General features: G+C 72.8%; 47 protein-coding genes and 1 pseudogene (1 of these 48 running past the window's edge). 19 read left to right on the top strand and 29 right to left on the bottom strand.

The window, feature by feature from the left end; genetic code table 11:
* Positions 1–702 precede the first annotated feature (702 nt).
* The gene (gene trpS, locus ABT354_RS05065) at positions 703–1,704 is read left to right on the top strand and encodes a tryptophan--tRNA ligase (protein ID WP_351489221.1); all 1,002 of its coding nucleotides are present in this window, start codon (positions 703–705) and stop codon (positions 1,702–1,704) included.
* Positions 1,705–1,812: 108 nt separating this feature from the next.
* Here trpS and proC read toward each other — a convergent pair whose 3' ends face one another.
* Complete coding sequence (gene proC / locus ABT354_RS05070) at positions 1,813–2,622, bottom strand: pyrroline-5-carboxylate reductase (protein WP_351489224.1); 810 nt, start codon at positions 2,620–2,622, stop codon at positions 1,813–1,815.
* A 167-nt stretch (positions 2,623–2,789) separates the two neighbouring features.
* Here proC and ABT354_RS05075 point away from each other — a divergent pair, with 167 nt between their 5' ends.
* Entirely contained in the window at positions 2,790–3,323 is a 534-nt protein-coding gene (locus ABT354_RS05075; RefSeq protein WP_351489226.1) for a SigE family RNA polymerase sigma factor, read from the top strand.
* Positions 3,324–3,349: 26 nt separating this feature from the next.
* Here ABT354_RS05075 and ABT354_RS05080 read toward each other — a convergent pair whose 3' ends face one another.
* The 5 genes from ABT354_RS05080 to ABT354_RS05100 form a co-directional block, all read right to left on the bottom strand.
* Complete coding sequence (locus ABT354_RS05080; protein ID WP_351489228.1) at positions 3,350–4,453, bottom strand: NAD(P)/FAD-dependent oxidoreductase; 1,104 nt, start codon at positions 4,451–4,453, stop codon at positions 3,350–3,352.
* Positions 4,454–4,581: 128 nt separating this feature from the next.
* Positions 4,582–5,481 (bottom strand): RNA polymerase sigma factor SigJ, encoded by a 900-nt coding sequence (gene sigJ / locus ABT354_RS05085; RefSeq protein ID WP_351489230.1) that lies wholly within the window; start codon positions 5,479–5,481, stop codon positions 4,582–4,584.
* Positions 5,482–5,500: 19 nt separating this feature from the next.
* Positions 5,501–6,331, bottom strand: coding sequence for a class I SAM-dependent methyltransferase (locus ABT354_RS05090; protein ID WP_502983344.1), 831 nt, complete (start codon positions 6,329–6,331; stop codon positions 5,501–5,503).
* Positions 6,332–6,588: 257 nt separating this feature from the next.
* Positions 6,589–7,101, bottom strand: coding sequence for a hypothetical protein (locus ABT354_RS05095; RefSeq protein WP_351489234.1), 513 nt, complete (start codon positions 7,099–7,101; stop codon positions 6,589–6,591).
* Positions 7,102–7,199: 98 nt separating this feature from the next.
* Positions 7,200–7,532 carry a peptidase gene (locus ABT354_RS05100; protein WP_351489236.1) on the bottom strand — a complete coding sequence of 111 codons (333 nt, stop codon included), beginning with the start codon at positions 7,530–7,532 and terminating at the stop codon, positions 7,200–7,202.
* Positions 7,533–7,670: 138 nt separating this feature from the next.
* On the opposite strand from ABT354_RS05100, the gene ABT354_RS05105 reads away from it, so the two are divergent.
* Entirely contained in the window at positions 7,671–9,896 is a 2,226-nt protein-coding gene (locus tag ABT354_RS05105) for a protein kinase domain-containing protein (protein ID WP_351489238.1), read from the top strand.
* A 117-nt stretch (positions 9,897–10,013) separates the two neighbouring features.
* Here ABT354_RS05105 and ilvD read toward each other — a convergent pair whose 3' ends face one another.
* From ilvD to ABT354_RS05120, 3 genes and pseudogenes are all read right to left on the bottom strand, one after another.
* Entirely contained in the window at positions 10,014–11,864 is a 1,851-nt protein-coding gene (gene ilvD / locus ABT354_RS05110) for a dihydroxy-acid dehydratase (RefSeq protein ID WP_351489240.1), read from the bottom strand.
* A gap of 539 nt (positions 11,865–12,403) precedes the next feature.
* A pseudogene (locus ABT354_RS05115) lies at positions 12,404–13,198 on the bottom strand (sugar phosphate isomerase/epimerase family protein); the annotation flags it as partial.
* Between the two features lie 53 nt (positions 13,199–13,251).
* Entirely contained in the window at positions 13,252–14,184 is a 933-nt protein-coding gene (locus ABT354_RS05120; RefSeq protein ID WP_351489243.1) for a Ppx/GppA family phosphatase, read from the bottom strand.
* Between the two features lie 119 nt (positions 14,185–14,303).
* Here ABT354_RS05120 and ABT354_RS05125 point away from each other — a divergent pair, with 119 nt between their 5' ends.
* A complete protein-coding gene (locus tag ABT354_RS05125; protein WP_351489245.1) occupies positions 14,304–15,137 on the top strand; it encodes a DUF3109 family protein in 834 nt (277 codons plus the stop codon).
* Between the two features lie 27 nt (positions 15,138–15,164).
* On the opposite strand, the gene ABT354_RS05130 is transcribed toward ABT354_RS05125, so the two are convergent.
* The gene (locus tag ABT354_RS05130) at positions 15,165–16,889 is read right to left on the bottom strand and encodes a sigma-70 family RNA polymerase sigma factor (protein ID WP_351489248.1); all 1,725 of its coding nucleotides are present in this window, start codon (positions 16,887–16,889) and stop codon (positions 15,165–15,167) included.
* Positions 16,890–17,122: 233 nt separating this feature from the next.
* Between ABT354_RS05130 and radA the strand changes: the two genes are divergently transcribed.
* Both radA and disA read left to right on the top strand, forming a co-directional pair.
* Positions 17,123–18,568, top strand: coding sequence for a DNA repair protein RadA (radA, locus tag ABT354_RS05135; RefSeq protein ID WP_351489250.1), 1,446 nt, complete (start codon positions 17,123–17,125; stop codon positions 18,566–18,568).
* Between the two features lie 132 nt (positions 18,569–18,700).
* Positions 18,701–19,852: a DNA integrity scanning diadenylate cyclase DisA gene (disA, locus tag ABT354_RS05140; RefSeq protein ID WP_351489253.1), complete on the top strand. Its 1,152-nt coding sequence runs from the start codon at positions 18,701–18,703 to the stop codon at positions 19,850–19,852.
* 129 nt (positions 19,853–19,981) lie between these two features.
* On the opposite strand, the gene ABT354_RS05145 is transcribed toward disA, so the two are convergent.
* Positions 19,982–20,866, bottom strand: coding sequence for a hypothetical protein (locus tag ABT354_RS05145; protein WP_351489256.1), 885 nt, complete (start codon positions 20,864–20,866; stop codon positions 19,982–19,984).
* A 336-nt stretch (positions 20,867–21,202) separates the two neighbouring features.
* Here ABT354_RS05145 and ABT354_RS05150 point away from each other — a divergent pair, with 336 nt between their 5' ends.
* The 5 genes from ABT354_RS05150 to cseC all read left to right on the top strand — a co-directional run bounded on the left by ABT354_RS05150 (position 21,203) and on the right by cseC (position 25,922).
* A complete protein-coding gene (locus ABT354_RS05150) occupies positions 21,203–22,105 on the top strand; it encodes an iron-sulfur binding domain-containing protein (RefSeq protein WP_351489258.1) in 903 nt (300 codons plus the stop codon).
* Positions 22,106–22,467: 362 nt separating this feature from the next.
* Positions 22,468–23,079, top strand: a complete 612-nt coding sequence (locus tag ABT354_RS05155; protein WP_351489260.1) for a SigE family RNA polymerase sigma factor — start codon at positions 22,468–22,470, stop codon at positions 23,077–23,079.
* Complete coding sequence (locus ABT354_RS05160) at positions 23,067–23,786, top strand: hypothetical protein (protein ID WP_351489263.1); 720 nt, start codon at positions 23,067–23,069, stop codon at positions 23,784–23,786. Before ABT354_RS05155 ends, ABT354_RS05160 begins: the two co-directional genes overlap by 13 nt.
* A 10-nt stretch (positions 23,787–23,796) precedes the next feature.
* Positions 23,797–24,495 carry a two-component system response regulator CseB gene (cseB, locus tag ABT354_RS05165; RefSeq protein ID WP_351489265.1) on the top strand — a complete coding sequence of 233 codons (699 nt, stop codon included), beginning with the start codon at positions 23,797–23,799 and terminating at the stop codon, positions 24,493–24,495.
* A complete protein-coding gene (cseC, locus tag ABT354_RS05170) occupies positions 24,492–25,922 on the top strand; it encodes a two-component system sensor histidine kinase CseC (RefSeq protein ID WP_351489269.1) in 1,431 nt (476 codons plus the stop codon). Before cseB ends, cseC begins: the two co-directional genes overlap by 4 nt.
* A 114-nt stretch (positions 25,923–26,036) precedes the next feature.
* On the opposite strand, the gene ABT354_RS05175 is transcribed toward cseC, so the two are convergent.
* On the bottom strand, positions 26,037–26,705 hold the full coding sequence (locus ABT354_RS05175) for a M23 family metallopeptidase (RefSeq protein WP_351489271.1): 669 nt from the start codon (positions 26,703–26,705) through the stop codon (positions 26,037–26,039).
* Between the two features lie 483 nt (positions 26,706–27,188).
* Here ABT354_RS05175 and ABT354_RS05180 point away from each other — a divergent pair, with 483 nt between their 5' ends.
* From ABT354_RS05180 to ABT354_RS05190, 3 genes are all read left to right on the top strand, one after another.
* Positions 27,189–30,299, top strand: coding sequence for an NACHT domain-containing protein (locus ABT354_RS05180; protein WP_351489274.1), 3,111 nt, complete (start codon positions 27,189–27,191; stop codon positions 30,297–30,299).
* Positions 30,300–30,403: 104 nt separating this feature from the next.
* Positions 30,404–32,050, top strand: coding sequence for a D-alanyl-D-alanine carboxypeptidase/D-alanyl-D-alanine endopeptidase (gene dacB / locus ABT354_RS05185; protein WP_351489277.1), 1,647 nt, complete (start codon positions 30,404–30,406; stop codon positions 32,048–32,050).
* Between the two features lie 41 nt (positions 32,051–32,091).
* A complete protein-coding gene (locus tag ABT354_RS05190; RefSeq protein WP_351489279.1) occupies positions 32,092–34,374 on the top strand; it encodes an NACHT domain-containing protein in 2,283 nt (760 codons plus the stop codon).
* 87 nt (positions 34,375–34,461) lie between these two features.
* Here the strand turns inward: ABT354_RS05190 and ABT354_RS05195 are convergent, their stop codons facing one another.
* The 11 genes from ABT354_RS05195 to ABT354_RS05245 all read right to left on the bottom strand — a co-directional run bounded on the left by ABT354_RS05195 (position 34,462) and on the right by ABT354_RS05245 (position 45,832).
* Positions 34,462–36,987, bottom strand: a complete 2,526-nt coding sequence (locus tag ABT354_RS05195; RefSeq protein WP_351489282.1) for an ATP-dependent Clp protease ATP-binding subunit — start codon at positions 36,985–36,987, stop codon at positions 34,462–34,464.
* A 736-nt stretch (positions 36,988–37,723) separates the two neighbouring features.
* Complete coding sequence (locus ABT354_RS05200) at positions 37,724–38,059, bottom strand: histone-like nucleoid-structuring protein Lsr2 (protein WP_351489284.1); 336 nt, start codon at positions 38,057–38,059, stop codon at positions 37,724–37,726.
* Between the two features lie 154 nt (positions 38,060–38,213).
* Entirely contained in the window at positions 38,214–38,738 is a 525-nt protein-coding gene (locus ABT354_RS05205; protein WP_351489287.1) for an amino-acid N-acetyltransferase, read from the bottom strand.
* A gap of 9 nt (positions 38,739–38,747) precedes the next feature.
* Positions 38,748–39,233, bottom strand: coding sequence for a BlaI/MecI/CopY family transcriptional regulator (locus ABT354_RS05210; protein ID WP_351489290.1), 486 nt, complete (start codon positions 39,231–39,233; stop codon positions 38,748–38,750).
* A 179-nt stretch (positions 39,234–39,412) separates the two neighbouring features.
* Positions 39,413–39,589, bottom strand: a complete 177-nt coding sequence (locus ABT354_RS05215; RefSeq protein ID WP_351489292.1) for a hypothetical protein — start codon at positions 39,587–39,589, stop codon at positions 39,413–39,415.
* Between the two features lie 9 nt (positions 39,590–39,598).
* Positions 39,599–40,189 carry a hypothetical protein gene (locus tag ABT354_RS05220; RefSeq protein ID WP_351490129.1) on the bottom strand — a complete coding sequence of 197 codons (591 nt, stop codon included), beginning with the start codon at positions 40,187–40,189 and terminating at the stop codon, positions 39,599–39,601.
* A 118-nt stretch (positions 40,190–40,307) separates the two neighbouring features.
* Positions 40,308–41,108 (bottom strand): type III pantothenate kinase, encoded by an 801-nt coding sequence (locus tag ABT354_RS05225; RefSeq protein ID WP_351489295.1) that lies wholly within the window; start codon positions 41,106–41,108, stop codon positions 40,308–40,310.
* Positions 41,108–42,118 (bottom strand): carboxylating nicotinate-nucleotide diphosphorylase, encoded by a 1,011-nt coding sequence (gene nadC / locus ABT354_RS05230; RefSeq protein WP_502983330.1) that lies wholly within the window; start codon positions 42,116–42,118, stop codon positions 41,108–41,110. The genes ABT354_RS05225 and nadC overlap by 1 nt, the downstream gene beginning before the upstream one ends.
* The gene (locus ABT354_RS05235; RefSeq protein WP_351489298.1) at positions 42,115–43,884 is read right to left on the bottom strand and encodes an L-aspartate oxidase; all 1,770 of its coding nucleotides are present in this window, start codon (positions 43,882–43,884) and stop codon (positions 42,115–42,117) included. The genes nadC and ABT354_RS05235 overlap by 4 nt, the downstream gene beginning before the upstream one ends.
* The gene (gene panC / locus ABT354_RS05240; RefSeq protein WP_502983345.1) at positions 43,881–44,873 is read right to left on the bottom strand and encodes a pantoate--beta-alanine ligase; all 993 of its coding nucleotides are present in this window, start codon (positions 44,871–44,873) and stop codon (positions 43,881–43,883) included. Before panC ends, ABT354_RS05235 begins: the two co-directional genes overlap by 4 nt.
* Before the next feature lie 50 nt (positions 44,874–44,923).
* On the bottom strand, positions 44,924–45,832 hold the full coding sequence (locus ABT354_RS05245) for a Rossmann-like and DUF2520 domain-containing protein (protein WP_351489300.1): 909 nt from the start codon (positions 45,830–45,832) through the stop codon (positions 44,924–44,926).
* Between the two features lie 336 nt (positions 45,833–46,168).
* Here ABT354_RS05245 and ABT354_RS05250 point away from each other — a divergent pair, with 336 nt between their 5' ends.
* Positions 46,169–47,341 (top strand): DUF5937 family protein, encoded by a 1,173-nt coding sequence (locus ABT354_RS05250; RefSeq protein WP_351489302.1) that lies wholly within the window; start codon positions 46,169–46,171, stop codon positions 47,339–47,341.
* A gap of 36 nt (positions 47,342–47,377) precedes the next feature.
* Here the strand turns inward: ABT354_RS05250 and ABT354_RS05255 are convergent, their stop codons facing one another.
* Positions 47,378–48,058: a response regulator gene (locus tag ABT354_RS05255; RefSeq protein ID WP_351489304.1), complete on the bottom strand. Its 681-nt coding sequence runs from the start codon at positions 48,056–48,058 to the stop codon at positions 47,378–47,380.
* Between the two features lie 147 nt (positions 48,059–48,205).
* Positions 48,206–49,402 carry a sensor histidine kinase gene (locus ABT354_RS05260; protein ID WP_351489306.1) on the bottom strand — a complete coding sequence of 399 codons (1,197 nt, stop codon included), beginning with the start codon at positions 49,400–49,402 and terminating at the stop codon, positions 48,206–48,208.
* A gap of 96 nt (positions 49,403–49,498) precedes the next feature.
* On the opposite strand from ABT354_RS05260, the gene ABT354_RS05265 reads away from it, so the two are divergent.
* Positions 49,499–50,692: an SAM-dependent methyltransferase gene (locus ABT354_RS05265; protein WP_351489308.1), complete on the top strand. Its 1,194-nt coding sequence runs from the start codon at positions 49,499–49,501 to the stop codon at positions 50,690–50,692.
* Between the two features lie 235 nt (positions 50,693–50,927).
* On the top strand, positions 50,928–52,070 hold the full coding sequence (locus ABT354_RS05270) for an NADH-quinone oxidoreductase subunit D (RefSeq protein ID WP_351489310.1): 1,143 nt from the start codon (positions 50,928–50,930) through the stop codon (positions 52,068–52,070).
* A gap of 115 nt (positions 52,071–52,185) precedes the next feature.
* On the opposite strand, the gene ABT354_RS05275 is transcribed toward ABT354_RS05270, so the two are convergent.
* The 4 genes from ABT354_RS05275 to ABT354_RS05290 form a co-directional block, all read right to left on the bottom strand.
* Entirely contained in the window at positions 52,186–53,604 is a 1,419-nt protein-coding gene (locus tag ABT354_RS05275) for a hypothetical protein (RefSeq protein WP_351489313.1), read from the bottom strand.
* 130 nt (positions 53,605–53,734) lie between these two features.
* A complete protein-coding gene (locus tag ABT354_RS05280; protein ID WP_351489315.1) occupies positions 53,735–54,703 on the bottom strand; it encodes an ABC transporter substrate-binding protein in 969 nt (322 codons plus the stop codon).
* Between the two features lie 110 nt (positions 54,704–54,813).
* Entirely contained in the window at positions 54,814–55,497 is a 684-nt protein-coding gene (locus ABT354_RS05285; RefSeq protein ID WP_351489317.1) for an ABC transporter permease, read from the bottom strand.
* Positions 55,497–56,180 (bottom strand): ABC transporter permease, encoded by a 684-nt coding sequence (locus ABT354_RS05290; protein WP_502983346.1) that lies wholly within the window; start codon positions 56,178–56,180, stop codon positions 55,497–55,499. The genes ABT354_RS05285 and ABT354_RS05290 overlap by 1 nt, the downstream gene beginning before the upstream one ends.
* A 156-nt stretch (positions 56,181–56,336) precedes the next feature.
* Here ABT354_RS05290 and ABT354_RS05295 point away from each other — a divergent pair, with 156 nt between their 5' ends.
* Together ABT354_RS05295 and folP are read left to right on the top strand one after the other, a co-directional pair.
* On the top strand, positions 56,337–57,485 hold the full coding sequence (locus ABT354_RS05295; protein WP_351489322.1) for an ABC transporter ATP-binding protein: 1,149 nt from the start codon (positions 56,337–56,339) through the stop codon (positions 57,483–57,485).
* A gap of 73 nt (positions 57,486–57,558) precedes the next feature.
* Positions 57,559–57,671, top strand: partial view of a dihydropteroate synthase gene (folP, locus tag ABT354_RS05300; RefSeq protein WP_351489324.1) — the beginning only. It continues 730 nt past the right edge of the window; the window shows 113 of its 843 coding nt (coding positions 1–113); the start codon lies at positions 57,559–57,561; the stop codon falls past the right edge of the window.

A 57,671-nucleotide genomic window follows, 5' to 3' on the forward strand; every position in this document is an offset into this window, starting at 1 on the left:
TCTGGCGTTGACTTTTGGCACGCTGTTGAGTTCTCAAGGAACGGACGCTTCCTTCGAGCCCGTCTCACGGGGCCCTCCGGGCTTTTCCCTTCGGTCTTTCTTGCCTTTCGGCGTTTCCAACTCTACCAGATCCTTTTCCCGCCCCCCGGTCTCCCGGGATTCGGACCTTTCGGATCCAGCGGCCAGTTGGACCGGCCTTTTGCCTTTCGGCTGCTCCGACTTTATCAGATCCTTTCGGGCCTGATTCCCGGTCGAAATCGGGTTGTCTTTCCGGCTGTTGGGCCGTTCCGACGAGTGAGACTTTAGCGGATTCCTTCACCTCGATGCCAATCGAGGTGGCGACCGGATGGCCGCGGATTCCTCACCCCGAAAAGACGGACACCAAAAACCAGGCGACAGAGCGTCGCTCGTTGTGATGAGGTCTTACGGGATGGTCGCCCGGGGACCAACCGAAGTCGGCGCTCACGTCGGGCAACTCGGAGAACACTACGGACTCCGTCCAGGCACTGTCAACCCGGTCCCTCGGTCCCGTACGCTCACCCGCATGACAACCCGTACATGCTCCCTTCAGTGGTGGCCCGCCTGACGGCGGCCACTCCCTGAGCATGTACTCACAGGCCGCCGCTCCGGCGGCCTTTTTCGTATCCCCTCCCAGGGTTCGGCCGACCGGGCGCGGTGGTCCCGATCGGAACGGAGAGCGGGATGAAGCGCATCTTCAGCGGGATCAAGCCCACGGGCCATCTGACGCTGGGCAACTACCTCGGGGCGCTGCGGCGCTGGGTCGAGGTCGATCAGCACCGGGCGGACGCGCTCTTCAGCGTGGTCGACCTGCACGCGCTGACCGTCGAGCACGACCCCGCACGGGTGCGCAGGCTCAGCCGGCAGGCGGCGGCGCTGATGCTGGCGGCGGGGCTGGACCCGGAGCGCTGCACCGTCTTCGTCCAGAGCCATGTGGACGCGCACACCAGGCTCTCGTATCTGCTGGAGTGCACCGCCACCGACGGTGAGCTGCGGCGGATGATCCAGTACAAGGAGAAGGGGACGCGGGCCCGGGCGGCGGGGCAGAGCGTACGGCTGTCGCTGCTGACCTATCCGGTGCTGATGGCGGCGGACATCCTGGCCCATGGCACGGACGAGGTGCCGGTGGGCGAGGACCAGACCCAGCATGTGGAGCTGACCCGGGATCTGGCGCTCCGGTTCAACCAGCGGTACGGGCATGTCTTCACGGTGCCGAGGGCCACGCATCCGCCGGTGGCCGCCCGGGTCATGGATCTCCAGGACCCGACGTCGAAGATGGGCAAGTCGCACGAGCCGGGGAACGGGATCGTCTATCTGCTGGACGACCCGGACACGACCCGTAAGAAGGTGATGCGGGCGGTGACCGACAGCGGGAGCGAGGTCCGGTACGACCGGGAGGAGAGTCCGGGGGTCACCAATCTCCTGGAGATCCTGGCCGCCTGCTCGGGCGGTGACCCTGCGGAGCTGGCCGGTGCGTACCGGTCGTACGGGGATCTGAAGCGGGACACCGCCGACGCGGTGGTGGAGCTGCTGCGGCCGGTGCGGGAGCGCCATGCGGAGCTGGCCTCGGACGGCGGCGGCTATGTGGACGAGGTGCTGAGGGCGGGCGCCGAGCGGGCGAGTGCCCTGGCCCGGCCCCGGGTCGACGCGGCCTATGCGGCGGTCGGGCTGCTGCCGGCGGGCTGAGCGGCGGGCGTCCCCCGGGGGACGCCCGTGGCGGCACGCCCCGGCGACGGGGCGGCGGTCCGCTGTCCGGTGCACCTCACCGGGCGGCGGACCGCTCCGTCGCTGTGGTCAGCCGTTGCCGGAGGCCAGTTCCCGGCTGCGGTCGCGGGCCGCCTCCAGGGCCGCGATCAGGGCGGCGCGCACCCCGTGGTTCTCCAGTTCGCGGATGGCGCTGATCGTGGTGCCCGCGGGGGAGGTGACCGCCTCACGGAGCTTGACGGGGTGCTCGCCGCTGTCGCGGAGCATGACGGCGGCGCCGATGGCGGCCTGGACGATGAGGTCATGGGCCTGGGCCCGGGGGAGGCCGAGGAGGATGCCCGCGTCGGTCATGGCCTCGACGAGGTAGTAGAAGTACGCCGGTCCGGAGCCGGAGAGCGCGGTGGCGGCGTCCTGCTGGGACTCGGGGACCCTCAGGGTCTTGCCGACGCCGCCGAAGATCTCCTCGGTGTGGGCGAGGTGGTCGGCGGTGGCATGGCTGCCGCCGGAGATCACGGACATCCCCTCGTCGACGAGGACGGGGGTGTTGGGCATGACCCGGACGACGGGGGTGCCGGCGGTCAGCCGTTCCTCGATGAAGGAGGTGGGGATGCCGGCGGCGGCGCTGATGACCAGGCGGTCCTGGCCGAGGTGGGGGGCGAGTTCATCCAGCAGCCGGGCCATGTCCTGGGGCTTCACGGCGAGGATGAGGGTGTCGGCGCGCTTGGCCGCCTCGGCGTTGGTGACCGGCTCGACGCCATGGCGGGAGCGCAGCTCCTCGGCGCGTTCCGGGCGGCGGGTGGTGACCAGCAGATCGGCGGGGCGCCAGCCGGCCCGGATCATCCCGCTGAGCAGCGCTTCGCCGATCTTTCCGGTACCGAGCACGGCAACTGTCTGGGTCATGGCTCTGTTCACCTCGCCGGTGGGGGGTCGTGGGCTCATCCTCGCACCGCGTGCGGGACGGTGCCGGGGTGTCCGAGGGGCGGATGGGAGGACGACTGAGGGGTGTGACGGTTGGTGCGAAATGGGACTACTGAAACCTGTGGTGCTTGTGGGATCTCCTAGGGCTCGTGACAGAGGAAGAGTTCGACGCTTTCTATACGACGGCCTTTCCCCGGCTGGTGGGGCAGCTGGCGGCGGTGACCAGGGATGAGGGGGAGGCGCAGGACGCGGTGCAGGAGGCGTTTCTGCGGGCCTGGTGCCGGCGGAGCGGTCTGCGGGTGGAGGCGGCTCCGGAGGCATGGATCCGGACGGTGGCGGTACGGCTGGTGATCAGCCGTCGGCGGCGGGCGCGGCGATGGCGGGAGCTGGTGGGCCCGGGCGCGGCGCCGGACGGGGTGCCGGGGCCGGGGCCGGAGCACACGGTGCTGGTCCAGGCGTTGCGGCGGCTGCCGAGGGCGCAGCGGGACGCGGTGGTCCTGCATCACCTGTGCGACTGGAGTGTGGAGCAGGTGGCGGCGCGGACCCAGGCGCCGCCGGGGACGGTGAAGGCTCGGCTGTCGCGGGGCCGGGCGGCGCTGGCGGTGCTGCTGTCGGGCGGGGAGCGAGAGCGGGAGTGGGAATGGGGCGGGGAGACGGCGATGGGAGTGGCGGTACGGGGGTGAAGGGCCGGGTGAGGGGCCGGGTGGGCTCAGCCGAGGCCGGGCAGGAGGGTGACCGCGCCGGGGGTGTGCCGGGCGAGGCGCAGGACACGGACGGTGTGGCGCACGATCTGTTCCTTGGTACGGGCGGCGGCGCGGCCGGTCAGGATCCGGTCGCGGGGGGTGTCGTCGGCGCGGACGAACTGGATCAGGCCGTCCTGGCGGCCGAGGCTGACGCACCGCATCACAAAGGCGAAGTCCAGGGGTGGGGGCTGGTGGCCGCGGCCCTCGGCGAGGATCGCGGAGGCGGCGTGGGAGCCGGTGGGGAGGGCTCCGGCGCAGCCCATCCGGATCTCTCCGGCCGGTCCGGAGTGGGCGGCCGCGGCGTCGCCGACGGCGTAGATGTCGGGGTGGCTGAGCGAGCGCAGGGTGGCGTCGACGGCGACGCGGGAGGTGTGCGGGTCGAGGGTGAGTCCGGCGGAGGCGGCGAGGGCGGTGTTGGGGACCATTCCGGCGGCCCAGACGACGGCGTCGGAGTCGAGGGAGTCGGGTCCGGTGACCCGGCCCTCCTCGGTGCGGACGCCGAGCCGGCTGAGGGCGGTGTGCAGGTGGTCGCGGGCGCGGGGGCTGTGGTCGGCGCCGATGGGCGTTGTGGAGTGGAGCCGGACCCGCCAGTCGGGGTGGCTCTCGGCGATCTCGGCGGCGATCTCAATCCCGGTGAGGCCGCCGCCGACGACGGCGAGGGTGCCGGGGCGGTCCTGGAGCCGCTTGCGCAGGGCGTCGGCGGATTCGGCGGTGTAGACGTTTTCGCCGGGGATGTCGGGGGTGCGGCTGCCGAGGGCGTAGATCAGCCGGTCGTAGCCGTGGTGTTCGCCGTCGTCGGTGGTGACCTGCCGGGCGGTGGGGTCGAGGGCGGTGGCGCGGCGGGCGACATGGCGGATTCCGGTGCCCTTGAGGAGGGCGCCGAGGGGGTGGGTGACGGTGGTGGGGCGGGTGGCGCGTTCATGGAGGCGGACCCGCTCGGTGAAGTGGTCGGCGGGGTCGATCAGGGTGACGCGGGTGTGGGGGGCGAGCCGGAGGGCGGCGAGGAGACCTCCGTATCCGGCGCCGAGGACGATGATGTGCCGCTGGGTGCGCTGTGGGGTGGTGTTCATGCCCTGGTGACGACAGCGCGGCCCGGAGTGTGACAGCGGCCCGGGGTATGACCGGGGCCGGAGGGTGACCGGAGACCGGTCCCCCGCTGTCGCACTCCGGGCCGCTGCGGTTACGGCTACGGATGTGGTTACGGCGTGGTGGGGCTCGGGCGGACCAGGGTGTCGAAGTCGAGGTGGCTGAGCTTGTCGGGGTTGAGGACGGCGTCGACCCCGGTGATCAGGCCCTGGTCGACGGTGATGGCGTAGACGCCGCGGATGCCGGTGGTCGGGTCCTGGAAGACGACACCGGGGGCGCCGTTGACCTCCTGGACGGTGAGCACGGCGACGCCCGGGGTGAGGCCGCGGGCCACGATGTGGGCGATGAAGTGGGCGACCTTCTCCCGGCCGAGGACGGGCACGCGTGCGGCGAGGACCTTGCCGCCGCCGTCGGAGCGCCAGACGACCTCGGGGTCGAGGATCTTGAGCAGGCCGTCGAGGTCGCCCGCGGTGACGGCGGCGAGGAAGGCGTCGAGGGCGCGGCGGTGCTCGCCCCGGTCGACGGTGCGGCGGGGTTCCTCGGCGCGGACCCGGCGGCGGGCGCGGGAGGCGAGCTGGCGTACGGATTCGGGGGTGCGGCCGACGGCCTCGGCGATCTCGCCGAAGGGCACGGCGAAGATGTCGTGGAGGACGAAGGCGGTGCGTTCGGCGGGGGTGAGCCGTTCCAGCAGGGTGAGCAGGGCGGTGCCGAGGGTGTCGTCCAGGGTGACCCGGTCCTCGGGGCTGTTCCCGGTGACGACGGGTTCGGGGAGCCAGGTCCCGGTGTAGGTCTCCCGGCGGGCGCGGGCGGAGGTCAGCTGGTCGTAACAGATACGGCTGACGACGGTGGTGAGATAGGCGCGGGGGTTGTCCGCCCGGTCGTCGGGGAGTGCCTGCCAGCGGAGCCAGGCGTCCTGGACGGCGTCCTCGGCGTCGGCGACCGAACCGGTGATCCGGTAGGCGATGCCCCAGAGGCGGCTGCGTTCCTGCTCGAAGTAGGTCAGTTCGGCCATGGTCGCTTGCCTCTCTCCCTCAGCGGGCGGTGTTCCGCGGCGCGGGCATGACGGTCAGCAGAACGGTGTACTCCTCGGTGATCCGGCCGTCGGGGAAGAGACGGAGCAGTTCGGTCCGTTCGCGGCGCAGGGCGTCGTCGGCGGCCTGCGGGTCGGCGGTCAGGAAGGCGGAGTGGCTGCCGATGTTGGCGAGGTGGGTGTCGAGGGGGATGTCGCGGGTCCAGCGCAGGGAGTGCAGGACCGAGGCGGGGGCGCCGTCGGGAAGGCGGCGGGCGTTGCCGGGGGCGCCGAGGGTGTCGTTGCCGAGGCGTTCGACGAGCCGTTCGGACTGGGCGGCGATCCAGGGGACCGTGCGGTCGGCGGTGTTCCACCACAGGGCGAGCGCTCCGCCGGGGCGCAGGACCCGCAGGGCCTCGGGGAGGGCCCGGCGGGGGTCGGTCCAGTGCCAGGACTGGGCGTAGGTGATGAGGTCGGCGCTGTGGTCGGCGAGGGGCAGCCGGTCGCCGATGGCGCGGACGACGGGGGTGCCGGGCAGGGTGCGGCGGAAGCGGGCGGCCATGCCGTCGCCGGGTTCGACGGCGACGACCCGGGCGCCGCGGTCGACGAGGAGCCGGGTGGCGATGCCCGTACCCGCGCCGACGTCGACGGTGTCGGCGCCGCGCAGGGGGCGGCCCAGCTCCCGTTCGACGGTCTCGAAGAGGACGGGCGGGTAGCCGGGGCGGGCGGTGTCGTACTGGTCGGCGGCCCGGCCGAAGGAGAGGGCGCGGCCGGTCTCCTGCCAGAGGTCCGAGGTGGGCCCGGGGCCCGTTCCGGAGGGGTCATGGAGGGGTGCGGGTGTCGCGTGGGCCATGGTGACCTTTCGGTGCGGGGCGCGGTGGCCGGCGGAGCCGGCGGGGGCCGGTGCGGTGCTTGCCATGGACCCCCACCGCCCGGCGACGGCGCCTCCCCGGACCACCGGGCTCAGGGGGCTTCCCCGGGCCGTTCAGGCCTGGCATGGGGCCTCCCCAGGCCCCACGGCCCAGGGGACCGCGAAGATCCACAGCTCGTATGCCCCATACTCGCGCGGCCCGACAGCGCCGCGTCAAGGCCCCACGGGGATGGCCGTACCTAGCGGCGCTTGCGTCGCCGCGCGGCCGGGTTGCCGCTGCGCGTGCCCCGGCGGCGTTCCCAGCGGGCGCGGGCGGCCTCGTACTCCTCGCGGTGCAGCTTCTCGCCGGGCGCCTCGATCAGGGCGCGGACGCTGTAGGCCAGGAAGATGCCGACGAAGCCGATGGCCTTGAGGCTGTAGAGCTGGTCGGGTCCGGTGCCGCTGGGGCGGCGGCCGAAGCCCTCCCAGGTCTTGCGGAAGGCGATGGCGCTGCACACCGCGAACATCACGATGACCAGCCCGTTCACAAAGCCGCCCACGTCGGCGATGGTCAGCCCCTGGTAGCCGAGGAGCAGCACCAGGAATCCCGCGACGGCCGCGGCCAGCGCGCCGACGGCGACACCGGCCCGGCGCGGTCCGTACCCGCCGCTGTGGTCGACCCAGGTCGTACCGAAGAAGCGGAGGGGTTCGGGGCGCGGGCCCGTGTCGCCGCCGGGGCGTTCGTTCTGGCTGGAGTCCTTCTCGTCGCTCACGGGGTCGATTATCCCCGGGAGCGCGCCCGGGTCCCCGGGGGCCCAGGGGGAGTGCGGTGCCAGGGCACGCGAGCCCAGCAAGATCCGAAAGAGACGACCTAGGAGCAGCGGATGGCGACGTAGCCGTCGCTGCCGGTCTGGACATAGGCGTCGGAGATGAACTCGCCGCTGCCGATGCAGTCCCAGATGTTGGTGGTGCCGTAGGGGCCGCTCACGCGCTCCCCCGTCTTCTGGCAGTTGATCGGGACCCGGGCGTTGTAGGCCAGGACGCGGACGACGTCGTAGCCGGTGCCGGGGCCGCTGCGGACATTGACCCGGTGTCCCGGGGCGACCGGGTACCGCTTGGCGGAACGGGTGGTCAGCAGGGGTTCGGCGATGGTTTCCACACCGCCAAGATCAACTGTTTCCGGACGTACTTCTTCAAGTGCCATCGAAATCTCCCCCGTTGTTGTATGTGCGGATACGCACGGTACGTCGGAGGAAGGCTAACAAGCCACCCTCCGATCGCACGCACCATCGACTAGGCTCCGTGAGTCGCGTGCGCGCGCCCAGAGGAACAGGGGTAGGAGATGCCGCCGCTGCGCAATCCCGGGCAGCACCCGGAAGCGGAACGCCCGGAATACGCCGGCCAGTACCGCCTTGAGGCATGTCTGGGCACCGGTGGCATGGGGGTGGTGCATCTCGCCGTCTCCGATTCGGGGCTTCGCCTCGCGGTCAAGGTCATCCATGCCGAGCACGCCTCGGATCCCGAGTTCAGGGCGCGTTTCCGGCAGGAGGTCACGGCGGCGCGGCGGGTCAGCGGAGCCTTTACGGCCTCGGTGGTCGATGCGGACCCGGGGGCCGGGCGGCCCTGGATGGCCACCTTGTTCATTGATGGGCCGACCCTCTCCGAGCGAGTGAAGCGGAATCCTCTGGAGGGGGCCGAGCTACGGCGGATGGGGGCCGGGCTCGCGGAGGCGCTGCGGGACATCCACCGGGCCGGCGTGGTCCACCGGGATCTGAAACCGAGCAATGTGCTGCTCGCGCCGGACGGTCCGAAGGTGATTGATTTCGGGATCTCGCGCCCTACGGACAGTGATCTTCGTACGGAGACGGGGAAGCTGATCGGGACACCGCCGTTCATGGCGCCCGAGCAGTTCCAGCGGCCGAGGGAGGTCGGCCCGGCGGCCGATGTCTTCGCCCTGGGGTCGGTGCTGGTGCACGCGGCGACCGGGCGGGGGCCCTTCGACTCGGACAGCCCGTACATCGTGGCGTACCAGGTCGTCCATGACGAGCCGGATCTGTCGGGGGTGCCGGCGGACCTCGTACCGCTGCTGAGCCGTTGTCTGGAGAAGGACCCGGCGCTGCGGCCGACCCCGTACGAGGTGATGGTGGCGCTGCGGGAGGCGACGGCCGCCGCCTCGTACGACACCCAGGCCCATATCCCGGCGCCGCGTACGCCCGACCCGGTGGAGCGGGTGGCGGATGAGTACGCCCCCGCGGACTTCGGGGACCGGTACGTCAAGGACGACGCGGGCTCCCGGGTGTCACCGAAGGCGGCGGCGGGCCGGATACGGCGGCGCGGGCCCCTGCTGGCCGTCGGCGGGGCGGCGCTCGCGGCCCTGGCGACCGCCGGGGTGCTCGTCCTGGGTGTGCCGGGCGGTGACGGCCCGGGGCGCGGCGGCGGGGGTACGGCGCCCACCGCCGGGAAGGGGACGTTCGACGGCTGGAGTGTGGTGCTGCGGCGCGGTGGCGGCGGGAACCGGACACCGCAGTGCACCGCGACGGCGGGGGTGTCCGGGGTGTTCTGCGCGGCTCCCGGGATCCATGCCGCCCGTCTGGATCCGGCCACCGGACGGACGGTGTGGTCGGTTCCGGCGCGGGGCGCGGGCTCCGACGCGGCCGGGCCCCCGGTGCTGGCGGGCGGTCTGGTCCAGGTGGTCGCCGCCGGTGACCGGCGGCTCGAAGCGCTGGACCCCCGTACCGGAAAGGCGCGGTGGGAGATGAGCACCGCCGCGTACGCCTCCGTACGGCACCTCGGCGATCTGGTGTTGCTGACCTCGGCGGACGGCCGGGTCCGGGCCCTGGGGGCGGCGGACGGCCGGGAGCGCTGGTCGCTGCCGGGCGGTGAGGTCGGCGCCCAGTGGGTGGGCGCCCATCCGGGCGGGAAGGGTTCGCCGCTGCTGCGGGCCGCCCCTTCGGCGGACGGCCGCTCCACGGTGGTCACCGCGGTCGACCCGGGGACCGGGAAGCGGCTGTGGACCGAGCGGCTCGCCGGGAACCTCCAGCCCTTCCAGCTCTCCGGGGGCGCGCTCTATCTGCTCTCCACCGACCGGGACCAGTTCACGGACGCGGTCGTCCGGCTGGATCTGCGGGCCCGTTCCGGCGGTACGGGAGGCGGTACGGGCGGGGGCGCGGTGCGGAGGTTCCCGATCGCGGCCCCGGTCGACCAGGGCCGGGCCGCCGTGGCCGGTGGTGTCGTCTATGTCAGCGCGGGCGGGGGCACCGGCTCGGTGCTGGCGCTGGACGCGCGGGACGGACGGCAGAAGTGGCGCCGGGAGACCATGGCCTCGCATCTCTCCCCGCCGGTGCCGCACGGGAACACGGTCCATGTGACGGCCGGGGACGGGCGGCTGCTGGCGCTGGACACCCGGCGCGGGGTGATCACGGGGCAGACCAAGCCCCGGATGGGCGACGCCGAGCACACCTTCGCGGCGCGGCTGCCGCTGCCGGTGGTGGTGGGCGACCGGGTCTTCGGGGCGGCGCCGGACGGCTCGGTCTTCGCGGTGGACGCACGGCGGCCCGCAGGCTGGTGAGACGCACCCGGGTGCCCGGGACCCGGGAACCGCACGGGACCGGGGTGGCACGGGATTCGGGAACGCCGACGCCCCGGCCGGGCGAACCGGAACCGGGGCGTCAAAAGGTGAGAGGGCTCAGCCGAGCAGGGAGACATCCCGGACCGCGCCGCGGTCCGCGCTCGTCGCCATCGCCGCATAGGCGCGCAGCGCGGCCGAGACCTTGCGCTCGCGGTTCTTCGGGGCGTACACCCCGCCGAGGGCCTCGCGGCGGGCGGCCAGCTCCTCCTCGGTGACCAGCAGCTCGACGCTGCGCCCCGAGATGTCGATCCGGATCCGGTCGCCGTCCTGGACCAGGGCGATCGTGCCGCCGGCCGCGGCCTCCGGGGAGACATGGCCGATGGAGAGGCCGGAGGTGCCGCCGGAGAAGCGGCCGTCGGTGATCAGCGCGCAGGACTTGCCCAGGCCCCGCCCCTTGAGGAAGGAGGTCGGGTAGAGCATCTCCTGCATCCCGGGGCCGCCGCGCGGCCCCTCGTACCGGATGACGACGACATCGCCCGCGGTGATCTCCTTGCGGAGGATCTTGTCGACGGCCTCGTCCTGGGACTCGCAGACCACGGCGGGTCCCTCGAAGGTCCAGATCGACTCGTCGACACCGGCGGTCTTCACGACGGAGCCGTCGACGGCGATATTGCCCCGCAGCACGGCGAGGCCGCCGTCCTTGCTGTAGGCGTGGGCGGCGTCACGGATGCAGCCGCCCGCGGCGTCGGTGTCCAGCGAATCCCACCGCTCGGACTGGGAGAAGGCCTCCGCCGAGCGCTTGCAGCCGGGGGCGGCGTGCCACAGCTCGACCGCCTCGTCGGAGGGGGTGCCGCCGCGCACGTCCCAGGTGCCGAGCCACTCCTTGATCGAACGGGAGTGGACGGTGTGGACGTCCTCGTTGAGCAGGCCCGCGCGGTACAGCTCGCCCAGGATCGCGGGGATGCCACCGGCCCGGTGCACATCCTCCATGTAGTAGGTGCCGCCGGGGGCGACATTGGGCGCGACCTTCGCCAGACAGGGCACCCGGCGGGAGACGGCGTCCATGTCGGCGAGGCCGTAGTCCAGCTCGGCCTCCTGCGCGGCGGCCAGCAGATGGAGGATGGTGTTGGTGGAGCCGCCCATGGAGATGTCGAGCGCCATGGCGTTCTCGAAGGCGGCGTAGGTGGCGATGGAGCGCGGCAGCACGCTCGCGTCGTCGCCTTCGTAGTATCGCCGGGTGATGTCCACGACCGTGCGGGCGGCGTTCTCGTAGAGGGCGCGGCGGGCGGTGTGGGTGGCGAGGACGGAGCCATTGCCCGGCAGGGAGAGGCCGATGGCCTCGGTGAGGCAGTTCATGGAGTTCGCGGTGAACATGCCGGAACAGGAGCCGCAGGTGGGGCAGGCGTTCTCCTCGATGCGGAGGATGTCCTCGTCCGAGATGCTCTCGTCCACGGCGTCCACGATCGCGTTCACCAGGTCGAGTTTTCGGACGGTGCCGTCGACCAGGGTGGCCTGCCCCGCCTCCATGGGGCCGCCGGAGACGAAGACGGTGGGGATGTTCAGGCGCAGTGCGGCCATCAGCATCCCGGGCGTGATCTTGTCGCAGTTGGAGATGCAGATCAGGGCGTCGGCGCAGTGGGCCTCGACCATGTACTCGACGCTGTCCGCGATCAGGTCGCGGGAGGGCAGGGAGTAGAGCATCCCGCCGTGGCCCATGGCGATGCCGTCGTCCACCGCGATGGTGTTGAACTCGCGGGGGACCGCCCCGGCGGCCAGGATCGCCTCGCTGACGATCCGGCCGACCGGCTGGAGGTGGGTGTGGCCGGGGACGAACTCCGTGAAGGAGTTGGCGACGGCGATGATCGGCTTGCCGATGTCCGCACTGGCTACGCCCGAAGCGCGCATCAGGGCGCGTGCGCCCGCCATGTTGCGGCCGTGGGTGACTGTGCGGGACCTCAGCTCGGGCATCGTCGCTCGCTCCTCGGATGGGTTACGTCGATGGGTCTCGGTGACCCGGGTACGAGCCTACGCCCGACGACCAAGATCCGGACACTGTGTCCGGGATCCGGAACGATCGCCCCGGATCGGGCGAACCCTCCGTGGGCCTTCCCTCCGGGCCGGACCTGCGGCTTTACGGACCGTACCGCCATGGTCGTCGGCCAAGTGCGCAGACTGTTGTACGAGTGCACAGGCGGTTGTCCGGGGGTGTACGGGGATGTACGGGGAGGTGCGCGCGGTACGGGCCCGGGACGCGCGGTACGGGCTCAGGTGCCGCGCACTCCGTCCCGTACCGTCCGGCCCTTGCGCGGCCGCTGTCCGGCACCCCGGCCGCGCCGCCCTTCGGTCTCCGGGGCGGGCCCCGCCTCCTGCTCCTGCTCCGACTCCGGCCCGGCGTCGTCGGTCACCGCGGGCGCCGGGTCGTCGGACGGCGGGGTCCTGGAGATTCCGGAAAGGTCGGAGAGATCAGGGAGAGCGGAGAGGTCGGGGAGGTCCGGCACCGGCCAGGTGAGATGGCGGCGGGCGAAGGCCAGCGCCTCCGCCAGATCCGCCTCGCGGACGGCGGCGGACTCGGCCCGGCGGGTGTTGACCTCGATCACCACATGGCCCTCGAACCCGGAGCGGTTCAGCCGGTGCAGCACCTCGGCACAGGGCTGCTTGCCCCGCCCGGGGACGAGGTGCTCGTCCTTGGCCGAGCCGTTGCCGTCGGCGAGATGGACATGGCCCAGCCGGTCGCCCATCCGGTCCAGCATGGCGAGGGTGTCGCTGCGGGAGGTCGCGGTGTGCGAGAGGTCGATCGTGAAGTGGCGGTAGTCGTCCTTGGTGACATCCCACTCCGGGGCGTACGCCAGCATCTCCCGGTCGCGGTAGCGCCACGGGTACATGTTCTCCACGGCGAACCGGACGTCCGTCTCGTCCGCCATCCGTCCGATCCCGGCGATGAAGTCCCGGGCGTACTGGCGCTGCCAGCGGAACGGCGGGTGGACGACCACGGTCGACGCGCCCAGCCGCTCGGCGGCGGACCGGGCCCGCTGGAGCTTCACCCAGGGGTCGGTGGACCAGACCCGCTGGGTGATCAGCAGACAGGGCGCGTGGACGGCGAGGACGGGCACCCCGTGGTAGTCGGAGAGCCGGCGCAGCGCCTCGATGTCCTGGCTGACCGGGTCCGTCCAGACCATGACCTCGACACCGTCGTACCCCAGCCGGGCGGCGATCTCGAAGGCCGTCGCCGTCGACTCCGGATAGACCGAGGCGGTCGACAGGGCGACCTTCACGCCGGGGGTACGCGCCACGGAATCTGCCACGGGATCTGCCACGGAGACAGCGTACGGGCCCCCGGGACGGCCGGGAGCCGCCGTCAGCCGACGGGGAGGTGGTCCAGGCGCCGCAGGATGACGCCCTCCCGCAGGGCCCAGGGGCAGATCTCCAGCTCCAGGGCGCCGAAGAGGTCCATGGCGGCCTCCGCCACCAGGGCGCCCGCCAGCAGCTGGCGGGCGCGGCCCAGGCTGACCCCGGGGAGCGCGGCGCGCTCCTCGACGGTCATGGCGGCGAGTTTCGGCACCCACTCCTGGAGCGACTTGCGGCTCAGCTCGCGCTGGACGTAGAGGCCGTCGGCGTCCCGGGCGGCGCCGCCGATCCGGGCGAGCTGCTTGAAGGTCTTGGAGGTGGCCACGATGTGGTCGGGGCGGCCGAAGCGGCTGAATTCGCCGACCGTCCGGGCGATCTCGGTACGGACATGGCGGCGCAGCGCGCGGACGTCATCGGCGCCGGGCGGGTCGCCGGGGAGCGAGGAGGCGGTGAGGCGGCCTGCGCCGAGGGGGAGCGAGACGGCGGCGTCGGGTTCCTCGTCGATGCCGTAGGCGATCTCCAGCGAGCCGCCGCCGATGTCGAGGACGAGCAGCTTCCCGGCGGACCAGCCGAACCAGCGGCGGACGGCGAGGAAGGTGAGACGGGCCTCCTCGGCCCCGGTGAGGACCTGGAGGTCGACCTCGGTCTCGGCCCGTACCCGGGCGAGGACGAGGTCGGCGTTGCTGGCCTCGCGGACGGCGGAGGTGGCGAAGGCGAGCACCTGCTCGCACCCCTGGTCCTCGGCGGCCTGGACGGCACGGTGGATGGTGGAGATGAGCCGGTCTATGCCGGCGGTTCCGATGGCTCCGTCGTCTTCGAGGAGTTCGGCGAGGCGCAGCTCGGCCTTGTGGGAGTGGGCGGGCAGGGGGCGGGCGCCGGGGTGCGCGTCCACTACCAGGAGGTGCACCGTGTTCGAACCGACGTCGAGGACTCCGAGTCTCATGGACTGACACGCTACTGCGCGCACGGACATACCCTTGCCGTGTGCCAAAGACGAAAAAGCCGAAACCACCGAAAACGGTAAAAAACGATGAGGTCCGGTCTTCGGTGAAGATCCAGGACGTGTCCGAGGAGACCCTCCGGGACGACGAGAAGGGCCTGGACTTCCCCCGGGCGTGGGTGGAGTTCCCGGACCCCGCCGACGAGGAGCAGGTCTTCCGGTGCGATCTGACCTGGCTGACCTCGCGGTGGAACTGCATCTTCGGCAGTGGCTGCCAGGGGATCCGGGCGGGCCGGGCGGACGACGGCTGCTGCACGCTGGGGGCGCACTTCTCCGACGAGGAGGACGAGGAGCGGGTCGCGGGGCATGTGGCCCGGCTCACTCCGGAGATGTGGCAGTTCCACGAGGTGGGGGCGGATACCGGCTGGGTCGGGGTGGACGACGACGGCGAGCGGCAGACCCGCCGCTGGAAGGGGTCGTGCATCTTCCAGAACCGGCCGGGGTTCTCCGGGGGTGTCGGGTGCGCGCTGCACATCCTGGCTCTGCGGGAGGGCCGGGAGCCGCTGGAGACCAAGCCGGATGTGTGCTGGCAGCTGCCGGTGCGGCGGACGTACGACTGGATCGAGCGGCCGGACGACACCAAGGTGCTCCAGGTGTCGATCGGCGAGTACGACCGGCGGGGGTGGGGGCCGGGCGGTCATGATCTGCACTGGTGGTGCACCTCGGCGACCTCGGCGCACGGGGCCGGGGATCCGGTCTATGTCTCGTACCGGGCGGAGCTGGTCGAGATGATGGGCAAGAAGGCGTACAAGGTGCTGGTGGAGCTGTGCGAGGCGCGGCTCGCCTCGCGGCTGCCGCTGATGGCGCCGCACCCGGCGGACGAGGGACGACGGCTTCCGCTGACGATCGCCAATACCGGGACGGGTGACGGGGCCGGGGGCTGCGGCAGCTGCTGACCGCTGAGCCCGGCGGGCCGGGTGGGCTCAGCCCGGGGGCGGCGTGGGTTCCCCGGTGGCCGGGGGCGGGGTGACCGGCTCCCCGGTGGGGTCGCTGGTCGGCGGTGCCGGCTCCGTGGTGGGGGCGACGGTCGGCGGTGCGGCGGTGGGCCGGGGCCGGGGTGGTTCGGGGGCGTGCGGGCCCCGGCCCTCGATGGTGACCACCGCTCCGGCGGGTGCCACGGCGACCCGGGCCCGCCAGTACCCGGCGGGCTGCCGGTCCGGGACCACGGCGATCAGGACGGTGACGGACGTGCCGGGGGCGAGGGTGCCCCCGGCGCGGTTCGGCCGCAGCCAGGGGGCGTCGGTCGAGAGCGACCAACGGACGCCCGCCGGATCGCCGCCGCCCCGGGCCCGCAGGGTGATCAGGGTGGCGTCGCCCTGGGGCCGGGCCTCGACGGTGAGCCGCCCGGGGCCGGGCGAGCCGGGCCGGGCGGGCGCCCCGGGGGCTCCGCCGACCTCCACCGACACATCGGGGGAGCGGGATCCGGCGGTGAGGCCGGGCGCGGCGCCGCCGCCGGACCTCCCGGCGTTCTGGTAGCGGTCCTGGGGCTCGTCGCCGAGGGGGTCGCCGTTCTCGGCCGCGCTGACCGAGGTGGTGCCGTCGTGGCCCTCGCCGATGAGCGGGGCGCCCCGGTAGGCCGCCCAGAGGGCGAACAGGGGGGCGGCGACGACGGCCGCGACGACCGCCGTGGTCACCGCGCGGGCCCGCAGCCGGTCCCGGCGGGCGGCGTGGTCCTGGGGGTCGAGCGGGAATCCGTCGGGGCCGAAGCGGGGGGCGGGACGGGCGTGCCGGGTGCGGCGTATCGAGAGCTGGACGGCATCGCCCTCCATCGGGGGCGCGGGCAGCAGCGGCAGGGTGTCGGGGGTACGGGGCTGGCCGGGCCAGGGCGCGGCGGCCCCGGCGCGCTCGGCGGCACGGCGGCAGCGCGGGCAGTCGTCCACATGGCGGACGAGTTCGGCGCGGAGCGCCGGGGAGAGCGCGTCCCGGTCACCGGCGGTACGGGTGACGGCGGGGCAGCCGCCCTCGGCCGCCACGGTGAGTGCGGTACGGGTGCGCTCGACCTCGCAGGCGGCGGTGGCGAGCAGCTCCCGGGCGGCGATGGGGTCGAGGCCGAGGACGGCGGCGACCTGGCGGTGGCCGAGGCCGTGGCGGACGGCCAGCTCCAGGGCGTCGCGCTGCTCCGGGGTGGTTCCGGCCGCCTCGGGCCAGGCCAGCAGGGCGATCTCGGCGCGGCGGCGCTCGGCGGTCCCCTCCGGCGGGCGGGGGCCGTCCTCGGCGGCGCGCGGGCGGCCGGTGTGCGCGCCGGGGCGTGGGCGCCGGTCGGCGAGGGTGCGCAGACAGGCCCAGCGGGCCAGGGCGTAGAGCCAGGCCGTGCGGGTGGGTTCGGTGGCGGGGCGGCGGCCCCGGTGGCGCTCGGCGGTCCTCAGGACATCGGCGAGGGCGGCGGTGGCGTCGTCGTGGTCGCCGAGGGCGGTGAGGCAGTAGGTGAACAGGCCGTCGAGGCGGGCGTCGCGGGCGAGCGGGGGGCGGGGCTCCGGGCGGGACCCGTGCCGAGACTCCGGGCGGGAGTCGGAGCGGGGCTCGGCACAGGACTCCGGGCGGGACCCGTGGCGGGTGGGGTCCTGGTCGGCCGGCGGCTGTGGCGCACGCCGCGCCGCCCGGTGTGCGCCGGTGGTGTGCGTCGGTCGTTCAAGCCTGCTGCTCGTCACGCCGAGACGGTAGGGGGCGGGCGCAGTCGTTTCGTAACTCTTGAGCGGTTTTACCTCGTACGGGTGAACAGTGCGCTCGACGGGGAACAGAAACGATCACCACCGGTCCGAAGGACCGCGGGAGCGGGCGGAACCGGTCGCCGGGGCGGGGAGCGGCGCACCCGGGAGGGCCGGTACGGCGCGCTGCGGGCGGCGCGGGATCCGCTGTCAGTGCGGGCGGTTACGGTTTCCGCATGGCTGCCCGTACGAAAACCGCCAAGGACAGGCCTTCCTATCGCTGCACCGAGTGCGGCTGGACCACCGCAAAGTGGCTCGGCCGCTGCCCCGAGTGCCAGGCGTGGGGGACCGTCGAGGAGCACGGCACCCCCGCCGTGCGCACCACCGCGGCGGGCCGGGTCACCACGGCCGCCGTCCCCATCGGCGAGGTCGACGTGCGGCAGGCCAAGGCCCGCTCCACCGGCGTGGACGAGCTGGACCGGGTGCTCGGCGGCGGGCTGGTGCCCGGTGCCGTGGTGCTGCTCGCGGGCGAGCCCGGCGTCGGCAAGTCGACACTGCTCCTCGATGTCGCCGCCAAGGCCGCCAGCGCCGACCACCCGACCCTCTATGTCACCGGCGAGGAGTCGGCGAGCCAGGTGCGGCTGCGCGCCGACCGCATCAAGGCCCTCCACGACCATCTCTTCCTCGCCGCCGAGACCGATCTCTCCGCCGTGCTCGGCCATGTGGAGGCGGTCGGCCCCTCCCTGCTGATCATGGACTCGGTGCAGACGGTCGCATCCCCGGAGATCGACGGGGCGCCCGGCGGGATGGCCCAGGTGCGGGAGGTCGCGGGGGCGCTGATCCGGGCCTCCAAGGAGCGCGGGATGTCCACCCTGCTCGTCGGCCATGTCACCAAGGACGGCGCCATCGCCGGGCCCCGGCTGCTGGAGCACCTGGTCGATGTGGTCCTCCACTTCGAGGGCGACCGGCACGCCCGGCTGCGCCTGGTCCGCGGGGTGAAGAACCGCTACGGGGCGACGGACGAGGTCGGCTGCTTCGAGCTGCACGACGAGGGCATCACCGGTCTGGCCGACCCCTCGGGGCTCTTTCTCACCCGCCGGGCCGAAGCCGTCCCCGGCACCTGTCTGACGGTCACCCTGGAGGGGCGCCGGCCGCTGGTCGCGGAGGTGCAGGCACTGACGGTGGACTCGCAGATCCCCTCCCCCCGGCGCACCACCTCGGGGCTGGAGACCTCCCGGGTGTCGATGATGCTGGCCGTGCTGGAGCAGCGGGGCCGGATCAGCGCGCTGGGCAAGCGGGACATCTACAGCGCGACCGTGGGCGGGGTGAAGCTGACGGAGCCGGCCGCCGATCTCGCGGTGGCGCTGGCGCTGGCGTCGGCGGCGAGCGACACCCCGCTGCCCAAGAATCTGGTGGCCATCGGCGAGGTGGGGCTCGCGGGCGAGGTCCGGCGGGTCACCGGGGTCCAGCGGCGGCTGGCCGAGGCCCATCGGCTCGGCTTCACCCATGCCCTGGTCCCGGCGGATCCGGGCAAGGTGCCGCCGGGGATGCGGGTCACGGAAGTGGCGGATGTGGGCGAGGCGCTGCGGGTGCTGCCCCGGGGCCGGGCACGGGCGCCGAAGGGCGCCGCGGAGGGGTCCGGCGGGGGTGCTCCGGGCGGGTCCGCCGGGCCCGGTGACTGACCGGGGAGCGGCCGTGTCCGCCGCCCGGGAGGGGGTCCCTTGCACGGAGCGCATGGACGCCCCACGGAGCGTCGACACTCGCCGGTAGACTTTGCCCTGGTCTCGCCCACCCGTACGAGCCGGAGGAGCGCAGTGGCAGTCAACGACCGGGCATCAGCACCCGGAAAGTCCGGCGCGGGCTCAGGCAATGAAGCGCAGATCCGTGCCGCGCTGAGCGCGGTCGCCCCGGGCACCGCCCTGCGGGACGGCCTGGAGCGCATCCTCCGCGGCAACACGGGCGCGCTGATCGTGCTGGGCATGGACAGAACCGTCGAGTCGATGTGCACCGGCGGCTTCGTCCTCGATGTGGAGTTCACCGCCACCCGCCTGCGTGAGCTGTGCAAGCTGGACGGCGCGCTCATCCTGGACAAGGACATCAGCAAGATCCACCGGGCCGGGGTGCAGCTGGTCCCGGACGCCTCCATCCCCACCGAGGAGACCGGTACCCGCCATCGCACCGCCGACCGGGTCTCCCGGCAGTGCGGGTTCCCGGTGGTCTCGGTCTCCCAGTCCATGCGGCTGATCGCGCTCTATGTGGACGGTGAGCGCCGGGTACTGGAGGAGTCGGCGGCGATCCTCTCCCGGGCCAATCAGGCACTGGCCACCCTGGAGCGGTACAAGCTCCGGCTGGACGAGGTGGCGGGCACCCTCTCCGCGCTGGAGATCGAGGACCTGGTCACGGTCCGGGATGTGACCGCGGTGGCGCAGCGGCTGGAGATGGTCCGCCGGATCGCGACCGAGATCGCCGAGTATGTGGTGGAGTTGGGCACCGACGGCCGGCTGCTCTCGCTCCAGCTGGACGAGTTGATCGCGGGCGTGGAGCCGGAGCGGGAGCTGGTCGTCCGCGACTATGTGCCGGAGGCCTCCTCCCCCAGGGCCTCGGCCGGGCGGGGCCCGCAGCGGTCCCGGACGGTGGACGAGGCCCTCGCGGAGCTGGACGCGCTCTCCCACGCCGAACTGCTGGAACTGCCCATCGTGGCCAGGGCGCTGGGGTACAGCGGCTCTCCCGAGACGCTGGACTCGGCGGTGTCGCCGCGCGGTTACCGCCTGCTGGCGAAGGTGCCGAGGCTGCCGGGCGCGATCATCGAGCGGCTGGTGGAGCACTTCGGCGGGCTCCAGAAGCTGCTCGCCGCCAGTGTGGACGACCTCCAGGCGGTCGACGGGGTGGGCGAGGCGCGGGCCAGAAGCGTGCGGGAGGGGCTCTCCCGGCTCGCCGAGTCGTCCATCCTGGAGCGGTACGTCTGATCCGGGGGTCCGGCCTTACATCCCTCGGGCACCTCACACACCTCGGGGTACCTCACGCACCTCCGATCCGGCCGCCGGGCCCCGCGCCCGGCGGCTCGGCTGTCGGCGGCTCGGCGGCCTCGGCGGGCCTCAGTCCTTGGTGAGGACGAACGACCGCTCCCACGCGGGCTTGCCGGGGTACTCCAGCTCCACCACATAGGTACCGGCGGGCACCGCGCCCGGCTCCGGCGTCGCGCACTTGGGCTCGCTGCGGGTGCGGTCCCAGGTGACGGTGTGGCCGACGGTGGCACCCGCCGGGACCCTCAGCACCGCGCGCTCACCGGCGGCCGGGCAGTCCTCGGAGGACCACACCGCGCCCTCCGGGTCGGTGATGGTGAAGACGGCCGCCCTCGGCCCGACATCCACCTTGCAGGTCTCCTTGGACCGGTTGGTCACATTGAGGACGAAGGAGGGCTTCTCCCCGGGGGTGAACTCATTGCGGGTGCCGGGGGTCAACTTCAGCGCGCCGGAAGGGCAGTCGGGGAGCGGGGAGCCCGCCGCGACCCGCTCACCGGCCGGTGCCGCGGCGACCGGCCCCGATGAGCCGGTGGAACCGGTGGAGCCCGCCGAGCCGCCCGTACCGCCGCCGGAGCCGCCGCTCCCGGAGCCCGAGCCGGAACCCTGGCCGGAGCCGGAGCCGCCGGAGCCCGTACCGCCGTCGCCGCCGTCGTCCCCGGAGCCGTCGCCGCCTTCCGAGCCACCGCCGGAGCCGGAGCCCGAGCCGCCGGGCTCGTCCCGGCCGCCCGGCTGGGTGCCGATCGCGGGGCCGGACTGGGAGGGACCCGGTCCGATGGTCGAAGGGGCGGACGCGGAGGCGCCGTTGGCGTTGTCGGCACGGTCCTCGTCACCCCCGCCGAAGACGAGTGCCCAGACGCCGAGCGCGACAAGCAGCGCTACGAGCGACAGAGCGATGGCCCTCCGGCGCCAGTAAATGGTGGAGGGAAGCGGCCCGATCGGATTGCGCAGAGATCCCACGGACCGAACTCTACGAGAGAACGGGGCCCACTCGGCTCGTACCCGCCGCCCGCGCGGCATGTTCTGCCGATCATCATCACGGAACATCTTCCTCCGCTTCGGGCCGGCCCCGTCCCCCGCCACGCCCGTCAGAGGTGGCTCACCATCATCGCCACAGGTGGGAGCCGTACGGCCACGGTGCGGACCGGCCGCGACGGCGCCGCGACCCGGTTCGCGGGCCCGGGGCGCGCCTGCTTCAGCGCCTGCCTTCCACACCACGGGTTCTGCGCCGCTTAGCCCATGCCCCGGAGCGGATGCGACACCCATCGCCCCGGCCGTGCCAGGATCGGGGGTGCCATGACTGACACCACCACAGCTCTCGCCCCCGACGCCACCTCCCTCCACCTCCCCGTCATCGCCTGGTTCGACCAGCACGCCCGCGATCTGCCGTGGCGGCGCCCCGAGGCGGGTGCGTGGGGGGTGATGGTCAGCGAGTTCATGCTCCAGCAGACCCCGGTGAACCGGGTGCTCCCCGTCTACGAGCAGTGGGTGGCCCGCTGGCCCCGCCCCGCCGACCTGGCCGCCGAGGCGCCCGGTGAGGCGGTCCGCGCCTGGGGCCGGCTCGGCTACCCCCGCCGGGCGCTGCGGCTGCACGGAGCCGCCCAGGCGATAACGGAGCGGCACGGCGGCGACGTACCCAGCGAACACGCCCAGCTGCTGGCGCTCCCCGGGATCGGCGAGTACACGGCGGCGGCGGTGGCCTCCTTCGCGTACGGGCAGCGCCACGCCGTCCTGGACACCAATGTGCGGCGGGTGTTCGCCCGGGCCGCGACCGGGATCCAGTACCCGCCGACGGCGACCACCGCCGCCGAGCGGAAGCTGGCGCGGGCGCTGCTCCCCGACGACGACACCACCGCGTCCCGCTGGGCCGCCGCCTCCATGGAGCTGGGCGCGCTGGTGTGCACCGCGCGCAATGAGTCGTGCGGGCGGTGCCCCATCGCCGACCGCTGCACCTGGCGGCTGGCGGGGAAGCCCGCGCACGAAGGGCCCGCGCGCAAGGGCCAGACCTATGCGGGCACCGACCGCCAGGTGCGCGGGAAGCTGCTCGCGGTGTTGCGGGACGCCCGGGGCCCGGTGCCGCGCCAGGCCCTGGACGCGGTCTGGCAGGAGCCGGTGCAGCGGGCACGGGCGCTGGACGGACTGGTCGCCGACGGACTGGTCGAACCGCTCGCGGACGGCTTCTACCGGCTGCCCGCCTGACCGGCCCGCGCGCGGCCCCGCACGCCCGTACCACCGTCGGCACGGCGGGAGACGGCCGCACGGCGGGAGCCGGCCGGCCGTCCGCCGGACCGGAGCCGCGCGGCCACCCGTAACAACCGACCGCACAACCGTCCGCAGCAGCCCGTCACCGCCCGGGGGCTGAGGGTGACAATCGCTGGCCGGGTCCCCACCCTGTCCACCCGGCCAGCGGTTTCCCTCCCCGCTGTTACACAACCGATGGCCGCCCGTGCGCCGTCCGACGGCTGCTCCGCACAGCGCCGTGACAACCGCTCCGTACCTTCTCGAACGTAAGCGGAACGCGGGACTGACGCGGGGACTGTCGCGGGGACGGAGGGGTCGGCATGGCATATGGCGAGGTACTCGGCTTTGAGGAGTACGTGCGCACCCGGCAGGAGGCGCTGCTGCGCAGTGCCCGTCGGCTCGTGCCGGACCCGATCGACGCCCAGGACCTGCTCCAGACCGCGCTGGCCCGGACCTACGGCCGCTGGGACGGCATCGCCGACAAGTCCCTCGCCGACGCCTACCTCCGCCGGGTGATGATCAACACCCGTACGGAGTGGTGGCGGGCCCGCAAGCTGGAGGAGGTCCCCACCGAGCAGCTGCCCGACGCGTGCATCGAGGACGGCAGTGACCAGCGCGCCGACCGGGCGCTGCTGATGGAGGTCCTCAAGGTGCTCGCCCCCAAGCAGCGCAGTGTGGTGGTCCTGCGCCACTGGGAGCAGATGAGCACCGAGGAGACGGCTGCCGCGCTGGGCATGTCGACGGGTACCGTGAAGAGCACTCTGCACCGGGCCCTGGCCCGGCTCCGCCAGGAGCTGGAGAGCCGGGACCTGGACGCCAGGGCGCTGGAGCGCGGCCAGGCGGCCGGTGCCGGCGGCGGGGCCCGGCGGCTGCCGGGGGTGCGGCACGGTCTGAGGGACGACGAGCGGGGGCAGGAGCGGTGCGCGGCCTGAGAGGCGCGGGGGCGTTCGGCGCGGGGCGCCCGGCCCCGCGGGGCGGACTGGCGGTGGGGGCGACGGTGGTCGTGCTCGCCGCCGTCGGGCTGTTCACCGCCGCGTGCTCCACGGGGGGCGACGGGGTCCAGGACGAGGGTTCCGCGCCGAGCACCGGCGCCACCGGAGCCGCCGCGCCGAAGCCCCGCCCCACCGGCGGCCCGCTGGGGCTGAAGGTGGGCGACCCGCTCGATGTGGATGTGGTGAAGCTGCTGCGCCAGGACGCCAAGGCCGGTGACTGGGTGCGGACCGAGCTGAAGGGCTGCACCGGCGGGAACCAGGCCGACGACTTCCCGGTCCACACCTCCTACGGCTATCTCACCGGCGGGCGCGTCCCCGATGTGGTGGTCAATGTGCTGAGCTGCACCGACGGGGTCGGCCTCGCCACCTTTGTCTACCGGGTGGACGACACCCGGTACGAGAATGTCTTCAGCCTGGAGGAGCCCGGCGTCAACGCGGTGATCGACCGGGGCGACCTCGAGGTGACCCGGGAGATCTACGGCGAGAAGGACCCCGCCTCCAACCCGTCCGCGGTGGAGCGGGTGATCTACCGCTGGAAGGAGCGGAAGTTCGAGCGGGCGCACTGGTCCCTCGACAAGAACAGTGGCGCGGTGGGCCAGGACGAGCTGACCGCATCCGAAGTGAACCCCCCGAAGAACGAGAACTGAGAGCAGCCGGATGGCCGACACCCATGTCCTGTTCGTCGAGGACGACGACGTCATTCGCGAGGCGACCCAGCTGGCGCTGGAGCGGCACGGCTTTGTCGTCACCGCCGTCCCCGACGGGCTGGAGGGGCTGGAGGCGTTCCGGTCGAGCCGCCCGGACATCGCGCTGCTCGATGTGATGGTCCCCGGCCTCGACGGGGTGAGCCTGTGCCGCCGTATCCGCGACGAGTCCACCGTCCCCGTGATCATGCTCTCCGCCCGGGCCGACTCGATCGATGTCGTCCTCGGTCTGGAGGCGGGCGCCGACGACTATGTGACCAAGCCCTTCGACGGCGCGGTGCTGGTCGCGCGGATCCGCGCGGTGCTGCGCCGTTTCGGCCACGCGGGGACCGCCGCCCCGGCGAGCGGGGGGCCCGAGACCCCCGGGGCCCTGCTGACCTTCGGTGATCTGGAGGTGGACACCGAGGGCATGGAGGTACGCCGGGACGGGATGCAGGTGGCGCTGACCCCGACGGAGATGCGGCTGCTGCTGGAGTTCTCCTCCGTGCCGGGCACCGTGCTCTCCCGGGACCGGCTCCTGGAACGGGTCTGGGACTACGGCTGGGGCGGCGACACCCGGGTGGTCGACGTCCATGTGCAGCGACTGCGCGCCAAGATCGGCCAGGACAGGATCGAGACGGTCCGCGGCTTCGGATACAAGCTCAAGGGATGAGACTGCCCGTACTGCGCACCGGTGTCCGCTGGAAGATCGCCATAGCGATCACCGCGGTCGGGGCGCTCACCGCCGTGGCACTGAGCCTGGTCGTCCGTAACGCCGCCCGGGTGTCGATGCTGGACAACGCGCGCGAGGTCCAGATGGACCGGGTCCATCTGGCGCAGCGGACCTATGAGACCGGCGCGGCGAAGAACCTCCGCTCCCGGGCGCGGATCAACGATCCCTCGCTCCCCCGGGAGCTGCGCCGGCTGATGGCGGAGAACCGCCGGGGCACCTATGTCGACGACCGGGGGGACGGCCCGACGCAGATCTGGGCGGCGGTGCCGCTCGCCAACGGCGATGTGATCTCGCTCCACTCGGAGATCAGTACGCGCAGCAGCGCCATCCTCAAGGATCTCGACCGGGCGCTGATCATCGGCTCGGTCTCGGTGGTCGTCGGCGGCTGTGCGCTGGGGGTGCTGATCGGCGGGCAGCTCTCGCGCCGGCTGCGCAAGGCCGCGGGGGCGGCGTCGCAGGTGGCCGAGGGGCAGACGGATGTCCGGGTACGGGACGCCATCGGCGGGGTGGTCCGTGATGAGACCGATGAGCTGGCGCGGGCGATCGACGCGCTCACCGACGCGCTGAACGCCCGGATCGAGGCGGAGCGGCGGGTCACCGCGGATATCGCCCATGAGCTGCGCACCCCGGTCACCGGGCTGCTGACGGCGGCCGAGCTGCTGCCGCCGGGACGCCCTTCCGAGCTGGTACGGGACCGGGCGCAGGCGATGCGGACGCTGGTGGAGGACGTGCTGGAGGTGGCCCGGCTGGACAGCGCGTCGGAGCGGGCCGAGTTGCAGGAGATAGCGCTGGGCGAGTTCGTGACCCGGCGGGTGCGGACGCTCAATCCGGCGGTGCCGGTGCATGTGGTGCACGAGTCCTGGGTGAACACCGATCCCCGGCGGCTGGAGCGCATCCTGCTCAATCTGCTGACGAACGCGGCGAAGCACGGGAAGACGCCGGTGGAGGTGACGGTGGAGGGCCGGGTGGTGCGGGTGCGCGACCACGGTCCGGGGTTCCCGGAGGCGCTGCTGCGGGAGGGGCCGAGCAGGTTCCGTACGGGGGCGAGCGACCGGGCGGGCACCGGTCACGGTCTGGGGCTGACCATCGCGGCGGGGCAGGCCCGGGTGCTGGGGGCGCGGCTCACCTTCCGCAATGTGACCCCGGCGGCGTCGGCGGCGGCCGGGTCGTCCGCTCCGGCCTCCGGGACGGCCTCCGGGACGGCCGACGCTACGGCCACTGATCAGGCCCCGGCCACGGACACGGCTCCGGTTCCGGTTCCGGTTCCGGCGGAGGGCGCCATCGCGGTCCTCTGGCTGCCGGAGCACGCGCCGACGGACACCGGGAGCTTCCCGGTGCTGCCGCTGGACGGCCGGGTCGTGGGCTGAGAAGCCCGTAACACCACCGCGAAACGCCCCGAGGCCCCCGTGCACGGCTGTGCGCGGGGGCCTCGGGGTTCGGTGGTACTGGTGACAGCGGGTGTCACCGGGGTCACCGGTGCGTCAGAGGGTGACGCCGACGGAACGCAGGTGGGCGATCGGGTTGATCGCGCTGCCGTAGTTCGGGGTGGAGCGGATCTCCATGTGCAGGTGCGGACCGCTGGAGTTGCCGGTGTTGCCGGACAGGGCGATCTGCTGGCCGCCCTGGACCTGCTGGCCGACCTTGACGTCGATGCGGGACAGGTGGGCGTACTGCGAGTAGACGTTGCCGTGCTTGACGACGACGGCGTTGCCGTAGGCGGGGCCGTCACCGGCGCCGTTCGGGCCGGCCTTCACGACGGTGCCGGGGCCGACGGACTTGACCACGGTGCCGGTCGGGACGGCGAAGTCCTGGCCGGAGTGGTTGCTGGCCCACATGCCGCCGGCCTTGCCGTAGGTGGCGCTCAGGACGTAGCTGTCGAGCGGCTTGGACCAGCCGCTCGCCGAGACGGCGGCGGGCTTGGCGGCGGCCTTGGCGACCGTGGCCTTCTTGACCTCGGCGGCCTTGCTCTGGGCCTGCGCCTGGGCGGCGACGGCCTTGGAAGCGCTCGCGGGCGCCGCGGGAGCGGCGGCCTCGGCTGCGAACGCGGCTCCCGTACCGAGCACCGCCACCGCTCCGGCGCCGACGGCCAGCACGGCGGAACGGGTACGAAGGTCGGAGAGACGGGGACGGCGGATGGTGAAGCGCGACATTCGGTGAAGCCTCCGGGCAATAAGTGACCCGGCACGGGAACGTGTGCCGGGCTGCGTTGGCTCTACCTTGGTAACCGAATCGCCCATATCGACTCAACCCCCCCATCTACGACATAAAGTCGTAGCCAGGGCGACGTGATCGGGGCCCTTGACACCCCCGTTCCTTGATCGGGGAGCCCGCCGCGCGAGCGGAAAGATCTTCACCCGGATGCGGTTTACGCCCATGCCGGGCATGGCCCGCCACCCCTCCCGGCCCGCACCCCCGGCACCCTCGGTCCGCCGGGGCCCGGAACCCGCCCCCGGCGGGACCCGCGCACCGCCCCCACCCCCGTACACCGCTCCTAGCGCGCCTAGTAGGCCCGATGGGGCCTGTGTGCCTTGTCACCGGCGGGCCGGGGCCGCCTGTGGCCCGGGTCACCGGAATCCCCGGCGAAAAGTGGCCTGGGCCACTAGGGTTCGAGCGGAAAAGGGGGTGGGGGAGCCTTGGACGAGAGCGTGGCCCCGTGGCTGGTCCTCATCCGGGGGCGATACCCCACCACCGGGGTGCTGATCGACCCACGGACCGTTCTGACCTGCGCCGATGTCATGCGCGACCGGGAGTCCGCCCAGGTGACCCCGCCCCACGACGGCCCCGCACGGCACTGTCTGCTGATGTGGAGCGACCCCTTCAGGACCGGGACCGCCCTGCTGCGCGCCGAGGACGACCTGGTCTCCCCCCATGAGCTGCCGCCCCTGCGGCTCGGAAGCTGGTCCACGGGCCCCCTCCTGGAGGGCTGCCGGGTCCATGGCCACGGCCACAGCCACCCCGGAGCCGCGGTCCCCTCGCCCTCGGGGCGGCGCCATCACCTCCTGCTGGCCGCCCCGGTGCACCGGAGCGACCTGGGGCCCTTCTTCCGGGGGGACATCCTGCTGGGCCTGGCCCTGCCCGAGGCACCGGTCACCGACGACCGTCTGCTGAGGGTCGTCCCCATCGAGACCGTCCGGGACGCCCTGCACTCCGCGACGGACGTACGGCTGCCGAGCCCGCTGGACATGACCGGCTCCCACCCGGAGGACATCCCGTACGAGCGGAGCTACGCCACCGCCCTCAAGCGCCACTACGGCAAGCTGGAGGTCTTCGGCATCGACGAACTCGGTGTCAGCGAGTCCACCTGGGATCTGGACACCGCCTATCTCAGCCTGGAGGCCACCCCGCTGAGCGGGCGGACCGACCGGCCCGCCGACGTCCCGGTGCGCCGGCCGCGGCGGGTCGAGGAGCTGCTGAGCGGCGGCCGGCGGACCCTGCTGCGCGGTGAGGCGGGGGCCGGCAAGACCACCCTGGTGTGGTGGCTCGCCGCCCATGCCGCCTGCGGCACCCTCCCCGCACAGCTGGGTGAGCTGAACGGTCTGGTGCCCCTGGTCGTCCCGCTGCGCAGCGTCCACGCCCACGGCGAGGGCTTCCCCGGCCCCGCGGCGCTCCCCGAGGCCGCCTCACTCGCCGTCCCCGCCGCCCCCGCCGGCTGGGCGGAACGGGTCCTGACCGCCGGCCGGGCCCTGCTCCTCGTCGACGGACTGGACGAACTCCCCCGGGCGGAGCGCGAGGGGGCCCGTATCTGGCTCACCGGGCTGATCGACCGGTACGAGGGCATCCGGGTGCTGGTGACCGTACGGCCCGGCGCGGTCGGCACGGAGTGGCTCGCCGACCGGGACTTCGCCGATCTGCTGCTGCTGCCCATGAGCGACGACGACATCGAGAAGTTCATCGCCGCCTGGCACCGCGCCGCCCGGCAGGAGTACCGGGCCCTGGACGCCGCCCGCGCCGGGGCCGAGGGCCGGACCCTGGTCGACCTCCAGGAGCGGCTCGGCCGGGAGCTGGCCAACAACCGCGTCCTGCGCGACCTCGCCCGTACCCCCCTGCTCTGCGCCGTCATCTGCGCCCTGCACCGCAAACGCCGGGGCGCGCTCCCGCACACCCGGTGGGAGCTGTACCGGGCCACCCTCGACATGCTGCTCGGCAACCGCGACCGGGGGCGCGGCATCGACGCCCCCGAGGGCTTCACCCTGGGCGTGGAGGAACACAAGCTGCTCCTCCAGCACATCGCCGTCTGGCTGGTACGGAGCGGACGTACCCAGCTCACCCCCGAGGAGGCCACCCGCCGGATCGAACTGGCCCTGGACGCCATGCCGCAGGTCCTCGCCCAGGGCGACCCCCGGCGGGTGCTCACCCATCTGCTCAACCGCAGCGGCCTGCTCCAGCAGCGCACCGGGGACGCCGTCCAGTTCATCCACCGCACCTTCCAGGACTATCTGGCCGCCAAGGAGTTCGCCGAGACCGGCAGCGTCGGGGAGCTGCTCCAGCACGCCGGGGACGAGCAGTGGCGCGATGTCATCCGGCTCTCCGTCGGCCACTTCGACCGCACCCATGTCGCCGATCTGGTCCGGCAGCTGATCGGCCGGGGCGACAGCGACCCCGAGCGGGGCCGCTCCCTCCATCTGCTGGCCGGGTACTGCGCGGTCTCCGCCGTCTTCCTCGACGGACGGCTGCGCGCGGAGGCGGAGGGCAGGGTCCGGGCCCTGATGCCGCCCCGGACCGCCGACGAGGTCTCCGAGCTGGCCTCCTTCGGGGAGTCCGCGCTGCCTTTCCTCCCCGGGCCGACCGGCGGGACCGCCACCGATATCGGCATCGTGCAGACCATCGCGCGGATCGGCGGCACGGCGGGCGTGGAGAGGCTGGCCCGCTTCACCGGCGAGGCGGGCTGGGAGATCCGCCGTACGCTGGCGAACGCCTGGTCCCAACTGCCCACCGAGGCCTACGCCCGGGAGGTGCTCGCCGTACTGGATCTGGCCGATGTCGATCTGCGCGTGGTCACCGGTGAGCAGTTACGTCAGGTGCACCACTGCGGCTCCGCACCGAACCTCCTGGTCGACGGGGCCTATGACGCCGAGCTGCTGGACGCCTGTCTGCCCCGTACCGGAATCGACCATCTGTCGCTCATGGGCAACGACCGGCTCACCCGGCTCACCCCGCTCGTGGGCCGCCGCTCCATCAAGTCCCTCACCGTCTACCGCTGTCCCGCGCTGGAGACCTTCGAGGACATCGCCGGGCGGGGGCTGTGGCTGCTGGCCATGGAGGCGGAACACCTCTCCCTCCCCGGGCGGCTTCCGCTGCCCACCGTGCTCCATCTCCTGGGCCCGGCCGAACCGCCCTACACCGCCCTGACCCGCTGGTCCGGCATCCGCCAGCTGGCCGTCGGCACCCCCGCGCGGATCGAGCCGCTGACGGAGCAGATGGCCGGGCTGCCTCGCCTCGCCCATCTCCATCTGACCTCGGGTGTCATCGGCTCTCTGGGGCGGGCCGTGCCGGTCCCCGGGATCAGCCAGCTCTCGCTGACCGGGCGGGCGTGCCGCCTCGGTACGGAGGGGCTGGCCCGGGTCTTCCCCGCGCTGCGCATGCTGCGGCTGTCCGTGGAGCCCCGCGCGGTGGAGGGATACACGATCGATCTGCGGCCGCTGCGGTCCCTGCCGGAGCTGCGGATCCAGATCCATCACCCGGAGCGGACCCAGGTCCGGATCAGGGGCGGGGAGTTCTTCCGCGACCGGCTGGTCCTGGTCTGACACCGCCACATGCTGTCCCGTACGAGGACCCCCGTACCGGAAAGAGGCCCCCGATCGTGCCGCCTCCTTCACCCCGTCCGCCGCTTCCGGGATCCTCCTGTCCCATGACCGCATCCGAGAACCGACCGACACCACCCCCGCCCGGCCGGACCAGGCGCCGGGTCCGGCCGCTGGCGGCCGCCGCCGTCTGTGTGCTGGCGACCGCCCTCACCTGGAGCAGCCCGGCCGGAGCGGGCCCTTCGGACACCGGGCTCAAGAAGGCCGTCGACACCATCCTCGCCGACAGCCGGCTCACGGGCGGGGCGGTGAGCGTCGTCATCGCCGACGCCACCACCGGGGAACGGCTCTACCAACGCGGCGGCGGCGACCGGCTGATGCCCGCCTCCAACACCAAGATCCCCACCTCGGCGGCGGCGATGGCCCTGCTCGGGCCCGACCACCGGTTCACCACCGAGGTGCTCACCCCGGCCCGCAAGGACGGCGCCACCCTCCGGGGCGACCTCTATCTGCGCGGCGGCGGCGACCCCACCACCCTCGCCAAGGACTACGACCGGCTCGCCGCCGATGTGGCCGCCGCCGGGATCACCCGGGTCACCGGACGGCTGGTCGCCGACGACACCCGCTTCGACCGCGAACGCCTCGGCCGCTCCTGGGCCGCCGACGACGAGGCGGCCTACTACTCCGCGCAGATCTCCCCGCTCACCGTCGCCCCCGACACCGACTACGACTCCGGCACGGTCGTCGTGGAGGCCGTGCCCGGCGCCCGCCCCGGTGACCGGCCCCAGGTGACCATCACCCCCAAGACCTCCTATGTACGAGTCGCCAACCAGGGCACCACCATCGCGCAGGGCGGCACCGACACCCTCTCCATCGGCCGCGACCACGGTGGCAACACCGTCACCATCAGCGGCTCCATCCCCATCGGCGCGAGCGCCACCAAGGAGTGGATCGCGGTCTGGGAGCCCACCGGCTATGCCGCCGCCGTCTTCAGGGACGCCCTGAAGCGCCATGGGGTACGGGTCGACGAGGCCACCCGGCTGGGCCGGGCCACCCCCGCCGGGGCGCGGGTGCTCGCCACCCACCGCTCGATGCCGCTGCGGGAACTGGTCCTGCCGTTCATGAAGCTCTCCAACAACATGCACGCCGAGACGCTGACCAAGGCCATCGGCAGAAAGCAGGCGGACAGCGGCACCTGGGGCGCCGGACTCTCCGCCATCGGCGGCTATCTGCGCTCCGAGGGCGTCGACACCACCACTCTGCGGCAGGCGGACGGCTCCGGGCTCTCCCGGATGAACCTCATCTCCGCCGAACAGCTCACCCGGCTGCTGCTCGGCGTGCGCGACGCCGACTGGTACCGGGAGTGGCACGCCTCGCTGCCGGTGGCCTGCGCCGCCGACCGGGCCGTCGGCGGCACCCTGCGCACCCGGATGTGCAACACCCCGGCCGCCCTCAACGCCCGCGCCAAGACCGGCTCACTGACCGGCGCGTCCGCCCTCTCCGGCTATGTGAAGGACGCCGCCGGGCGGGAACTGGCCTTCAGTATCGTCCTCAACCACTATCTGGCCTCCTCGGTGAAGAGCGTGGAGGACGCGATCGTGGTGACCCTGGCCCGCTCGGACACCGCCGCCGGGACCATCCGCTCCGTCACGCCCAGCCCCTCCCGTACCGCCGACACCGCCGCTCACCAGGGCACGGACGGCGGCATCCCGCACGACGGCGAGTGTTCCTGGCGCAAGCCCGACTTCTGCTGAAACCGCCCCGGCCCGGACCGTACGGCGCTACGGTCCGGGCCATGGACGTAACGGAGAGCGAGGGCTACGAGCAGGCGTACGCCCAGGCGCTCGGAGCGCAGTACCGCAGGACCCGGGTCTTCGGCCTCGACGACCTCGGCAAACGGGACGCCGAATGGGACCTGGACACGGCCTATCTCAGCCTGGAGGCCACCCCCCGGGGATGCCGGGACGGCAAGCCGGGCACCACCGCCGCCGACGCGGTGCCGCAGCGGGTCGAGACCCTGCTCGCCACCCGCCCCCGGGTCCTGCTGCGCGGTGACGCCGGGGCCGGGAAGACCACCCTGATCTGGTGGCTCGCCGCCCATGCCGCCGCCCGCACCCTCGACCGGCGGCTCGACGCGCTCAACGGCCTGGTGCCGTTCGTGGTCCCCCTGCGCACCCTGCGCGCCCAGGGCGCCGGATTCCCCGGCCCCGAGCTGCTCCCCTCGGTCTCCCGGCTGCCGGTCGGCGGGCACGCACCCGAGGGCTGGGCCCGCTCCGTACTGGCATCCGGGCGGGCGCTGCTGCTGGTGGACGGGTTGGACGAGATACCCGGGGAGGACCGGGCCGACGCCCATCAGTGGCTCTCGGAGCTGCTCACGGAGTACCCCCGCACCCGCTGCCTCGCCACCGTCCGCCCCTTGGCCGTGCCCTCCGACTGGCTGCGGACGGCCGGCTTCGACGAGGTACGGCTGCTGCCCATGGGGGACGAGGACATCCGGGCCTTCGTCGCCAACTGGCACGCCGCCGCCCGGCTGGACGACGACGACCACCCCACCCTGCGGCTACTGGAACGGGATCTGGCCCAGCAGTTCCAGACCAACCCCACCCTGCGCGACCTCGCCCGTACCCCCCTGCTCTGCGCCGTGATCTGCGCCCTCCACCGGATCCGCGAGGGCTTCCTCCCGGACACCAGGTGGGCGCTCTACCGCTCCGCCCTGGAGATGCTCCTCGGCGAACGGGACAAACGCCGCAGGATCGGCACCCCGGAGGGGATCACCCTCTCGGTGGAGGAGCATCAGCAGCTGCTCCAGCGGATAGCGGTCTGGCTGGTACGGGGCGGGCAGACGGAGTTCTCGCGGGCCCAGGCACTGCACCAGATCGAGCTGGCGCTGGCGGGCATGCCCCGGGTACGGGGGCAGGGCTCGCCCGATCGGGTGTTCATCCATCTGCTGAACCGCAGCGGGCTGCTCCAGGAGCGGACCGACGATGTCTTCCACTTCTCCCATCGCACCTTCCAGGACTTCCTGGCGGCGAAGGAGTTCATCGAGGGCGACCAGATCGGGGAACTGGTGCTGCACGCGGCCGAGGAGCAGTGGCACGATGTGCTGCTCCTCGCGGCGGGCCACTGCTCCCGGCGCGAGCTGCCCCACCTGGTCAACGGGGTGCTGAGGGCGGGCGCGGGCATCCGCTCCCGGGGCACTCGGCGGACCGCCCTCTATGTGCTGGCGGCGCTCTGCGCGGAGCACGCCGCCTGGCTGGACGAGCGCACCCGCGACCGGGTGGAGTCGGCGCTGCGCTCGGTCCTGCCCCCGGCGAACCGCGACGCCCACCGGTCACTGGCCAGGCTCGGCCCCTCCGTGGTGCCGCTGCTGCCGGACTCCGCAGAGCTGCACACCAGTGAGTTGGTCGAGGTGATCGCCCTGTTGGCCGTCATCGGCGGGCCCGCCGCGCTGGAGTACACAGTGACCCTGGCGAAGCTGCGCGGCGGGGAGCCCCGGGTGGCCTTCCATCTCGCCGGTGGCTGGGGAGATTATCCCGTCCAGGAGTACGCGACCCGGGTGCTCGCCACTCTCCCGGTGGCCGTGCCGGTGACCGTCTTCACCAAGGAGCAGCTGACGGCGCTGCGGCTGCTCCCCGCCCTCGGTGATCTGATGGTCACCGGCGAAGCGGGCTCGCCGCAGCCACTGGCCGACGCTCTGGACGGCCGCGAGATACGGGCCCTGACCCTCGCGGGACTGCCCCTGACCGATCTACGGGCGCTGCCGCCCACCTGTCGGATCGGCGAGCTGACGCTGCTGGGCTGCCGGAGAGTCCATGACTACACGGCCCTGGCGGAGCTGCGCGGTCTGCACGGCCTGCATCTGGAGGATACGAGGATTTCCCAGGGCGCCCTAGCGGTGATCGCGCGGATCCCAGGGCTGCGCGTGCTCATCCTGGACAACCCGATCCTGGAGGAGGACCGGCTGAGCCTGGCTCCGCTGCGGGATCTGCCCGAGCTGTCGGTCACGATCAGAGGGGTGCCCAAGGGGCAGCTCCGGGGCCGGAGCGGCTTCGGCGGGCGACTCACCCTCTCCCCCTGACCCAGGTACGGAAAGGGCAGGAAAAAGGGGGCTGCCCCGGACCGTGTGGTCCGGGGCAGCCCCCTGAAACGGTTTCCGCCGGAAGCGTCAGGCTTCCTTGGAGAGGTTCGGGCCGGGGCCGCCGGCCGCCTCGATCGGCGGGACGTCGGGCAGCGCCGACTTCTCCTCGCCGCGGAAGGTGAACTTCTTCTCCTCGCCCTCACCGTCGGTGTCCACGACCACGATGTGGCCGGGGCGCAGCTCGCCGAAGAGGATCTTCTCGGAGAGGATGTCCTCGATCTCGCGCTGGATGGTCCGGCGCAGCGGCCGGGCGCCCAGCACGGGGTCGTAGCCCTTCTTCGCGAGGAGCGACTTGGCCGTGGCGCTCAGCTCCAGGCCCATGTCGCGGTCCTTCAGCCGCTCGTCCACCTTGTCGATCATGAGGTCGACGATCTGGATGATGTCTTCCTCGGTGAGCTGGTGGAAGACGACGGTGTCGTCGACACGGTTGAGGAACTCGGGCCGGAAGTGCTGCTTCAGCTCTTCGTTGACCTTCGCCTTCATCCGCTCATAGCCGGTCTTCACATCGCCCTGCGCGGCGAAGCCCAGGTTGAATCCCTTGGAGATGTCCCGGGTCCCGAGGTTGGTCGTCATGATGATGACCGTGTTCTTGAAGTCCACGACCCGGCCCTGGGAGTCGGTCAGACGACCGTCCTCCAGGATCTGGAGAAGGGAATTGAAGATATCGGGGTGGGCCTTCTCGACCTCGTCGAAGAGGACGACGGAGAACGGCTTGCGGCGCACCTTCTCGGTGAGCTGGCCGCCCTCTTCGTACCCGACGTATCCGGGCGGGGAACCGAAGAGGCGGGAAACCGTGTGCTTCTCGCTGAACTCCGACATGTCGAGGGAGATCAGCGCGTCCTCGTCGCCGAAGAGGAATTCGGCGAGCGTCTTGGACAGCTCGGTCTTACCGACACCGGACGGACCGGCGAAGATGAACGAGCCGCCGGGGCGCTTGGGGTCCTTCAGACCGGCGCGGGTACGGCGAATCGCCTGGGAGAGCGCCTTGATGGCGTCCTTCTGGCCGATGACGCGCTTGTGCAGCTCGTCTTCCATGCGGAGCAGCCGGGAGGACTCCTCCTCGGTGAGCTTGAAGACGGGAATGCCGGTCGCCGTGGCGAGGACCTCGGCGATCAGCTCGCCGTCGACCTCGGCGACGACGTCCATGTCGCCGGCCTTCCACTCCTTCTCCCGCTTGGCCTTCGCGGCGAGGAGCTGCTTCTCCTTGTCACGGAGGGAAGCGGCCTTCTCGAAGTCCTGCGAGTCGATCGCGGACTCCTTGTCCCGGCGGACTCCGGCGATCTTCTCGTCGAACTCGCGGAGGTCCGGCGGCGCGGTCATCCGGCGGATGCGCATCCGGGATCCGGCCTCGTCGATCAGGTCGATCGCCTTGTCCGGCAGGAAGCGGTCCGAGATGTACCGGTCGGCCAGGGTGGCGGCCTGGACCAGCGCCTCGTCGGTGATGGAGACCCGGTGGTGGGCCTCGTACCGGTCGCGCAGACCCTTGAGGATCTCGATGGTGTGCGGCAGCGACGGCTCGGCGACCTGGATGGGCTGGAAGCGGCGCTCCAGCGCGGCGTCCTTCTCCAGGTGCTTGCGGTACTCGTCCAGCGTGGTGGCACCGATGGTCTGGAGCTCACCCCGGGCGAGCATCGGCTTGAGGATGCTGGCCGCGTCGATGGCGCCCTCGGCGGCACCCGCGCCGACGAGCGTGTGCAGCTCGTCGATGAACAGGATGATGTCGCCGCGGGTGCGGATCTCCTTGAGGACCTTCTTCAGGCGCTCCTCGAAGTCACCGCGGTAGCGGGAGCCGGCGACGAGCGCGCCCAGGTCGAGGGTGTAGAGGTGCTTGTCCTTGAGGGTCTCGGGCACCTCGCCCTTGACGATGGCCTGCGCGAGGCCCTCGACGACGGCGGTCTTGCCGACGCCGGGCTCGCCGATGAGCACGGGGTTGTTCTTGGTGCGGCGGGAGAGCACCTGCATGACCCGCTCGATCTCCTTCTCGCGCCCGATGACCGGGTCGAGCTTGGACTCACGGGCGGCCTGCGTCAGATTGCGGCCGAACTGGTCCAGGACGAGCGAGGTGGAGGGGGTGCCCTCGGCGGGGCCACCCGCGGTGGCCGCCTCCTTGCCGCCGGAGTACCCGGAGAGCAGCTGGATGACCTGCTGCCGCACCCGGTTCAGATCGGCGCCCAGCTTGACGAGGACCTGGGCGGCGACGCCCTCGCCCTCGCGGATCAGACCGAGCAGGATGTGCTCGGTGCCGATGTAGTTGTGGCCCAGCTGGAGGGCCTCCCGGAGCGACAGCTCCAGGACCTTCTTGGCACGGGGCGTGAAGGGGATGTGCCCGGACGGGGCCTGCTGGCCCTGGCCGATGATCTCCTCCACCTGCTGGCGGACCGCCTCGAGCGAAATCCCGAGGCTCTCCAGGGCCTTAGCGGCGACACCCTCACCCTCGTGGATAAGGCCCAGGAGGATGTGCTCGGTGCCGATGTAGTTGTGGTTGAGCATCCGGGCTTCTTCCTGAGCCAGGACGACAACCCGCCGCGCGCGGTCGGTGAACCTCTCGAACATCGTTAATCGCTCCTCAGAGCGGTCAGGCAGTAAGGGGTCGGTCCCCTCCCTGTCCTTCCGCAGCTTAGTCCCGCAAGCGGGGACCGCTCATTCCAACTGCCGACACCCGTCTGTGGCCTCCTGACCCCTGAACGCCGACAACTGCTCCAACCCGATGGTGCGAGACGATGTTCCCGCAGGCCAGGCAGTTACCCTCACCATCACTACGCCGATGGCGAACGTGAGACCGACCTGGGGGCGTGTCGCCCCTCCCCACGAGGAATGTCTTACCCGCAATCACTGACAGTCCATGCGGCGCACACCGGTTCCCTCAGCTACGGGCGAACAACGTCGCGCCCCCGAAGGGCTTCGGGCTCCCCCGTTTTCCTCGCATACGGCACACGCGCGGACACGCCGGGTGATCGCCCTGTGATGGAGCACCTCCGGCGGAACGGCCCGGACGGCACCCGAGGGGGCCGCCTTCCCGCTGCGGCCCCCCGTGCCGGGAAGGAGCCGGGAAGGAGGTGGAGCCGGCCCTTCCGGCCCGGTCCCCGTCCGCGCGCGGTACGGGGGTCCCCACCGTGGGCACCGCGCGGGTGCCCCGGAGCGGTACGGCTCCTGGACACGGCGGTCGCCCCGGTACCGGGGTCCGCCGGGTCCGTCGGCCACGGAATGTCCGCGCGCATGGATGTGCGAACGCGTACAAATACGCAGCCTGCGAATACTCGGCCGATTAAGAGCCCGCTGAGCCCGGTGCTCAGCCGTTCGCCTTCTCGTATGCCTCACGAACCGTGGCGGGGACACGACCGCGGTCGTTGACCTCGTAGCCGTTCGCCTTGGCCCACGCACGGATTTCCGCCGTGTCCTTGTTGCCGCTCGCCGCCGCACGACCCTTGCCCCGACCGGAGGAAGCACGGCCACCGGTGCGCCGGCCGTTCTTCGCGTACGGCTCAAGGAGGTTGCGGAGCTTGTCCGCATTGGCGGTGGTGAGGTCGATCTCGTAGGTCTTGCCGTCCAGCGCGAACGTCACCGTCTCGTCCGCCTCGCCACCGTCGAGGTCGTCGACAAGAAGGACCTGAACCTTCTGTGCCACCGGATTTCCTTTCATCGAAAAAGCACTACGCGGAAAGGAAACCGCTTTTCCCCGAAAAACACAAACCCTTGGGAGAGGTTCAGAACCTCAAGAACGCGGGAAACGTACGCGATTCGGACATAGGGATCGCCTCCGGTTGCCCCGGAAGAGGTGATCACAGGTGCAGAAGCATCCGGCTGTTGCCCAAGGTGTTCGGCTTCACACGTTCGAGTCCCAGGAACTCGGCGACACCCTCGTCATAGGAACGCAGCAGCTCGGCGTAGACATCTGTGTCGACCGGGGTCTCACCGATCTCCTGGAAGCCGTGCCGGGCGAAGAAGTCCACTTCGAAGGTGAGGCAGAATACCCGCCGCACCCCCAGTCGGCGGGCACATCCCAGCAACTCGTCCAGGATCAGATGACCGATGCCCTGGCCGGTGAAGGCGGGGTCGACCGCGAGAGTGCGCACTTCGGCGAGGTCTTCCCACATGACGTGCAGCGCACCGCAGCCGACCACCGTACCGTCCTCGTCACGTTCGGCGACCCAGAACTCCTGGATGGACTCGTAAAGGGTGACCGTCGCTTTGTCGAGCAGGATGCCTTCCCCGACATACGGATCGACCAGGCGGCGTACCGCGTGGACATCGACCGTCCGGGCACGGCGGACGGTGACGCTGCCATTCGGGGCGGTATAAGACATGGGTTGACGCTATCGCCCGGCCGATGTCCCCCCGCCACCACCCCGGCCACCAGGAACTTCCTCTTCGGGTCCTTCCCCGGCCCCTTCGTCGGCACCTTCGCCGTCGCCGGGGTTGTCGCCGGGGCCGGGGTCGGGGTCGTCCTGAACCATACGGACGGCCGCCCGCAAGGACTCCCGCTGCTCGGCCGACATCATCCCGAAGAAGGCGACGAGAGCGGCGGCCGGGTTGTCACTCTTGGACCACGCGTCGTTCATCAGTGCGGCCGAGTAGGCGGCGCGGGTGGAGACCGCCGTATATCGATAGGCGCGGCCCTCGACTTCCCTGCGGACCCAGCCCTTCTGATGGAGATTGTCCATTACGGTCATCACCGTCGTGTAGGCGATGGACCGTTCCTGCTGAAGGTCTTCCAGGACTTCCCGGACGGTGACCGGTCGGTTCCATTGCCAGACCCGGGTCATGACGGCGTCTTCCAGCTCTCCCAATTGGCGGGGCACATTACCACCATAGTTGTGGAATCAGGATTTCCCGGTAATGACGTAACAAAAAGGACGTACGGTCGACCCGAAGGTCTTCCGTACGTCCATATGCCCGGCCCGTGCGGGGCACGGCCGTGACACCGCGCCGTATGAGCACGGGGGGATTTCCGCGAGGGCTTTCCGCCCGGTGCGGAGGGTCAGTCGTCCTCGCGGCCGGACCGGGGGCCGGCGTCGGCACGGGCGAACGCCGCGTCCACGATCGCGTCCTCCTTGGCCTTGTTCGGGCCGCCCTGGGTCTTGACGATCGTCACGATCAGGGCGGTGAAGAAGGTGGCCATGACAGCCGGCGGCAGCAGGGCGGATACATAGTCCATGGAGCCAGGTTAAACGGCCCGCTGCTGGGGCGGGGGCGCGGGGCGGCGGCGGGGCGGGAACACCTCGGAGGGCTTGGGCACCGGCCGCTCGCCGGGCGCGGGGGCGGGGGGTTTCGGGGCGGCGGGCGCGGGCTTCGGCCGGGGCCTCGGGGCGGGCTCCCCGTCCTCCCCGGCCGCCTCGACCCGGCCACCCGGGAGGGCGAGCAGCCGGGTGCGCGGCAGCGGGGGCGCCCACCGGGGCCCGGCCGGGGCGGCACGGCCCGCCGGGATCCGGCACCGCGCCAGCAGCGCCGCCGCCACCGGGGAGCCGTCCAGCGCGCTCAGCGCCGCCAGATCCTCCGGCAGGGGGTCGTACCCGGCGGCGAGCGCGTCCTGGAGCAGCTCCAGATAGCTCATGGCCGACCCGGGCAGGGCGGAGCGGTAGCGGGCGAGATCGGCCAGCAGAAAGGCGCGCAGCCGCCCCGCCTCCCGGGTGACCTCGTCGACGGAGTCGGCCAGCCGGAGACAGTCCTGGACATCCTCGTCGGGGAGCGGGGCGGGATGGAGGGCGACGGCGAGGGCGCGTCGGAGCACACGCAGCTCGTCTGCGCTGAAGGCCATGCCGCCGCGGGAACCGTATGGCGTGGGCATGCGCCGACCATACGTGCGACTTCGACAAAATCGACTTAATCCCGACAAGCCGGGCGCGCCGCACGGAGGCCGCGCGGCGCGCCGGGACTCACATCCGGGCGATGTTGCGCTCGTACACCAGGCGCAGCCCGATCAGGGTGAGCCAGGGCTCGTGCTCGTCGATCTCGGAGGACTCCCCCAGCACCATCGGCGCGAGGCCGCCGGTCGCGATCACCGTGACATCCTCGGGCCGCTCCGGCGCCAGCTCGGTCTTCATCCGCCGGACGACCCCGTCGACCTGGCCCGCGAAGCCGTACACGATGCCCGACTGCATCGCCTCGACGGTGTTCTTGCCGATCACACTGCGCGGCCGGGCCAGCTCGATCTTGCGGAGCTGGGCGCCCTTGACCCCCAGGGCGTCCACGGAGATCTCGATCCCCGGGGCGATCACCCCGCCGGTGTAGGCGCCGGAGACGCTGACCGCGTCAAAGGTGGTCGCCGTGCCGAAGTCGACCACGATCGCCGGACCCCCGTACAGCTCGACCGCCGCCACCGCGTTGATGATGCGGTCGGCGCCGACCTCCTTCGGGTTGTCCGTGAGGATCGGCACCCCGGTCTTGACGCCCGGCTCGACCAGCACCGCCGGGACATCGCCGTAGTAGCGGCGGGTGACCTCGCGCAGCTCGTGCAGGACCGAGGGGACGGTGGAGCTGATCGCGATGCCCTCGATGCCGTCGCCCAGCTCCATGCCGAGCAGCGGATGCATCCCCATCAGCCCCTGGAGCAGCACCGCCAGCTCGTCCGCGGTGCGCCGGGCGTCCGTCGAGATGCGCCAGTGCTCCACGATCTCCTCGCCGTCGAAGAGGCCGAGGACCGTATGGGTGTTGCCGACGTCGATGGTGAGCAGCATCAGTGGTCCGCCTCCCGCAGATCGAGCCCGATGTCCAGGACCCGCGCCGAGTGGGTGAGCGCGCCCACCGCGAGGAAGTCGACACCGGTGTCGGCGTAGGCGCGGGCGTTCTCCAGGGTGAGCCGGCCGGAGGACTCCAGCAGGGCGCGGCCCCCGGTCAGGGCCACCGCCTCGGCGGTCTCGGCGGGGCCGAAGTTGTCCAGCAGGATCAGATCGGCGCCCGCGTCCAGCACCTCCCGCACCTGCTCCAGGGTGTCCACCTCGACCTCGACGGGCACCCCGGGGAAGGCGTCCCGTACCGCCTTGAACGCCTCGGCGACCCCGCCCGCCGCGACCACGTGGTTGTCCTTGACCAGGGCCGCGTCGGAGAGCGACATCCGGTGGTTGACCCCGCCGCCGCAGCGGACCGCGTACTTCTCCAGGGCGCGCAGCCCGGCGGTGGTCTTACGGGTGTCCCGGACCTTGGCCCCGGTCCCCTCCAGGGCGTCCGCCCAGGCGCGGGTGGCGGTGGCGATCCCGGAGAGCCGGCCGAGGAGGTTGAGCGCGCTGCGCTCGCCGGTCAGCAGTTCACGGGTGGTGGTGGTGACGGAGAGCAGCTTCTGGCCGGCGACCACCCGGTCGCCGTCGGCGACATGGCGCTCGACGGTGAAGTCGTCGGTGGCGATCACCGAGAGCACCGCCTCGGCGATCTGGAGCCCGGCGACGGTGCCCGCCTCCCGGGCGGTGAAGTCCCCGGTGGCGACGGCGTCCTCGGGGACGGTGGCGACGCTGGTGACATCGACCCCGCCGTCGAGGTCCTCGCCCAGTGCCACATGGGCGATGTCCTCGATCTGTACGGGGTCGAGTCCCTGCGCCGCCAGCAGCGCGGCGAGCGCGGGGTCGAGCCCGCACTCGATCTCCTCGCCGCCGCCGTCGCAGCCGCAGGAGTCGCCGCAGCCGCCGCTCTCGATCAGCGGGACGGGCGGGACGGCGGCGCCGGGGGTGTGCGGACGGTCGTCGGGCGTGCTCACTGCTGCTGCTCCCTCGGGGCGGTGGATGGGAAGTCGGTGCCGTCGGTACGGGTGACGACGAGCGAACGGTCGGGGGTGGTCCGGACGACGAGATGGCGCCGCCAGCGGGTGTCGTCCCGCTCGGGGTGGTCCTCGCGCCAGTGGCTGCCCCGGGTCTCCTCGCGGGCGAGGGCGGCGGCGGTCAGCACCCGGGCGACACAGAGGAGGTTGGAGGTCTCCCAGGACTCGACGCCGGGCTCGGCGGTCTTGCCCCGGCCGGTGCCCGGCCGCTCGCTTCCGCCGTGGCCCGCGGCGGCGGCCTCCAGGGCGTCCCGGTGGACGGCGTCCAGGGCGGCGGCGGCCTCCCGCAGCCCGGCGTCGGAGCGGAGTACGCCCACGCCATGGGACATGATCCGCTGGATGGCGGCACGGGCGGCGGGGTCGATCAGGGGCAGCACCGTGGCGGGCGCCGTACCGGATGCCGCCTCCGTACCGGACAGGGGTGCCGGCTCCGTACCGGACAGGGGGGCCGGCGGATCCAGGGGAGCGGCCGCGATGTCCTCGGCGATCCGCTCCGCGAAGACCAGCCCCTCCAGCAGCGAGTTCGAGGCGAGACGGTTGGCTCCGTGCACCCCCGTACAGGCCACTTCGCCGCAGGCCCACAGGCCGGGGACGGTGGTACGGCCGCGCAGATCGGTCCGGACCCCGCCGGAGGCGTAGTGGGCCGCCGGGACCACCGGGACCGGCTCGGTGACCGGGTCGATGCCATGGGCCCGGCAGGCGGCGAGGATGGTGGGGAAGCGCCGCTCCCACATCTCGGCGCCGAAGTGCCGGGCGTCGAGATACATGTGGTCGGCGCCCTGCTCGCGCATCCGCCGGGTGATCGCCTTGGCGACGATGTCCCGGGGCGCCAGCTCGGCCAGCTCATGGGTGCCGGTCATGAAGCGGACACCCGCCGCGTCCACGAGATGGGCGCCCTCGCCCCGTACCGCCTCGGAGACCAGCGGCTGCTGGCCCTGGGAGTCCGGGCCGAGGAAGAGCACCGTCGGATGGAACTGCACGAACTCCAGGTCGGAGACCTCCGCCCCGGCGCGCAGCGCCAGCGCGACCCCGTCGCCGGTGGAGACCGCGGGGTTGGAGGTCGCGGAGAAGACCTGGCCCATGCCGCCGGTGGCGAGCACCACGGCGGGGGCGCGGACCGCGCCGACCCCGTCGTGCTGGCCCTCGCCCATCACATGGAGGGTGACCCCGGCGGTGCGGCCCCGGTCGTCCAGGAGCAGATCCAGGACCAGCGCGTTCTCGATGGTGCGCAGGCCCGCGTCGCGTACCGCGTCCACCAGGGCGCGGGAGATCTCCGCGCCGGTGGCGTCGCCGCCCGCGTGGGCTATCCGGCGGCGGTGGTGGCCGCCCTCGCGGGTGAGGGCGATGGCCCCGGCGTCGTCCAGGTCGAAGCGGGCGCCGGTGGCGATCAGCCGGTGGACCGCGCCGGGGCCCTCGGTGACCAGGGCGTCCACGGCCGCCTCGGAGCAGAGCCCGGCGCCCGCGACCAGGGTGTCGTCCCGGTGCTGGGCGGGGGTGTCGCCGTCGCCGAGGGCGGCGGCGATGCCGCCCTGGGCCCAGCGGGTGGAGCCGTCGTCCAGCCGGGCCTTGGTCACCACGGCGACGGCCAGCCCGGCGGCGGCGCACCGCAGGGCGGCGGTCAGCCCGGCGACCCCGGAGCCGACCACGACGACATCGGCGTCGATGGACCAGCCGGGGGCGGGGGCGGCGAGCCGTATGCCGGTCACGGGTGGGCTCCGAATCTGAGCGTGATGTTGTCGATCAGCCGGGTGGTGCCGACCCGGGCGGCGATCAGCAGCAGCGCCTCGCCCTCGTGGTCGGCGCCGACCTCGGTGAAGTCGGCCGGGTCGCGCAGGGCCAGATAGTCCAGCTCCAGCGGCGTGGTGGCCCGGCCCGCCTCGTCGAGGACGGTACGGGCCGCCGCGCGGACCGCGTCGGCGTGGCCGGGGACGGCCTGGGCGACGGCGGCGGCGTCGGCGGCGAGCCGGGCCTCGCCCAGCGCGGAGAGGGCGGCGGCCCGCTCCAGGGTGGCGCCGGTGGCGTCCGCACGGGCCGACAGGGCCTGCTGGGCGGCGAGCCGGTCGCGCGCGGCGAAGAGGGCCCGGGAGAGCGCGAGCGCGGTCTCCCGCTCCTCGGGCGAGAGATAGCGGTTCCGGCTGGAGAGGGCGAGCCCGTCGTCCTCCCGTACGGTCTCCTCGGCCACGATCTCCACCGGGAAGTCCAGGTCGTGGACCATCCGGCGGATCAGCGCCAGCTGCTGGGCGTCCTTGCGCCCGAAGTGCGCGACGTCGGGCCGGACCAGATGGAGCAGCTTGGCGACGACGGTGAGCATGCCGTCGAAGTGGCCGGGGCGGCTCGCGCCCTCCAGCACCTCTCCCATGGCGCCCGCGGCGATCCGCACCCGGGGGGCGCCGGTGGGGTACATCTCCCCGGTGGACGGGGCGAAGACGATGTCCGCGCCCGCCTCCTTCGCCAGGGCGAGATCGGCGTCGAGGGTACGGGGGTAGCGGTCCAGGTCCTCGCCCGCGCCGAACTGGAGCGGGTTGACGAAGACGGTGACGGTGACGGTGCCGTCCGGGCCGACGCGCTCCCGGGCGGCGCGGATCAGCGAGGCATGGCCCCGGTGGAGCGCGCCCATGGTCATCACCACGGCGGTGCGGCCGGGGGCGGCCCGCCGGGCGAGGGTCGCGCGCAGCTCCGCCGCGTCGGGGACCAGGGCGAACCCGGCGCCGGGTCCGGGGTCGGGCCGGGTGGTGGGAGTGGTGGTCACCGGTCGTCCTCCGCCAGTACGCCGAGCAGGTCCTCGGCAAGCTCCGGTTTGAGCAGTCCATGGGCCAGGGCCCGGTCGGCGGTGGTGCGGGCCATGGCGAGATAGCCGGCGACCGCCCCGGGGGCGTGCCGGCGCAGCTCCGCGATGTGCGCGGCGACGGTCCCGGCGTCACCCCGGGCGACCGGGCCGGTGAGGGCGGCGTCGCCGGAGCGCAGGGCGTTGTCGAGGGCGGCGCCCAGCAGCGGGCCGAGCATCCGGTCGGGGGCGCCGACCCCGGCGGCGCGCAGCAGCTCCATCGACTGGGCGACCAGGGTGACCAGGTGGTTGGCGCCGAGGGCGAGGGCCGCGTGGTAGAGCGGGCGGGACTCCTCGGCGATCCACTCGGGCTCCCCGCCCATCTCGATCACCAGGGCCTCGGCGGCCAGCCGCAGCTCCTCGGGGGCGGTGACGCCGAAGGAGCAGCCCGCGAGGCGCTGGATGTCGACGGCGGTGCCGGTGAAGGTCATCGCCGGGTGGAGCGCGAGCGGCAGGGCGCCGGCCCGGGTCGCCGGGTCGAGGACGGCGGCCCCGTACCGCCCGGAGGTGTGCGCGAGCAGCTGCCCGGGGCGTACGGCGCCGGTCTCCACCAGCCCTTCGACCAGGGCGGGCAGGGCGTCGTCGGGGACGGTCAGCAGCACCAGCTCGCTGCGGGCCAGCACCTCGGCGGGGGTGACCAGGGGGACTCCGGGGAGCAGCTCGGCGGCCCGGCGGCGGGAGGCGTCGGAGACACCGGAGGCGGCGACCGGCCGGTGCCCGGCCAGGCTCAGCGAGGCGGCGAGCGCGGGACCGACCCGGCCCGCGCCGACGACGCCGACGGTGAGCCGGGCGGGGCGGGCTTGCGGGTCGGGGGGTGCGGTGGGGTTCACGGTGCCTTCCGTTCCAGTCCTCGGCGGGTACCGGACGATGTGCCCGTCATGCTACGCCAGCGGCCCCGGGCGCCCCGGGTCAGCCGCGACCGGGGCGGCGGGGGCGGTACAGGGGGTCCGGAGGGTACGGAGGAGGGCGCGGAGGGCGGGGCGGGAGGCAGGCCCTGCGGCGTACGGCGGGGGCGGCGGCGCGGTGGAGGTGAGCGGATGCCCCTGGGTCGCGTCCCTCCGGCTCACGGCCCGTACGGCCCCCCTCGGCCCTCGGCCGTCCCGTCGATTGACGTCCCGCGTCAAACGGCGTGACGGGCACCGTGCCGTACCCCGCACCATGGACCCGTGAGCGTCACCATCGACATCAGCGGGCTCCCGCAGGAGCGCATCGTCTTCGAGATCTCGCCCCTCGCCGAGCTGGGCATGGCCCTGCACGCCCTCGCCGAGCCGGGGCACCATCCCGCTCTGCACGGCTGGGCCACCGCGACCTCCGCCGGGCTCAAGCCGGATCTGGCCGACCGGCTCTGCGAGGCGGACTTCCTGTGGCGGCAGACGTTCTCCGATGTCTTCATGCCCTTCGCGGGCCTCGCCTCCGCCGTCTCCGCCGCCTCTGCCACCTCAGGTGCCTCAGGTGCCCCCACCATCTCCGGTGGCGGCGCCCCGGGGGCCACCCTCGCGGAGGACCTCGATCTGCTGGACCGGCTGGATGACGAACGGTTCGTCTCGGCGGCGCTGGAGTTCGTGTGCAGCTCGGACTACACCGAGGGCGGCCCCTCGGCCCTCCTCGACCCGCGCCGCCGGGACCGGGCGCTGGAGCTGGCGACCCTGCGCGGACCCCGCCAGCTCGACTTCACCCGGCGGCTGCTGCGCGACCCCACCGGGGTACGGGCCTGGCTGCGCCGCCTCTTCGAGGACTGCGACCGGGCGTTCTTCGCCGACACCTGGGCACGGGTGCTGCCCACCCTCGCGGCGGACGCCCGGCACAAGACGGAGCTGCTGCGCCGCAAGGGCCTCGCCGACGCCCTGCGCGCGGTGTCGCCCGCGCTGACGGTGGACGAGGAGCACACCCGTATCACCGCCGACAAGCTCGGGGAGGGCCGGGCCACCGCCGTGGACCGGGCGGTCGGCGCGGGGCTCACCCTGCTTCCCTCCAGCCATGGCTGGCCGCATCTGATGGTGCTGCACGCCCCCGGCTGGCGGCCGGTGATCCACTATCCGGTGGGCTCGCCCTCGCTGCCCGGCGCCGCCCCGGTGGAGCTGCTCCAGCGCCGGATGGCGGCGCTGTCGCACCCGCTGCGGATGCGGCTCTGCCGCCATCTGGCGCGGGCCCCGTACACCACGAGTGAGCTGGTGGAGTCGTTCGGGATCACCGCGCCGGAGGTCTCCCGGCATCTGGGGGTGCTGAAGCGGGCCCAGCTGGTGAGCACCCGCCGCCGGGGGCGGTATGTGCTGCACCAGCTGGATGTGGGCGCGGTGGCCCGGCTGGGCAGCGACTTCCTGGAGACGGTGCTGCGCTGAGGCGCCGGCCCCGGACCCCTGCGGGCGGGCGGGAGGTCAGCGGGGGGCGGGGCCGCCACCCGCGCGGACCAGGCCGGTCTCGTACGCGAGCACCACGACCTGGACCCGGTCCCGCAGATTCAGCTTGGTGAGGATCCGTCCCACATGGGTCTTCACGGTCGCCTCGGAGAGCACCAGCCGTCCGGCGATCTCACCGTTGGAGAGCCCCTGGGCGACCAGCAGCATCACCTCGCGCTCGCGCTCGGTGAGGCGTTCCAGGTCCTTGTGCCGGGGCTCGGGGTTGCCGCTGGGCAGCATCGGCGAGAAGCGGTCGAGGAGCCGCCGGGTGGTGGAGGGGGCGACCACCGCGTCCCCGCTGTGCACGGAGCGGATCGCCGCCAGCAGCTCGCCGGGGGGCACATCCTTGAGCATGAAGCCGCTGGCGCCCGCCTTCAGCCCGGAGAAGGCGTACTCGTCCAGGTCGAAGGTGGTCAGGATGAGCACCTTCGGCGGGTCGGTCTGGGCGCAGATCCGGCGGGTCGCCTCGACCCCGTCCAGCCGGGGCATCCGGACGTCCATCAGGACCACGTCCACCGCCGTGGAACGCAGCAGCTCGATCGCCTCCGCACCGTCGCCCGCCTCCGCGACGACCTCCATGTCCGGCTGGGCGGCGAGCACCATGCGGAATCCGGTGCGGAGCAGCACCTGGTCGTCCACGAGCATCACCTTGATGGACATATCAGCCGATTCCTCTAGCTCTCTGTGGTTCAGGGGGTACGTCTCTGTGGTTCAGGGGTTACGGGCGGTGCGACCGCGTCGGCCGGGGCCTTTTACCGGGATACGGGGGTACGGGGGGTGCGGGGGGGGTACGGGGGCACCGGCGGCTCAGGCGGACTTCAGCGGCAGCAGCGCGCTGATACGGAAGCCTCCACCGGGCCGGGGCCCCGCGTCCAGTGTGCCGCCCACCATGCCGACCCTCTCCCGCATGCCGATGAGCCCATGGCCCTTGCCGTCCGCGCCGCCGTCCTCGTACAGCTCATGCGCGGAGCCCCGCCCGTCGTCCTCGACAAGGAGTCCGAGGCCGTCGTCGAAGTAGACCAGCCGGACACTGGCGCCGACCTGGGGTCCCCCGTGCTTGCGGGTATTGGTGAGCGCCTCCTGGACGATGCGGTACGCGGTCAGCTCCACCCCGCTGGGCAGCGGGCGCGGGGTGCCCTCGACCCGGAAGTCGACCATGGTCCCCGCCTTGCGCACCTGTTCGACCAGATCCTCGATCTGCTGCACATCGGGCTGGGGGACGTACTCACCGCCCTCCGGGCCGTCGCCGGTCCGCAGCACACCCAGCAGCCTGCGCATCTCGGCGAGGGCCTGGCGACCGGTGGAGGAGATGGTCTCCAGGGCCTGTTTCGCCTGGTCGGGGGCGACCTCCAGGACATAGGCGGCGCCATCCGCCTGGACCACCATCACCGAGACATTGTGGGCGACCACATCGTGCAGCTCCCGGGCGATCCGGGCCCGCTCGGCGGCGACCGCGACCTTGGCCTGGGCCTCGCGCTCCTTCTCCAGCTGGAGCGCCCGCTCCTCCAGCTGGGCGAAGTACGCCCGGCGGGTACGGATGGAGTCCCCGAGGACCCAGGCGAGGACGAAGGGGACGATCAGGATGATCATCAGGAAGATCTGGGCGGTCACCCCCAGGTCGTCCGGGGGCGGCCAGGCCATCTGGGAGATCGGCGCCGCCGCGGCCCCCGCGACCAGGGCCAGCCGGCGGGCCCAGCGGGGGGTGTCATGGGCGGCGACCGTATAGATGATCACCAGCATCGCGAAGTCGCCCGGGTACATCTGGATACCCGCGACCAGCTGGACCAGGCCCAGCACCAGGGTGAGCAGCAGCATCCGCTCCGGCATCCGGCGGCGCAGCGCGATCACGACGCCGAACCCCAGCGAGAGGGGCACGCCGATCCACCCGGCGTCGTACCGGGTCACCGTGGACAGGTCCATCAGGGCGACCGCCAGGAGGACAACACCCCAGAAGGTGTCGACCCCTGTCGGGTGTCTGCGGACGAACTCATAGACGCGATGCACGTAACCCAGCGTAGGGAAGGGCGACAGCTGTAGGGGTCAACCGTCAGAGCGATCCCCGCGACGGCCGTGTACTCCCCAAGGTGGAGACTGGGCGGCGTGCGCGAGACGGAGAGCGGGCGGTGTCATGAACCGGGAGAACGAGCGGGGTACGGGATGACGGCTCCGGGGGCGGCGGGGCGGGGACCGACTGACCGGCCGGTCGGCGAGGCTCCCCCGGCGGGCGGCCTCCCGAAAAGCGACCTCCCGGACAGCGGCCTCCCCGAGGGCGACCTCCCGGAGGGCGACCTCCCGGATGACGGCGACGGAAGCCCGGCCGGCGGTGGGAGCCCGGCCGGCGGTGACTGGCGCGGCTGGCGGGAGGCGACCGAGACCGCGCTGTACGGCCCCGGGGGCTTCTACCGGCGGCCCGAGGGCCCGGCCGGCCACTTCCGTACCTCCGTGCACGCCTCCCCGCTCTTCGCCCGGGCGGTCGCCCGGCTGCTGCGGGAGACGGCGGAGCGGCTGGACGGGCCCGGCTCCCCGGCCGGCCCGGTGGACCTCGTCGACATGGGCGCGGGGCGCGGGGAGCTGCTGACGGGGGTGCTGGCGGCGCTGCCCCCGGGCTTCCCGGTCCGGGCGGTGGCGGTGGAGCGGGCGGAGCGGCCCGCCGGGCTGGACCCCCGGATCCACTGGACGGCGGAGCTGCCGCACGGGGTCAGCGGACTGATCTTCGCCAATGAGTGGCTCGACAATGTCCCGGTCGACGTGGCCGAGTGCGACGAGGACGGGGTGGTGCGCCGGGTGCTGGTGCGGCCGGACGGGACGGAGCGGCTGGGACCCCCGGTCGACGGTGCCGACGCCCGATGGCTCGACCGCTGGTGGCCGTCGGCCGGACCGGGGACACGGGCGGAGATCGGGCACCCCCGGGACACCGCGTGGGCGGCGGCGGTGGCCGCGCTGCGGGCCGGGGCGGTGGTGGCGGTGGACTACGCGCACCGGGCTGAGGACCGGCCGCTCTTCGGCACCCTGACCGGCTTCCGCGCGGGCCGCGAGGTGAAGCCGGTGCCGGACGGGAGCTGTGACATCACCGCGCATGTCGCCCTGGACGCCTGTGCGCTGCCCGGCGACTCGCTCACCACCCAGCGCGAGGCGCTGCGCGCGCTGGGGATCACCGGGGAGCGCCCGCCGCTGGAGCTGGCGCGGACGGACCCGGCGGGGTACGTCCGGGCCCTGGCCTCGGCGGGCGAGGCGGCGGAGCTGACGGCCCGGGGCGGCCTGGGCGACTTCCTCTGGCTGACCCACCGGGGCTGAGCCACCCGGGTGCCTCCCCCGGACCGAACCACCCGGGGTGATTCCCTCGGACCCGGACCACCCGGGTGATCCCCTCGGACCCGGACCACCCGGGGTGCCGCCCCGGACCGGTCACCGGACCCGAACCACCCGGGTGGCCCACCGGGCGGCTCCCCCGGGTGGCTCCCCGGCCCGGTCGGCGACCTGGTACGGGACCTGGTCCGGGGCGCGCGCGGGCACGGGGGATACTGGCCGCATGACGGAGACCACGTTCGGCATCGGCGGCGCGGCGGAGAGCACCGACATGGTGCTCAACATCGGCCCCCAGCACCCCTCCACCCACGGAGTGCTCCGCCTCCGTCTGGTCCTCGACGGCGAGGTCGTCCGGCACGCCGAACCCGTCATCGGCTATATGCACCGGGGCGCGGAGAAACTCTTCGAGGCCCGGGACTACCGCCAGATCGTGATGCTGGCCAACCGCCACGACTGGCTCTCCGCCTTCTCCAACGAGCTGGGCGTCGTCATGGCGGTCGAGCGGATGCTCGGCATGGAGGTCCCCGAGCGGGCCGTGTGGACCCGGACCCTGCTCGCCGAGTTGAACCGGATCCTCAACCATCTGATGTTCCTCGGCTCGTACCCGCTGGAGCTGGGCGGCATCACCCCCGTCTTCCACGCCTTCCGGGAGCGCGAGGTGCTCCAGAACGTCATGGAGGAGATCTCCGGCGGGCGGATGCACTACATGTTCAACCGGGTCGGGGGCCTCAAGGAGGACCTCCCGGCGGGCTGGCTCGGCCGGGTCCGCCAGGCGGTGGCCGAGGTGCGCTCCCGGATGGATGTGTACGACCGGCTGGTCCTCGGCAACGAGATCTTCCGGGGCCGTACCCGCGCGGTCGGGGTGCTCCCGGCGGCGGCGGTGCACGCCTACGGCGTCAGCGGGCCCATCGCCCGCGCCTCCGGGGTCGACTTCGACCTCCGCCGGGACGAGCCCTATCTGGCGTACGGGGAGCTGGCGGACACCCTGAAGGTGGTCACCCGGACCGAGGGCGACTGCCTGGCCCGGTTCGAGGTGCTGCTGGAGCAGTCGTACAACTCCCTGGACCTGGCCGACGCCTGTCTGGACCGGATCGACGAACTGCCGCCCGGCCCGGTCAACCAGCGGCTGCCGAAGGTGCTGAAGGCGCCCGAGGGCCACACCTACGCCTGGACCGAGAACCCGCTGGGGATCAACGGCTACTACCTGGTCTCCAAGGGCGAGAAGACCCCGTACCGGCTGAAGCTGCGCTCCGCCTCGTACAACAACATCCAGGCCCTCGCGGTGCTGCTGCCGGGGACCCTGGTGGCGGACATGGTCTCGATCCTGGGCTCGCTCTTCTTCGTCGTGGGCGACATCGACAAGTAGCCCGGCCGCTCCATCGCGGAAGCCGGCCGCTCCATCGGAAGAAAGGGGAAGGGCCCCGGGGACGTGTCCCCGGGGCCCTTTCCTCGTACCCCTGCGCGAGGGGTGTACGGAGCGGTCAGGAGCTGACCGCGTCGCGCAGCTCGCCCAGATCGAGCTTCTCGGTCTCGTCGTGCGCGGTCAGATCGATGACATCGCCGGCGGCGGCCCGGTCGGTCCCGGTGGGGTGCCCGCCGGTCCGGTCGGCCTGCTGCTCGGCCTTCCGCTCGGCCAGCGCCTCCTCGCCCACCACATCGGCGAGGTCCTCCTCCTGCACGGCCTCGATCGCCTTCCGGGCCCGCTCGGGGGTGGCGGCGGCGTGGTTGCCGAAGAAGTCGAAGTTCCCCTCGGGGCGGGCGGGGGCGGGGCCCCGGCGCGAGCCGTAGGGGACGATCGCCGCCGCCCCGCCCCGGGCCGTCCCCCCGGCGCCCGCAGCGCCCTCGGCGGGCTGCGCGGGGGCCGGTACGGGACCGGCGGCGGGCGCGGTGGCGGGCACAGTGGCGGGCGCGGGCACCGGGGCGGCCGGCGGCACGGCGTGCACCGGAGCAGCGGCCGGTACGGGCGCGGGGGCCCGCACCGGAGCGGGGGCCGCCGGGACCGGGACAGGCGGGACCGGAGTGGCCTGGCCGACCGGGACCGGTGCGGCGGATGTCCCGGGCCGGACGGCGGCCTGCGGTGCGGGCCGTCCCGGAGCGGGCACCGGGGTCGGTACGGAAGCGGGGGCCGGAGCCGGAGTCGGAGCCGGTACGGAAGCGGGCGCGGGCACCGGGGTCGCCGGGGCCCGGGTGGCCGGGGCCGCCGTCACGGCGGCGCGGGGCGCTCCCCCGGGGCCGAGCTGCTTGGGCCCGTCCGGACCGGGCCGCACCGGGCGCCCCTCCTGGCCCGTCGCACCCCGGGCCGGCTCGGCGGGCCGGGCTGCGGGCAGCGCGTTCGGCGCGCCCCGCCGCTGACCGGCCGCGTTGCGGGCCAGGTTCTCCAGCGCCTGGGCGGCCTGGAGATAGCGCGGCGGGGTCGAACCCGTCCCCGCCGCGGGCAGCGCCTTGGGGCCGCGCCCACCGGGGCCGGAGTGCCCGCCGGGGCCCTCGACCTCCAGCTGGCGGCGGTCCTCCAGCACACTGGCCCGCTCGGTCTCGGCGGTCGCGTACCGGCGCAGCAGGGCCGCGTGCTCCCCGCGCAGCCCGGCCAGCTCGATCCTCTTGGCCCGCAGCTTGGCGTCCAGCTTGGTGCGCGCCTCCCGGGCCTCCTCGGCGGCGGCCTCCAGCTCGGCGATCCGCTCCTCGGCGCGCCAGGCGTCGCCGGCCCTCCCCCGAGTGAGATCGGCGACCTGACGGCCCGCCGAACGGTCCCAACGGCGCATCAGGAACGCGCCGGTGACGGCCGCCGCCGCGGCGGCCGTGGCCAGGGCTTTGAGCAGGGCCGGTTCCGTCAGCAGCCACGAGCCGGCGGCGCACACCACCGCAACTCCGGCCACCGCGGAGGGCGGAAGCAGCCTGTGCAAGGGCGGTGAATGACGATGGCGTCCACGTGGCATGGCCAGAAATTTACCGTGCGAACAAGCGGAAGGGGATATCGACCCGGCACTCGTGGGCAAGTCGTGGCGTTCCGGTCGGGCTATCCGACAGCCATTCCTACTTCTTGAGCAGCCCCTTGGAGTCCAGATACTCCTTGGCCACGTCCTTGGGCTTGGCCCGTTCGGCGTCCACCTTCCGGTTCAACTCGGCGAGGTCATCGGTGGTCAGCACCTCCGTCAGCCCGCCGAGCGCGCTCGCTATCCCGGGGTCACCCGCGTCCTTCGCATTGACGACGGGCAGGACGTTGTCCGCGTTCTGGAGCTTCTTGTCGTCCTCCAGGAAGACCAGGCCGTCGATGACGGCATCCGTGGTGGTGGTCAGGACGAGCTGTGCGGCGCCGTCCCTGACGGCCTGTTTGGACTGCGGCGTGCCGACGCCCTTGGGATCGATGCCGCTCACCTCGATGCCGTACTCGCTCTTCAGCCCGGGTGCGCAGAAGGGGCGCACGGCGCACTCGTCGCCCGCCGCGATCCGTACCTCGACGCCGGATTCGCCGAGGTCGGAAAGGGTCTTCAGGTTGTTCTTCTCCGCGAATTCCCGGCTCACCGCGAACGCGTTCTGATCAACCGCCTTCCCGGCCGGAAGGACCTTCAGTCCACGCGGTTCCGCGAGCTGAGTGAGTGCGGCGACGGTGGCCTTCACATCGCTGGAGGCGACCGGCTTCTCCTCCGGCGCCTTGGGTCCGTTCGCCTTCGCATTGAGGAATTCGGCGAGCGTCGCGGCGTATTCGGGCACCACGTCGATCTCGCCCTTCTCCAGCGAGGGCTCGTACAGTTCGCGGTTCTTCACGGTGGTGATGGAGGTGCCGTAACCGGCTTCGGAGAGGACGCCCGCGTACAGCTCGGCGAGGATCCTGGACTCGGTGAAGGAGGCGGAGCCGATGACGAGGGAGCCCTTCTTCCCGCCCTTCCCGGATCCGCCGCCGGAGCCGGAGTCCTCCAGGCTGTCACCGCCGCACGCGGCGAGCGCGGCGGTCAGCGCCGCTGTGGCCAGTACCGTTCCCGCGATACGAGGGGTCTTGCGCATCAGATGCTCCGTCCAGAGGTCCGGGGTCGTCGGAAACTTCGGAATCTTTGGGCCGTCGGGTTCCCGGGCGTGTCGTGGCCCCGGGCGGGCCGTCGCTCAGGGGTGGGTACTCAGGGGCCGGCGCGGCGCGCGGCCCGGCGGCGGGGGTCGATCAGCCGGTCGGCGGCGACCAGCACCGCCTCCACCAGCAGGGCGAGCACCGCCGCCAGCAGGGCCCCGGCCACCACCTGGGGGGTGTCGAGGGTGTTGAAACCGGCGGTGATGATGCGGCCGAGGCCGCCCTGGCCGACCATCGAGGCGATGGTGGCCGTGGCGACCACCTGGACGGCCGCCGAGCGCACCCCCGTCATCAGCAGGGGGTAGGCGAGCGGCAGCTCCACCCGGAGGAAGATCTGACGCCCCGACATGCCCATGCCGCGCGCGGCCTCCACCACCGCCCGGTCCACCTCCCGCATCCCGACATAGGCGTTGGTCAGGACCGGCGGTATCGCGAAGAGCACCAGGGCGATGACGGTGGGGGTGTACCCCGCGGTGCGCAGGGGGGTGAGCATCAGCAGCGCGAGCACCGCGAAGACCGGGATCGCGCGGCCCGCGTTGGAGAGGTTGACGGCGAGGGCGCCGCCCTTGCCGATGTGCCCGAGCCAGAGGGCGAGCGGCAGGGCGATGGCACAGGCGAGGGCGAGGGAGACCCCGCTGACGTACACATGCTCGCCCAGCCGGTTCCAGGCCCCGTCCTCGCCGGACCAGTTGGACGCGGTGGTGAGCCAGGTCCAGGCGTCGGCCAGTACTCCCATCAGAGAGCCTCCTCGGCCCGGCGTATCCGGGTCCACGGGGTGAGCAGCCGCTGGATCCCGAGGAGCAGCAGATCCGCCGCGACGGCCAGCAGCACACAGAGCACGGAGGCGGTGAGCACCTGGGCCTTGAAGGTGGTCTGCACCCCTTCGTCGATGAGGTCGCCGAGCCCGCCCCGGCCGATCAGCGCGCCGACGGTGGTGAGGGCGACGGTGGACACGGTGGCCATCCGGACCCCGGCCATCAGCGCGGGCAGGGCGAGCGGCAGCTCGACCTCCCAGAGCAGCCTGCCGGGCCCGTATCCCATGCCGCGGGCGGCCTCGCGGGCCTCCTCGGGGACGGCGGCGAGCCCGGCGAGGATGTTTCGGACGAGGATGGTGAGGGAGTAGAGCACCAGGCCGGTGACGACCAGTGCCGCCGAGAGTCCGAAGACCGGCAGCAGCAGGGAGAACATGGCCAGCGACGGGATCGTGTAGAGCAGGGTGGTCAGTCCGAGGACCGGTCCGGCGAAGGCGGGGCGCGACCGGGCGAGCAGCGCCAGGGGAAAGGCGACCAGCAGACCGATCACGACCGAGAGGCCGGTGATCCAGAGATGTTCCACGGTGGCGTCGGTCAGCTCCTGCGCACGGGTGCGCAGATATTCGCCGCAGATCCAGTCATTGGCCGTCAGGCAGTTCTCCGCCATGGCCGTACGTGTCGTCATCTCCCCCCGCCTCCCCGCGCATTCCGAACATATGTCTGACGACCTTAACCTGGGCCACTGACACTCCGCGGCAGCCGCCACAGGCACGCAACACGGCCTTCACACAACGCCACCCACCGCCCACCACAATGGGGAGCCATGATCCGCTTCGAGCACGTCACCAAGCGATATCCGGATGGCACCACCGCCGTCGACGATCTGTCGTTCGAGGTGGCCCAGGGCGAACTGGTCACTCTGGTGGGACCCTCGGGCTGCGGCAAGACCACCACCATGAAAATGGTCAACCGTCTGATCGAGCCCACCGAGGGGCGGATATCCGTGGACGGGCGGGATGTCTCCACGGTCGACCCGGTCGATCTGCGGCGCCGGATCGGCTATGTCATCCAGCAGGTCGGCCTCTTCCCGCACCGGACGGTGCTGGAGAACACCGCCACCGTCCCCCATCTGCTCGGCCGACCCCGGGCGCAGGCCCGGGCGCGCGCCGCCGAACTGCTGGACCTCGTCGGTCTCGACCCCTCGGTGTACGGCTCCCGCTACCCCGAGCAGCTCTCCGGCGGCCAGCGCCAGCGCGTCGGGGTCGCCCGCGCCCTCGCCGCGGACCCGCCCGTGCTGCTGATGGACGAGCCCTTCGGCGCCGTCGACCCGGTGGTCCGCGAGCACCTCCAGAACGAGTTCCTCCGGCTCCAGGCCCAGGTCCGCAAGACCGTGCTGCTGGTCACCCATGACATCGAGGAGGCGGTGCGGATGGGGGACCGGATCGCCGTCTACGGGCAGGGCCGGATCGAGCAGTTCGACGCCCCCGCCGCGGTGCTCGGGGCGCCCGCCACCCCGTATGTGGCCGATTTCGTGGGGGCGGACCGGGGGCTGAAGCGGCTGTCGGTCACCCCCATCGAGGAGAGCGACCTGGAGCAGCCGCCCGTGGTCCGGCTCGACGACCCGCTCCCCCGGGAGCTGGGGGCGCGCTGGGCGGTCGTCCTGGACACCACCGGCGATCTGCACGGCTGGATCTCCGCCGAGCAGGCGGGCGGCGCGGGCACCGTCCGCGACCACGCCCGCCGGATGGACGCCTGGCTGCCGCTGGGCGCCTCGCTCAAGCAGGCCTTCGCCACCATGCTCCAGCACGACGCGGGGTGGATCGCGGTGATCGACCCGGAGGCGACCGGACGCTTCCTCGGGGTGCTCACCCCCGCCCGCCTCCATGAGGCCCTGCGCCGCTCCATCGACGCCGACGCCCAGGACATCCCGCGCGCCGAGGTCACCCTGAGGTCCATCGGGACCCAGCCCTGACCCGGCCCCCGGGAACCCGCCCCGGAGCCGCCCGGGGCAAGCCCTTGTCCGCCCCGCGCCCTAGGCTGGGCGTATGAGTACGTTGAACGGGTTGCCGGAGTGGGATCGCTGCGCGGTCATGGGTGTCGTCAATGTGACCCCCGACTCCTTCTCCGACGGCGGTCGCTGGTTCGACACCACCGCCGC

Origin of the sequence: Streptomyces sp. NPDC000594 (genome assembly GCF_040299965.1) — a bacterium.
Taxonomy (GTDB): Bacteria; Actinomycetota; Actinomycetes; order Streptomycetales; family Streptomycetaceae; genus Streptomyces.

What these genes read in the sequence shown, in the direction of transcription:
- trpS (WP_351489221.1), top strand. Translation starts at nt 703, where the DNA reads ATGAAGCGCATCTTCAGCGGGATCAAGCCCACGGGCCATCTGACGCTG.
- proC (WP_351489224.1), bottom strand. Translation starts at nt 2,622, where the DNA reads ATGACCCAGACAGTTGCCGTGCTCGGTACCGGAAAGATCGGCGAAGCG.
- ABT354_RS05080 (WP_351489228.1), bottom strand. Translation starts at nt 4,453, where the DNA reads ATGAACACCACCCCACAGCGCACCCAGCGGCACATCATCGTCCTCGGC.
- sigJ (WP_351489230.1), bottom strand. Translation starts at nt 5,481, where the DNA reads ATGGCCGAACTGACCTACTTCGAGCAGGAACGCAGCCGCCTCTGGGGC.
- ABT354_RS05090 (WP_502983344.1), bottom strand. Translation starts at nt 6,331, where the DNA reads ATGGCCCACGCGACACCCGCACCCCTCCATGACCCCTCCGGAACGGGC.
- ABT354_RS05100 (WP_351489236.1), bottom strand. Translation starts at nt 7,532, where the DNA reads ATGGCACTTGAAGAAGTACGTCCGGAAACAGTTGATCTTGGCGGTGTG.
- ABT354_RS05105 (WP_351489238.1), top strand. Translation starts at nt 7,671, where the DNA reads ATGCCGCCGCTGCGCAATCCCGGGCAGCACCCGGAAGCGGAACGCCCG.
- ilvD (WP_351489240.1), bottom strand. Translation starts at nt 11,864, where the DNA reads ATGCCCGAGCTGAGGTCCCGCACAGTCACCCACGGCCGCAACATGGCG.
- ABT354_RS05120 (WP_351489243.1), bottom strand. Translation starts at nt 14,184, where the DNA reads ATGAGACTCGGAGTCCTCGACGTCGGTTCGAACACGGTGCACCTCCTG.
- radA (WP_351489250.1), top strand. Translation starts at nt 17,123, where the DNA reads ATGGCTGCCCGTACGAAAACCGCCAAGGACAGGCCTTCCTATCGCTGC.
- ABT354_RS05150 (WP_351489258.1), top strand. Translation starts at nt 21,203, where the DNA reads ATGACTGACACCACCACAGCTCTCGCCCCCGACGCCACCTCCCTCCAC.
- ABT354_RS05155 (WP_351489260.1), top strand. Translation starts at nt 22,468, where the DNA reads ATGGCATATGGCGAGGTACTCGGCTTTGAGGAGTACGTGCGCACCCGG.
- cseB (WP_351489265.1), top strand. Translation starts at nt 23,797, where the DNA reads ATGGCCGACACCCATGTCCTGTTCGTCGAGGACGACGACGTCATTCGC.
- cseC (WP_351489269.1), top strand. Translation starts at nt 24,492, where the DNA reads ATGAGACTGCCCGTACTGCGCACCGGTGTCCGCTGGAAGATCGCCATA.
- ABT354_RS05175 (WP_351489271.1), bottom strand. Translation starts at nt 26,705, where the DNA reads ATGTCGCGCTTCACCATCCGCCGTCCCCGTCTCTCCGACCTTCGTACC.
- dacB (WP_351489277.1), top strand. Translation starts at nt 30,404, where the DNA reads ATGACCGCATCCGAGAACCGACCGACACCACCCCCGCCCGGCCGGACC.
- ABT354_RS05190 (WP_351489279.1), top strand. Translation starts at nt 32,092, where the DNA reads ATGGACGTAACGGAGAGCGAGGGCTACGAGCAGGCGTACGCCCAGGCG.
- ABT354_RS05195 (WP_351489282.1), bottom strand. Translation starts at nt 36,987, where the DNA reads ATGTTCGAGAGGTTCACCGACCGCGCGCGGCGGGTTGTCGTCCTGGCT.
- ABT354_RS05205 (WP_351489287.1), bottom strand. Translation starts at nt 38,738, where the DNA reads ATGTCTTATACCGCCCCGAATGGCAGCGTCACCGTCCGCCGTGCCCGG.
- ABT354_RS05215 (WP_351489292.1), bottom strand. Translation starts at nt 39,589, where the DNA reads ATGGACTATGTATCCGCCCTGCTGCCGCCGGCTGTCATGGCCACCTTC.
- ABT354_RS05220 (WP_351490129.1), bottom strand. Translation starts at nt 40,189, where the DNA reads ATGGCCTTCAGCGCAGACGAGCTGCGTGTGCTCCGACGCGCCCTCGCC.
- ABT354_RS05225 (WP_351489295.1), bottom strand. Translation starts at nt 41,108, where the DNA reads ATGCTGCTCACCATCGACGTCGGCAACACCCATACGGTCCTCGGCCTC.
- ABT354_RS05255 (WP_351489304.1), bottom strand. Translation starts at nt 48,058, where the DNA reads ATGTCCATCAAGGTGATGCTCGTGGACGACCAGGTGCTGCTCCGCACC.
- ABT354_RS05270 (WP_351489310.1), top strand. Translation starts at nt 50,928, where the DNA reads ATGACGGAGACCACGTTCGGCATCGGCGGCGCGGCGGAGAGCACCGAC.
- ABT354_RS05280 (WP_351489315.1), bottom strand. Translation starts at nt 54,703, where the DNA reads ATGCGCAAGACCCCTCGTATCGCGGGAACGGTACTGGCCACAGCGGCG.
- ABT354_RS05285 (WP_351489317.1), bottom strand. Translation starts at nt 55,497, where the DNA reads ATGGGAGTACTGGCCGACGCCTGGACCTGGCTCACCACCGCGTCCAAC.
- ABT354_RS05290 (WP_502983346.1), bottom strand. Translation starts at nt 56,180, where the DNA reads ATGGCGGAGAACTGCCTGACGGCCAATGACTGGATCTGCGGCGAATAT.
- ABT354_RS05295 (WP_351489322.1), top strand. Translation starts at nt 56,337, where the DNA reads ATGATCCGCTTCGAGCACGTCACCAAGCGATATCCGGATGGCACCACC.